Source organism: Embleya scabrispora DSM 41855, from assembly GCF_000372745.1.
Taxonomy (GTDB): Bacteria; Actinomycetota; Actinomycetes; order Streptomycetales; family Streptomycetaceae; genus Embleya; species Embleya scabrispora.
In genome coordinates, this window is record NZ_KB889694.1 from 1 (window position 1) to 57,671 (window position 57,671).

The 57,671-nt window shown below is 72.0% G+C and carries 46 protein-coding genes and 1 pseudogene (1 of these 47 running past the window's edge); 22 read left to right on the plus strand and 25 right to left on the minus strand.

Features of this window, described 5'->3' with window-relative positions:
- The 3 genes from A3IC_RS58525 to A3IC_RS58530 all read left to right on the plus strand — a co-directional run.
- Nucleotides 1-600: FTR1 family iron permease (locus A3IC_RS58525; RefSeq protein ID WP_020554994.1), on the plus strand; the 600-nt coding region annotated here is incomplete at its 5' end.
- 148 nt (nucleotides 601-748) lie between these two features.
- On the plus strand, nucleotides 749-2,635 hold the full coding sequence (gene nhaA / locus A3IC_RS0136315; protein WP_020554995.1) for a Na+/H+ antiporter NhaA: 1,887 nt from the start codon (nucleotides 749-751) through the stop codon (nucleotides 2,633-2,635).
- 258 nt (nucleotides 2,636-2,893) lie between these two features.
- Entirely contained in the window at nucleotides 2,894-4,099 is a 1,206-nt protein-coding gene (locus A3IC_RS58530) for a methyltransferase domain-containing protein (protein ID WP_020554996.1), read from the plus strand.
- Nucleotides 4,100-4,143: 44 nt separating this feature from the next.
- On the opposite strand, the gene A3IC_RS0136325 is transcribed toward A3IC_RS58530, so the two are convergent.
- A complete protein-coding gene (locus tag A3IC_RS0136325; protein ID WP_020554997.1) occupies nucleotides 4,144-4,953 on the minus strand; it encodes an alpha/beta hydrolase in 810 nt (269 codons plus the stop codon).
- Between the two features lie 483 nt (nucleotides 4,954-5,436).
- Here A3IC_RS0136325 and A3IC_RS0136330 point away from each other — a divergent pair, with 483 nt between their 5' ends.
- Entirely contained in the window at nucleotides 5,437-5,655 is a 219-nt protein-coding gene (locus tag A3IC_RS0136330; protein WP_158696223.1) for a hypothetical protein, read from the plus strand.
- 228 nt (nucleotides 5,656-5,883) lie between these two features.
- Here A3IC_RS0136330 and A3IC_RS0136335 read toward each other — a convergent pair whose 3' ends face one another.
- The 3 genes from A3IC_RS0136335 to A3IC_RS0136345 form a co-directional block, all read right to left on the minus strand.
- Nucleotides 5,884-6,378, minus strand: coding sequence for a MarR family winged helix-turn-helix transcriptional regulator (locus A3IC_RS0136335; protein ID WP_020554999.1), 495 nt, complete (start codon nucleotides 6,376-6,378; stop codon nucleotides 5,884-5,886).
- Between the two features lie 148 nt (nucleotides 6,379-6,526).
- Nucleotides 6,527-7,621 (minus strand): chitinase, encoded by a 1,095-nt coding sequence (locus A3IC_RS0136340; protein WP_026219142.1) that lies wholly within the window; start codon nucleotides 7,619-7,621, stop codon nucleotides 6,527-6,529.
- Nucleotides 7,622-7,826: 205 nt separating this feature from the next.
- Complete coding sequence (locus A3IC_RS0136345) at nucleotides 7,827-8,492, minus strand: TetR/AcrR family transcriptional regulator (RefSeq protein ID WP_020555001.1); 666 nt, start codon at nucleotides 8,490-8,492, stop codon at nucleotides 7,827-7,829.
- A 187-nt stretch (nucleotides 8,493-8,679) separates the two neighbouring features.
- Here A3IC_RS0136345 and A3IC_RS0136350 point away from each other — a divergent pair, with 187 nt between their 5' ends.
- Nucleotides 8,680-10,242, plus strand: coding sequence for a flavin-containing monooxygenase (locus A3IC_RS0136350; protein ID WP_020555002.1), 1,563 nt, complete (start codon nucleotides 8,680-8,682; stop codon nucleotides 10,240-10,242).
- On the opposite strand, the gene A3IC_RS0136355 is transcribed toward A3IC_RS0136350, so the two are convergent.
- The 6 genes from A3IC_RS0136355 to cas3g all read right to left on the minus strand — a co-directional run bounded on the left by A3IC_RS0136355 (nucleotide 10,236) and on the right by cas3g (nucleotide 18,616).
- Entirely contained in the window at nucleotides 10,236-12,416 is a 2,181-nt protein-coding gene (locus A3IC_RS0136355; protein ID WP_020555003.1) for an MMPL family transporter, read from the minus strand. The genes A3IC_RS0136350 and A3IC_RS0136355 overlap by 7 nt on opposite strands.
- A gap of 158 nt (nucleotides 12,417-12,574) precedes the next feature.
- Nucleotides 12,575-13,807: a styrene monooxygenase/indole monooxygenase family protein gene (locus A3IC_RS0136360; RefSeq protein WP_020555004.1), complete on the minus strand. Its 1,233-nt coding sequence runs from the start codon at nucleotides 13,805-13,807 to the stop codon at nucleotides 12,575-12,577.
- 594 nt (nucleotides 13,808-14,401) lie between these two features.
- On the minus strand, nucleotides 14,402-14,827 hold the full coding sequence (locus A3IC_RS58535; RefSeq protein ID WP_020555006.1) for a hypothetical protein: 426 nt from the start codon (nucleotides 14,825-14,827) through the stop codon (nucleotides 14,402-14,404).
- Nucleotides 14,824-15,288 (minus strand): hypothetical protein, encoded by a 465-nt coding sequence (locus tag A3IC_RS0136375; RefSeq protein WP_026219144.1) that lies wholly within the window; start codon nucleotides 15,286-15,288, stop codon nucleotides 14,824-14,826. Before A3IC_RS0136375 ends, A3IC_RS58535 begins: the two co-directional genes overlap by 4 nt.
- Before the next feature lie 109 nt (nucleotides 15,289-15,397).
- On the minus strand, nucleotides 15,398-15,736 hold the full coding sequence (locus tag A3IC_RS0136380) for an NIPSNAP family protein (protein ID WP_020555008.1): 339 nt from the start codon (nucleotides 15,734-15,736) through the stop codon (nucleotides 15,398-15,400).
- Between the two features lie 363 nt (nucleotides 15,737-16,099).
- Nucleotides 16,100-18,616: a type I-G CRISPR-associated helicase/endonuclease Cas3g gene (gene cas3g, locus A3IC_RS0136385; RefSeq protein WP_158696224.1), complete on the minus strand. Its 2,517-nt coding sequence runs from the start codon at nucleotides 18,614-18,616 to the stop codon at nucleotides 16,100-16,102.
- A 307-nt stretch (nucleotides 18,617-18,923) separates the two neighbouring features.
- Here cas3g and A3IC_RS0136390 point away from each other — a divergent pair, with 307 nt between their 5' ends.
- Nucleotides 18,924-20,096, plus strand: coding sequence for a MalY/PatB family protein (locus A3IC_RS0136390; RefSeq protein ID WP_020555010.1), 1,173 nt, complete (start codon nucleotides 18,924-18,926; stop codon nucleotides 20,094-20,096).
- A gap of 91 nt (nucleotides 20,097-20,187) precedes the next feature.
- On the opposite strand, the gene A3IC_RS0136395 is transcribed toward A3IC_RS0136390, so the two are convergent.
- Nucleotides 20,188-20,724, minus strand: coding sequence for a hypothetical protein (locus tag A3IC_RS0136395; protein ID WP_020555011.1), 537 nt, complete (start codon nucleotides 20,722-20,724; stop codon nucleotides 20,188-20,190).
- 584 nt (nucleotides 20,725-21,308) lie between these two features.
- Here A3IC_RS0136395 and A3IC_RS0136400 point away from each other — a divergent pair.
- Together A3IC_RS0136400 and A3IC_RS0136405 are read left to right on the plus strand one after the other, a co-directional pair.
- Nucleotides 21,309-22,100: a dienelactone hydrolase family protein gene (locus A3IC_RS0136400; protein WP_020555012.1), complete on the plus strand. Its 792-nt coding sequence runs from the start codon at nucleotides 21,309-21,311 to the stop codon at nucleotides 22,098-22,100.
- Between the two features lie 227 nt (nucleotides 22,101-22,327).
- Nucleotides 22,328-24,634: a glycosyl hydrolase family 18 protein gene (locus A3IC_RS0136405; RefSeq protein ID WP_020555013.1), complete on the plus strand. Its 2,307-nt coding sequence runs from the start codon at nucleotides 22,328-22,330 to the stop codon at nucleotides 24,632-24,634.
- 214 nt (nucleotides 24,635-24,848) lie between these two features.
- On the opposite strand, the gene A3IC_RS0136410 is transcribed toward A3IC_RS0136405, so the two are convergent.
- Nucleotides 24,849-25,670 carry an SAM-dependent methyltransferase gene (locus A3IC_RS0136410; RefSeq protein ID WP_169400956.1) on the minus strand — a complete coding sequence of 274 codons (822 nt, stop codon included), beginning with the start codon at nucleotides 25,668-25,670 and terminating at the stop codon, nucleotides 24,849-24,851.
- Nucleotides 25,671-26,054: 384 nt separating this feature from the next.
- Between A3IC_RS0136410 and A3IC_RS65655 the strand changes: the two are divergent.
- Nucleotides 26,055-26,462, plus strand: a pseudogene (locus tag A3IC_RS65655) (aldo/keto reductase); the annotation flags it as partial.
- Between the two features lie 194 nt (nucleotides 26,463-26,656).
- On the opposite strand, the gene speB reads toward A3IC_RS65655, so the two are convergent.
- From speB to A3IC_RS65660, 3 genes are read right to left on the minus strand one after another with little or no spacing between them, the layout of a single operon-like run.
- Nucleotides 26,657-27,619 carry an agmatinase gene (gene speB / locus A3IC_RS0136420; protein ID WP_020555016.1) on the minus strand — a complete coding sequence of 321 codons (963 nt, stop codon included), beginning with the start codon at nucleotides 27,617-27,619 and terminating at the stop codon, nucleotides 26,657-26,659.
- Nucleotides 27,616-28,506 (minus strand): nitrilase-related carbon-nitrogen hydrolase, encoded by an 891-nt coding sequence (locus tag A3IC_RS0136425; RefSeq protein WP_020555017.1) that lies wholly within the window; start codon nucleotides 28,504-28,506, stop codon nucleotides 27,616-27,618. The genes speB and A3IC_RS0136425 overlap by 4 nt, the downstream gene beginning before the upstream one ends.
- Before the next feature lies 1 nt (nucleotide 28,507).
- Entirely contained in the window at nucleotides 28,508-28,933 is a 426-nt protein-coding gene (locus tag A3IC_RS65660) for a cytosine permease (RefSeq protein ID WP_020555018.1), read from the minus strand.
- A 466-nt stretch (nucleotides 28,934-29,399) separates the two neighbouring features.
- On the opposite strand from A3IC_RS65660, the gene A3IC_RS0136435 reads away from it, so the two are divergent.
- A complete protein-coding gene (locus A3IC_RS0136435) occupies nucleotides 29,400-31,061 on the plus strand; it encodes a PucR family transcriptional regulator (RefSeq protein ID WP_245599768.1) in 1,662 nt (553 codons plus the stop codon).
- Nucleotides 31,062-31,100: 39 nt separating this feature from the next.
- Here the strand turns inward: A3IC_RS0136435 and A3IC_RS58540 are convergent, their stop codons facing one another.
- Nucleotides 31,101-31,601 carry a DoxX family protein gene (locus A3IC_RS58540; RefSeq protein ID WP_020555020.1) on the minus strand — a complete coding sequence of 167 codons (501 nt, stop codon included), beginning with the start codon at nucleotides 31,599-31,601 and terminating at the stop codon, nucleotides 31,101-31,103.
- Between the two features lie 1,209 nt (nucleotides 31,602-32,810).
- On the opposite strand from A3IC_RS58540, the gene A3IC_RS0136445 reads away from it, so the two are divergent.
- The 4 genes from A3IC_RS0136445 (at nucleotide 32,811) to A3IC_RS58545 (ending at nucleotide 37,912) form a co-directional block, all read left to right on the plus strand.
- The gene (locus tag A3IC_RS0136445; protein ID WP_158696225.1) at nucleotides 32,811-35,117 is read left to right on the plus strand and encodes a nitrate- and nitrite sensing domain-containing protein; all 2,307 of its coding nucleotides are present in this window, start codon (nucleotides 32,811-32,813) and stop codon (nucleotides 35,115-35,117) included.
- On the plus strand, nucleotides 35,114-35,626 hold the full coding sequence (locus A3IC_RS0136450; RefSeq protein ID WP_020555022.1) for a roadblock/LC7 domain-containing protein: 513 nt from the start codon (nucleotides 35,114-35,116) through the stop codon (nucleotides 35,624-35,626). The genes A3IC_RS0136445 and A3IC_RS0136450 overlap by 4 nt, the downstream gene beginning before the upstream one ends.
- Before the next feature lie 215 nt (nucleotides 35,627-35,841).
- On the plus strand, nucleotides 35,842-37,074 hold the full coding sequence (locus A3IC_RS0136455; protein WP_026219148.1) for an ABC transporter substrate-binding protein: 1,233 nt from the start codon (nucleotides 35,842-35,844) through the stop codon (nucleotides 37,072-37,074).
- A gap of 46 nt (nucleotides 37,075-37,120) precedes the next feature.
- Entirely contained in the window at nucleotides 37,121-37,912 is a 792-nt protein-coding gene (locus A3IC_RS58545) for a class I SAM-dependent methyltransferase (protein WP_158696226.1), read from the plus strand.
- Nucleotides 37,913-38,089: 177 nt separating this feature from the next.
- Here A3IC_RS58545 and A3IC_RS0136465 read toward each other — a convergent pair whose 3' ends face one another.
- A complete protein-coding gene (locus A3IC_RS0136465) occupies nucleotides 38,090-39,037 on the minus strand; it encodes a D-2-hydroxyacid dehydrogenase family protein (protein ID WP_026219149.1) in 948 nt (315 codons plus the stop codon).
- A gap of 227 nt (nucleotides 39,038-39,264) precedes the next feature.
- On the opposite strand from A3IC_RS0136465, the gene A3IC_RS0136475 reads away from it, so the two are divergent.
- Entirely contained in the window at nucleotides 39,265-39,558 is a 294-nt protein-coding gene (locus A3IC_RS0136475) for a hypothetical protein (protein WP_158696227.1), read from the plus strand.
- 31 nt (nucleotides 39,559-39,589) lie between these two features.
- On the opposite strand, the gene A3IC_RS58550 is transcribed toward A3IC_RS0136475, so the two are convergent.
- Nucleotides 39,590-40,408, minus strand: coding sequence for a siderophore-interacting protein (locus A3IC_RS58550; RefSeq protein ID WP_020555028.1), 819 nt, complete (start codon nucleotides 40,406-40,408; stop codon nucleotides 39,590-39,592).
- Between the two features lie 346 nt (nucleotides 40,409-40,754).
- Here A3IC_RS58550 and A3IC_RS0136485 point away from each other — a divergent pair, with 346 nt between their 5' ends.
- From A3IC_RS0136485 to A3IC_RS0136505, 5 genes are all read left to right on the plus strand, one after another.
- Nucleotides 40,755-41,963, plus strand: coding sequence for an ATP-grasp domain-containing protein (locus A3IC_RS0136485; protein WP_020555029.1), 1,209 nt, complete (start codon nucleotides 40,755-40,757; stop codon nucleotides 41,961-41,963).
- The gene (locus A3IC_RS0136490; protein ID WP_425387379.1) at nucleotides 41,960-43,672 is read left to right on the plus strand and encodes an IucA/IucC family protein; all 1,713 of its coding nucleotides are present in this window, start codon (nucleotides 41,960-41,962) and stop codon (nucleotides 43,670-43,672) included. Before A3IC_RS0136485 ends, A3IC_RS0136490 begins: the two co-directional genes overlap by 4 nt.
- A 77-nt stretch (nucleotides 43,673-43,749) precedes the next feature.
- Nucleotides 43,750-45,477, plus strand: a complete 1,728-nt coding sequence (locus tag A3IC_RS0136495; protein WP_020555031.1) for an IucA/IucC family protein — start codon at nucleotides 43,750-43,752, stop codon at nucleotides 45,475-45,477.
- On the plus strand, nucleotides 45,474-46,670 hold the full coding sequence (locus A3IC_RS0136500; RefSeq protein ID WP_020555032.1) for a type III PLP-dependent enzyme: 1,197 nt from the start codon (nucleotides 45,474-45,476) through the stop codon (nucleotides 46,668-46,670). The genes A3IC_RS0136495 and A3IC_RS0136500 overlap by 4 nt, the downstream gene beginning before the upstream one ends.
- Nucleotides 46,671-46,752: 82 nt before the next feature.
- Entirely contained in the window at nucleotides 46,753-47,385 is a 633-nt protein-coding gene (locus tag A3IC_RS0136505; protein ID WP_020555033.1) for an AAA family ATPase, read from the plus strand.
- Nucleotides 47,386-47,431: 46 nt separating this feature from the next.
- On the opposite strand, the gene A3IC_RS0136510 is transcribed toward A3IC_RS0136505, so the two are convergent.
- The gene (locus tag A3IC_RS0136510) at nucleotides 47,432-48,325 is read right to left on the minus strand and encodes a hypothetical protein (RefSeq protein ID WP_020555034.1); all 894 of its coding nucleotides are present in this window, start codon (nucleotides 48,323-48,325) and stop codon (nucleotides 47,432-47,434) included.
- A 216-nt stretch (nucleotides 48,326-48,541) separates the two neighbouring features.
- Here A3IC_RS0136510 and A3IC_RS0136515 point away from each other — a divergent pair, with 216 nt between their 5' ends.
- Nucleotides 48,542-49,363, plus strand: a complete 822-nt coding sequence (locus A3IC_RS0136515) for a SpoIIE family protein phosphatase (protein WP_158696228.1) — start codon at nucleotides 48,542-48,544, stop codon at nucleotides 49,361-49,363.
- Nucleotides 49,364-49,437: 74 nt separating this feature from the next.
- Complete coding sequence (locus tag A3IC_RS0136520) at nucleotides 49,438-49,677, plus strand: LapA family protein (protein WP_020555036.1); 240 nt, start codon at nucleotides 49,438-49,440, stop codon at nucleotides 49,675-49,677.
- Between the two features lie 140 nt (nucleotides 49,678-49,817).
- On the opposite strand, the gene A3IC_RS0136525 is transcribed toward A3IC_RS0136520, so the two are convergent.
- The 6 genes from A3IC_RS0136525 to A3IC_RS0136550 form a co-directional block, all read right to left on the minus strand.
- Nucleotides 49,818-51,482, minus strand: coding sequence for a PucR family transcriptional regulator (locus A3IC_RS0136525; RefSeq protein ID WP_020555037.1), 1,665 nt, complete (start codon nucleotides 51,480-51,482; stop codon nucleotides 49,818-49,820).
- Nucleotides 51,483-51,725: 243 nt separating this feature from the next.
- The gene (locus A3IC_RS72720) at nucleotides 51,726-52,655 is read right to left on the minus strand and encodes a GNAT family N-acetyltransferase (RefSeq protein ID WP_020555038.1); all 930 of its coding nucleotides are present in this window, start codon (nucleotides 52,653-52,655) and stop codon (nucleotides 51,726-51,728) included.
- Nucleotides 52,652-53,524, minus strand: coding sequence for an ABC transporter ATP-binding protein (locus A3IC_RS58555; RefSeq protein WP_020555039.1), 873 nt, complete (start codon nucleotides 53,522-53,524; stop codon nucleotides 52,652-52,654). The genes A3IC_RS72720 and A3IC_RS58555 overlap by 4 nt, the downstream gene beginning before the upstream one ends.
- A complete protein-coding gene (locus A3IC_RS0136540) occupies nucleotides 53,521-55,374 on the minus strand; it encodes a dipeptide/oligopeptide/nickel ABC transporter permease/ATP-binding protein (RefSeq protein WP_026219151.1) in 1,854 nt (617 codons plus the stop codon). The genes A3IC_RS58555 and A3IC_RS0136540 overlap by 4 nt, the downstream gene beginning before the upstream one ends.
- Nucleotides 55,375-55,376: 2 nt before the next feature.
- On the minus strand, nucleotides 55,377-56,366 hold the full coding sequence (locus A3IC_RS0136545) for an ABC transporter permease (RefSeq protein WP_020555041.1): 990 nt from the start codon (nucleotides 56,364-56,366) through the stop codon (nucleotides 55,377-55,379).
- Nucleotides 56,363-57,671, minus strand: the 3' portion of a protein-coding gene (locus tag A3IC_RS0136550) for an ABC transporter substrate-binding protein (RefSeq protein WP_020555042.1). The gene runs 263 nt beyond the window's last position; 1,309 of the gene's 1,572 nt are visible here — the last part of the coding sequence; its start codon lies beyond the right edge, outside the window; the stop codon is at nucleotides 56,363-56,365. Before A3IC_RS0136550 ends, A3IC_RS0136545 begins: the two co-directional genes overlap by 4 nt.

Sequence of the window (57,671 nt, forward strand, 5' to 3'; positions counted from 1 at the left end):
ACCTGGATGATCTTCTGGATGCGGCGGACCTCGCACGCGTTGAAGGCGCAGCTCCAGGGTCGGTTGGACCAGGCGCTGGCGATGGGCACCGGCGCGCTGGTGCTGACCGCGTTCCTGTCGGTGGGCCGCGAGGGCCTGGAGACCGCGGTGATCGTGTGGGGCACCGCCCGCTCCACCGGCGAGAACACCGACCCGATGATCGGCGTCGCCCTCGGCCTGGCCACCGCCGTCGTCCTGGGCTACCTCTTCTACGCCGGCGCCGTCCGGATCAACCTGGCCAAATTCTTCCTGTGGACCGGCGCCGGCCTGGTCGTCGTCGCCGCCGGCGTACTCGCCTACGGCGTCCACGACCTCCAGGAGGCCGACTTCCTCCCGGGCCTGACCGACCGCGCCTTCGACATCAGCGACACCATCCCCCCGGACAGCTGGTACGGCACCCTGCTCAAGGGCATCCTCAACTTCCAACCCGACCCCACGGTCCTCCAGGTCACCGTCTGGCTGCTCTACCTCGTCCCGGTCATGGCCCTGTTCTTCCTGCTCCCCAAGGGCCGCACCAAGAACCCGGCGCCGGCGCCGCAAGAGACCGCGGCCACCAGCTGACCCACGGGCACAGTCGGTACACCCTTCGCCCGGTTCGGAACGCCACGGGCGAGGGCGCCGGACGCCGAGTGATCATTCGGGCGCACCGGCCGATATCCTCTGATCCGCTTCCGTCGGGGAGCGCGGCACGTACACAGGGGGCAACCGCATGGCGCAGCCGAGCAGCGACGAGGGCCTGTCCGGGCAGTCGCTCGACGAGGGCGGTGCGCGCACCGCGCGCTGGGCGTTCATCCGGACCGAGAGCGGCAGCGCGACCGTGCTGCTCGCCGCCACCCTGCTCGCCCTGGCCTGGGCGAACATCGGCGCCGACTCCTACGAGTCGCTCTGGCACACCCACCTGTCGGTGCGGCTCGGCGACTCCGGCGTGTCCCTGGATCTGCGCGAGTGGATCAACAGCGGTCTGATGACGCTGTTCTTCTTCGTGGTCGGCCTGGAGGCCCGGCGCGAGTTCGACATGGGCGAACTGCGCGAACGGCGCCGGTTGACCCTGCCGTTGCTGGCCGGCCTCAGCGGCATGGCGGTACCGGTGCTGATCTACCTGCTGATCAACGCGGGCGAATCCTCGATGCACGGCTGGGGCGCCGCGATGTCCACCGACACGGCCTTCGCCCTGGGCATGCTCGCGCTGCTCGGCAGCCGCTTCCCCAGACGCCTGCACACTTTCATCCTGACCGTCGCCGTGGTGGACGACTTCGTCGCCCTGGTGGTGATCGCGGTCGCCTACAGCGACCACATCGACGTGCCGGCGCTTCTGGTGGCACTGGCGATGCTGGTGGTGATCGTGCTGGTGCGCACCGCGAAGGTGCGGCGCGGCAGCGCGTACGGCGTACTCGGCGTGATCACCTGGGTGGCGGTGCTCAAGTCGGGCGTGGACCCGGTCGTGGTCGGCCTGGTGATGGGCCTGCTGACCATCGCCTACCCGGCGTCGCGGGCCGAATTGGAGCGGGCCACCGGACTGTTCCGCTCGTTCCGCGAGCAACCCACGCCGGAGCTGGAACGCACCGCCCGGCTGGGCATGGCGGCGGCCCTGTCGCCGAACGAGCGCCTGCAGCGGATGTACCACCCGTGGACCAGCTACGTGATCGTGCCGCTGTTCGCGCTGGCCAACGCCGGCATCACGCTCGACGCCGGGCTGATCTCCCGGGCCTTCACCTCGCCGGTGACGCTGGGCATCCTGCTCGGCTACGTGGTGGGCAAGCCGGTGGGCATCATCGGCACCGCGGCACTGACCACCCGGCTCAGTCGCGGTCGGCTGCGCCCGCCGGTCGGCTGGGGTGCCGTGGTCGGCGGCGGCGCGATCGCCGGGGTGGGCTTCACCGTGTCGCTGCTGATCGCGACGCTGGCCTTCGAGGGTGAGCGGCTGGACGAGGCCAAGGTGGGCGTACTCAGCGCCGTGGTCTGCTCGTTCGTGGTGACCTGGCTGGTCTCGGTGGTGATCGCCGCCATGCCGCGCCCGGCCCGCTCGCGGGCGCTGTTGGGCACCGCCCAGAGTCCGGTCGACCTGGCGGTGCCGGTGGATCCCGAGCGCGACCACATCCGTGGTCCGATCGACGCCCCGGTGACGCTGGTGGAGTACGGCGACTTCGAATGCCCCTACTGCGGTCTGGCCGAGCCGGTGGTCCGCGAACTGCTCGCCGACTTCGGCGACGTGCGCTACGTCTGGCGCCACCTACCGCTGCCGGACGTGCACCCCCGGGCCCGGCTGGCCGCGATCGCCGCCGAGGCAGCCGCCGAGCAGGGCGCGTTCTGGGAGATGCTCGACCATCTCCTGGAGAACCAGGAGGCACTCAAGCCCGGCGATCTGGTCGCCCACGCGCAGACGCTGGAGCTGGACGTGGAGGAGTTCCGGATCGCCCTGCGCGCCCATCGCGGCGCCGACCGGGTGGCGGAGGACGAGGAGTCGGCCGACCTGAGCGGGGTCTCCGGCACCCCGACGTTCTTCGTCAACGGCCGCCGACACCACGGCCCGTACGACATCGGCGGACTCACCGCCGCGGTGCACGCGGCCAAGGAACGCGCATTGATGGACCGCTGAGCGGTCCGACCGCGGATCGCCACCGGCGCGCGCCTCGCACCGAAGGGCGTCTGCCGGTGTGCCGACCGGCCCGGTGTCGTGATCGATCGGCCGGATCCGGGCACTCCCGCGGGTGTAGCTTCGTTGGCTCGGCAAGTTCCTTTGGCGCCTTGACGATTACACTGCGGGGTTCCTAGGGTGCGGTGAGTAGTCATCCCTTCGGAGAGGTTGGTCCGCGATGCTCGGTCAGTCCGTCTTATCCGATCGACGGTTCGTGTCATGACGGTGGGGCCCGACACACTCACGGCCCTGCTGAAGGGCAAGGACGTTCTTCCGGCGGCCTGGGAGTCGGTGTTCGGCATGGTGGCCCGCGAGGACTTCGTTCCCGCCCGGATCTGGCCGGACGACAGCGACGCCCCATTGGACCGCGATCGCGATCCGGAGGCATGGCGCCGAGCGGTCTACTCGGATCGGGCGCTGGTGACCCAGTGGGACGACGGCCGGCACACCGGCACCACCGCCGGGCGGCTGGCCACCTCGTCGGCGTCCACGCCGTCCACCCTCGCGGAGATGCTCTACGACCTGGACGCGGCGCCGGGCATGCGGGTGTTGGAGGTCGGCACCGGCACCGGCTACAGCGCCGGCCTGTTGGCCGCGCGCGGTTGCCGGGTGACCTCGATCGAGGTCGACCCGCAACTGGCCCACCGGGCACGGGAGAACCTGGCCGCCGCCGGATTCGGCGACCTCGTCGAGGTGATCACCGGCGACGGCACGCTCGGCCACCCGGCGGGCGGCCCGTACGAGCGGATCCAAGTCACCGCAGGTGTGCGGCGCGTGCCGCCGGCGTGGGTCGAACAGGCCGCGCCCGGCGCGGTGATCGTGCTCCCGTGGGGCACCGACTACGGCAGCGGCGACTGCGCGTTGCGCCTGGTCGTCGATCCGGATCGACGCACCGCGAGCGGGCCGTTCACGCTGGCCACCGCGTTCATGAAGCTGCGCGCGCACCACCCGCACTGGGGCCGCTACGGCGGCGCCGCGCTCCCCGAGGATTGGGCCGCCTACGCGCATCCGACCACCACCACGCTCGGCTACGACGACGTGGTGGGCGGCCCGTTCGACCCGGTGGCCCTGGTGTTGGGCCTGTGCGTGCCCGACTGCCTGGCCCGGCCGGTGTTGCACGGCGCGCTCGGCGGCACGTTGTGGCTCTACGGCGCCGATACCGGCATCGGCCACTCGATCGCCGCCGCCCACTTCGCCATCGGCGACCCGCCCACGATCCGCCAATCCGGCCCCCGCCGGTTGTGGGACGAGGTCGAGGCGACCTGGCACTGGTGGCATTGCCAGGGCCGGCCCACCATCCACGACTTCGGCCTCACCGTACGTCTCGCCGACGACGACACGGTCGAACAACAACCGTGGTACCGCACCCCCGACCATCCCCTCGTCGCCCCGGCCCACGAATGGTCACCGCCCACAGCCGGTTGACCGACCCGGCGTGCCCGGCGCCGGCGATCGGGACCTGCCGCGAGTCAGGTCCGCGGGAAGCCCGCGTCGGCGAACCAGGTCAGGGAGGCTTCCGCGATGTCGGGCCAACCATGGTCGACGATCAGCGAGTGACCCCGGTCGTCGAAACACCGATACTCGGTGGTGGCACGGGACTTGCCGTATTGCTTGAGGGTGGCGCGGGTCAGCACGTCGGGCATGGTGTGGTCGAGCTTCCCGGACAGGAGCAGGAGCGGTCCGCGAGACTGGTTCCCGGTGGCCACCTTCGCGGCCGAGTTCGGGGTGAAGTTGCCCAGCGCCAACTGAAAGAGCGGCCGGGCCGGACTGGGGATGGTCCACGCCGCGAACAGGTCCTCGGACTCCTTGAGGGAAATGACGTTGGCGAAGGCGTAGCGGAATTGCGCCTGATTCAGCGACACCGCGCGCCGGGTGTTGGCGGGGTTGCGCAGAAACGGGAACGTCGACTTCGCCTGGGCCGGACCGACCGCCTTGACCCCCTTGATCCGGCCGGGGCAGATCGCCACCGCCGCCGCGGCGAGCCCCTCGCCCAACAGTTGCTGGGCGATGAAGCCGCCGACGGAATGGCCGACCAGGACCGGCGGGGAGGGCAACTCCCGGATGACCCGGACGTGCGCTTCGGCGATCTCCGCGAGCCCGACGCCGCCCTGCTGCTCCGGTTGCCTGCGGGCCGCCAAAACCGTGGCGGGAACACCGGGCCACTCCGGCATCAGCGGTTCGTATCCCGCCTCGCGAAACCGCTCGGCCCAGGACCGCCAACTGGTCGAGTGCAGCCACAGGCCATGGATGAACAGGACGGGTGTGCGCTTGGTTGTCATGCGTCCCTCGCCTCGCTCGCGAATGGCTGGTGCCGGGGACAGCGGCGGAGACGACCTTCGTGGCAGGCGGCGGTGCGATCGACGTCGCGCTTTCCGCCGGTCGCGCGTGCGGCCGGGCCGCCCGAAGATCCTTTACCGCCACTGTGTCACCACCACCGCCCGAGCGCGCGCCGAAACCGGTCCCGCCGGGTGGGTGCGCACGGCCGCGCAGTATGGGGCACCCGCCCGGCCTGCGCCGAATCCCCCGTACTTGTCGGCCGGTTGCGGCGCACGCGGTGGCCGCGCGTGCGCCTCGGCCGGATGTGGTGGTGGCGGGCGACGGTCACCGGTGGGCTTCATGTAAGGTTTCTACAGATGTGTAGAAGTCCGGTTTCGGCGGATTCGACTCGCACGAGACCGCTCCCTCGCCTGCGGATCAGGGGTGGAACTGTGCCGAATGATCATCGAAAGCGGTCCACGGCCGACGGCCCGGAGACCCAGTGGGTGCAAGCTCCTCCGGAGGAGGAGATCCGTCGCGTCTACGAGCCGGTGGAAATCCGTAATCGCGACGGCAGCTGGGCCCTCGGGCGGATCAACGCCCGCTGGCACGGCGACCCCGGACAGGACTGGTGCCGACTGCGGATCGTGGGCAGCGACCGCCCGGCTCGCTGGGTCCCGTTCGATCCGGACGTGTTCGTCGAATTGCAGATCGACGGGACCTGAGCCCGCGCCGCCGGAACGGGTCGAGCGGCGTCGACTCGTATCGACTCGTCCGCAGTGCCGTTCGTAATACGAACTATTTATATTCGTAGCACGAACGACATTCATATGTGTCGCCCAATCGGGGGAGCATCATGGGCCGTACGGTCGCGGTCATCGGTGGAGGCCGCGGCGGCGCCGCGATCGCTGCGCGCCTGCGCGGCCGGATCGGGCGGACGACATGTGCTTTCCCTACGATCGGCCGCCTGGTCGAGGCCGGGTGACCCGCGAGCGCGCGGTCGCGGCGGAGGAGCCTTCGTCCAGTTCCATGAAGACCGCCGGCACCTCGTTGTCCAGCACCAGCCGGCCGAGGAGCTCGGCGAGTCGGGTCCGATCCGCGGCGCCGAGGCCGGCCGGCAACACCTCCACCCGGCGGCACGTCTCGGCGTAGAACTCCTCGGCGAGTTCGGTGCCCTCCTCGGTGAGCGCGATCCGGACCGCGCGTCGATCCCGCGGATCCGGCTCGCGCCGCACCAGGCCGCGCTGCACCGTTCGGTCCACCAACCCGGTGAGACTCGACTTCGCCAGGCCCAGCATCCGGCCCAACTCGCCCATGCCGTAGGGCTGTGGCATCAGCACGCAGAGCAATTGTCCCTGCTGCGGGGTGAGCCCGTATTCCCGGCCCGATTCGGCATACACCGCATTCACCAGGAATGCGGAGCGCACCAATGCCGTGACGACCCCCATCCGCTCACCCGTGGTTTTTCCCATTCACGCAGAATACGGCACCGCCCGCGCCCGACCGGCGGGCGCATCGTCTCGCGGAATGGTGAAAGCCGGCCCGGGGTCGACGCGGTGTGCGCGTCGACCCCGGGCCGCGGCGGCGGTCAGATGTTCACCGACCCTGGAGCGCCTTGACGTTGTTGCCGAAGGACCAGCTCTTGGATCCGTCCCAGTTCAGTGACCAGGTCATCAGGCCCTTGAGGCCGCCGTTGTAGCGGTTCCACGCCTGGGCGACCTGAGGCGGCGTCATGTAACCGCCGCCCGCGCCGGGTTGCGCGGGCAGCCCGGGGACCTGCTTGTCGAAGGGCACCTTGATCGTGGTGCCCTGCACGACCAGTCCGCGGTTGAGGCAGTCCGTCTGCGCGGTGAAGCCGGCGACGGTGCCGGCGGAGTACGAGTCGCCGGAGCAGCCGTACATGTTGCCGTTGTAGTACTGCATGTTCAGCCACCACAGCCGACCGTTGTCCACGTACTTCTTCACAATCGGCAGGTACGCGCCCCAGATCGAGCCGTACACCACGCTGCCGCCGGTGACGTAGGCCGTCTCGGGCGCCATGGTCAGGCCGAAGTTGCTCGGCATCCGGGCCAGGATGCCGTCGATGATGTGCACCAGGTTGGCCTGCGAGGTGGACAGCGTGTTGATGTTTCCGCCGCCGACCAGGCCGGTCTCGATGTCGATGTCGATGCCGTCGAAGTTGTAGGTCTTCAGGATCGGCACGATGGTCGCGATGAACCGGTCGGCGACGGTGCGGGAGTTGAGGTCGATGCCGGCCGCCGCCCCGCCGATGGACATCAGGATGGTGGCGCCGGCCTCCTTGGCCTGACACATCTCGGTCGGCGTCGCGACCTTGACGTTCGAGTCCATCCCGTCCTGCCACAGCGCGGTGCCGTCGCCGAGAATGACGGGGAAGGCGGCGTTGAGCACGTTGTAGCCGTGTGCGGCGATCCGCGAGTCGGTGATCGGGGTCCAGCCGAACGGCGGGTGCACACCGTTCACCGCACCGTCCCAGTTCTCCCAGTAGCCCTGGAGCACCTTGCCCGCGGGCTTCGACTTGACCGCGCAGGTGCTGCCCACCGGCGCGCTCGCGCTCTTCGCCGGGTGCGAAGTGCCGTTGGTGTCGGCGTTGTTCGGTGCGGCCGCGACCGACCCGGCAACGGTGAAGGCGACCGCGACCGCGGCCCCCAGAAGGCGTGACGTGCGACCCATCATGCTCGATTCCCTTTCGGCACTTCGAGCACGGCCGGGCACGGAAGGAACGTCCTGCGTGGCACGCCTACCTCCCGGGCGGGGACGGGCCCGGAGACTCACGTGGTGCGATTGCCACGACCGTAAAGTGGTCCAGACCTTACGGTCAATAGGTCTGGACCACTGGCAAAGTCCGGCAAATGCCGCCGCGCGGTCGGCGACGCTCTCAGGGGCAACGCGGCGGACTCGGGGCCTGGTAGATGCTCGCGATCCAGATCCCGAGCAGCGTGTCCACCGCGTCGGCCTCGGCCAGGGCGGGCTGTTCCGCCGCGAACGTCGCGTGCAGCACCCGCTCGTTCATCGCGATGAGCGCGATCGCCAAGTCACGCGCGGGCAGCCCGGTTGGCGCCGCGCCGCGCTCGCGCTCCGACTCGATCGCAGCGGCGGCCTGCCGTACCCACGTCTCCGTCACCCGGGCCCACAACGCGCGCACCTCCCGGTTGCCACCACGCGCCCGGGCCGCGGCCAGGGTCACCGCGCGGTGCATCCGGAAGGTCGCGAAGAAGGCGTCGATCGCCGTGCGCCAGTGGGCGGTTGGGTCCGCGGGCGCGCCTTCGGGGGGAGCCGACGAGGCGGCGTCGGCCTCGGCGACCANCCGGTCGATCAGGGTGAGCAGGACCGCCTCCTTGGAGGCGAAGTAGAAGTAGAACGTGGGCCGGGAGATGCCCGCCCCGCGTGCCAGGTCGTCGACGGAGATCTCGCTCAGGTCCCGCTCGCCGAGCAACCGCTCGGCGGTGGCCAGGATCGCCTGCTCCCGATCGTCGCCCGAGGGGCGCGACTCGCGCCGACCCCGACGCGGGCGGGTGGTCTCCTCGGCGGGGGTGTCGGTCACCCCCGAACACTACCGCCCATCGACGGAATCGACACTGTGTTGACTGTTTCGACTACACGTCGATACGGTGGCCCGGCCACCACCACCCGGTAGGCCCGTATCGAACGCGCCGTCCGATCCGGGGTGTCGTACACATCGCCCGGTCTCGGACGATCTTCACGCGTGCGATCGCGAAATGGGGACTGGTATGGCTGCGGAACACGTCGACGTCCTGATCGTCGGTGCCGGTCTCGCCGGCATCGGCGCCGCCTGCCACCTGCGGCAGCGCTCTCCGGGCAAGTCGGTGCTGATCCTGGAGGGCCGCGATGCGATCGGCGGGACCTGGGACCTGTTCCGCTATCCCGGCATCCGCTCGGACTCCGACATGCACACCCTGGGCTACGCCTTCCGACCGTGGACCGCCGCCGAGTCGATCGCCGAGGGCGCGGCGATCCGGGACTACATCCGAGACACCGCGCGCGAGCACGGCGTGGACCAGATGGTGCGCTTCGGCCATCGGGTCGTCGAGGCCGAGTGGTCCGGCGAGACGGCCCGCTGGACCGTCCGGGTGGTTCGTACGACCGGTGGCGCGGCCACGGCCCCGGGCGCCGAGCCCGGTGGCGGCGAGAGCGACGGCGACGCCGCGAGCGCGACCGAAAGCGCGGAACTGACCTGCTCGTTCCTGTTCGGGTGCACCGGCTACTTCCGCTACGACCAGGGCTATACACCCGAGTTCCCCGGCATCGAGAACTTCGCCGGCCCGGTGGTGCATCCGCAGGCGTGGCCCGAGGACCTGGACCACGCCGACCGTCGGGTGGTGGTGATCGGGAGCGGTGCGACCGCCGTCACCCTGGTCCCCGCGCTGGCCCGCACGGCCGCACACGTGACCATGCTCCAGCGCTCGCCCGGCTACGTGATGGCGTTGCCCGCGCGCGACGCGGTGGGCGCGCGGTTGCGCCGGGTGTTGCCGGACCGGGCCGCGTATTCGCTGATCCGGGCCAAGAACATCGGCATGGCCATGCTCGCCTTCCACGTCTCGCGCCGCGCGCCCACGCTGATGAAGTCGCTGCTGCGCAGGGGGGCGATCCGCCGACTGCCCGAAGGCTACGACGTGGACACCCACTTCGCGCCCCGCTACGACCCGTGGGACCAGCGCATGTGCTTCGTCCCCGACGGCGACCTGTTCGCCGCCCTGCACGGCGAGCGTGCCTCGGTCGTCACCGACACGATCGCCGGATTCACCGAGACCGGTGTGCGCCTGGAGTCCGGTGCCGAACTGCCCGCCGACATCGTGGTGTCCGCGACCGGACTGAACCTGCTCCTCCTCGGCGGCATGACGCTGCGCGTGGACGGGACCCCGATCGAAACCTCCGAGAGGGTGGCCTACAAGGGCATGATGCTCTCCGGCGTGCCCAACTTCGCGCTCGCCATCGGCTACACCAACGCCTCCTGGACGCTCAAGTGCGACCTGGTCGCCGAGTACGTATGCCGACTGCTGAACCACATGGACGCACACGACTACCAGGTCTGCATGCCGCAGGCGCCCTCGGCCGACGCGCCGCTGGAGCCGCTGATCGACCTCCGGTCCGGCTACGTGCGGCGCGGTGCCGCGTTGTTGCCCAAACAGGGGTCGACCACCCCCTGGCGGCTGCACCAGAACTATCCGCGCGACGTGCTGATGCTCCGACACGGATCCCTCCGGGATCGGGGGATGCGCTTCGGGCGCGGGTCGGGCCGGCGGCCCGCTCGGGTGCCGAGCGAAACTCACTGATCGCGGGATCGGTTCCTCTCCAGTTCCAGCCGGGGCAGCACCTTCGCCAGCGGTGCCGGCAGCCACCACGCGCGCGGGCCGAGCAGTTGCATGATCGCGGGCACGATCAGGCAGCGGATGATCACCGCGTCCACGAAGATGGCCACCGCCATACCCAACCCCAGTTGCTGAAGCGCGCGTTGCGGGCTGAGCAGGAAGGCGCTGAAGACCACGATCATGATCGCGCCCGCCGCGGTGATCACCGAGCCGGTGTGCGCGAGACCCTCGCGAACGGCCAGGGCGTGGTCGCGGGTGCGCCGCCACTCCTCGTGGATCCGGGAGACCAGGAAGATCTCGTAGTCCATGGAGAGCCCGAAGATCACCGCGAACACCACGACCGGCACCCACGGTTCGATCGGTCCGGCCTCGGCGCCGAGCATCCCGTGCTGAAAGACCAGTGACATCGCGCCGAGTGCGGCGCCGATGCTGAGCAGGTTCAACACCGCGGCCTTGAGCGGGATCAGCACCGAGCGGAAGACCATCATCAACAACACGATGGCCACCCCGACCACGATCACGATGAACAACGGCATGCGGTCGGCGACCTTGGCGGAGTAGTCCTCGGCCGCGGCGGTGGCACCGCCGACCAGATACCGGGCGTCGGTGGTCGCGGCCACCGACGGCAGCACGTGCTCGCGCAGTTCGGTGACCAGTTCGGAGGTGTCCCGGTCCTGCGGCGAGGAGGTCGGGAACACGATCACGGTGGCGATCGCCGCATCGCCCGTGGCCGTCGGTCCGACGACCGCGCTCACCCCCGGCGTCTCGCGCAAGGCGGCGGTGACCGCGGCGCCGGCCTCGCGGGCACCGCCCTTGCCGCCATCCACCACCACGATCAGCGGCCCGTTGAAGCCCGCGCCGAATCCGCCGGCCAACAGGTCGTACGCCTTGCGACTGGTGGTGTCGGCGGGCTCGTTGCCCGCGTCCGAGAAGCCGAGCCGCAGGCTGAGTGTGGGTACCGACAGGGCGCCCAGCGCGAGCACCGCGATCAACAGCGCGACCAGCGGACGGCGCTGCGCCGCGGTGCCGACCTTGCGCCACACGGTGCCCTCGGGGGCCTTGCCCCGCTCGGCGCGCTTGACCGCCCGGGCCACGAACTGGCGGGCGAAGCGCTTGCCGAACACGGCCAGCAGCGCGGGCAGCAGGGTGAGCGAGGCGACCATGGTGCCCAGCACGGTCAACGCCACCGCCAGCGCCATGCCCTGCAGTGACCCCAGACCGAGGGCGACCAGCCCGAGCAGCGCCGCGATCACCGTACAGCCGGCAAAGAACACCGAACGGCCGGCCGCGTCCAATGCGATGGTGCCGGCCCGCTCCGGCTCGGTGCCACGCACGAGTTCGCTGCGGAACCGGGCGAAGATCAGCAGCGCGTAGTCGATACCCACGCCCAGACCGACCAGGATCATCACGAACGGCACCCAGCTCGCGATGGTGAACACCTGGGAGGCGGCCACCACGACGGCCATCGAGGAGCCGACCGCGAACAGCGCGGTGATGATCGGCAGTCCGGCCGCGATCAGGGTGCCGAACAGGAAGACCAGGATGACCAGCGCGGCCACGATGCCCACGCCCTCGGCGCCACCGCCCTCGCCCTGGGTCATCGTCCGGGCCGCCTCGCCACCCAACTCGACGTGGAGGCCAGCGTGTTGCGCCCGGCGCGCGGTGTCGTAGATGTGCCGGGTCTGCGCGGTGGTCATCTCCTCCGAGGTGCCGGACAACACCACCGTGGCGTAGCCGATGCGTCCGTTCGGTGCGATCGCGGACGGGTCCTCGTACAGGCTTCGTACCTGGGCGACTCCGGGCAGGCCGGACACCTGGGCGAGCATCGCCTCCACCCGCTGTCGGGTCGGCTCGCCGCGCAGCCCGCCGTCGTCGCGCAGCACGATCTGCAACGTGTCGCCGGCCTCGGCCGACGCGTGCTTCGCCAACAGGTCCGTGGCTCGTTGCGACTCGGCACCCGGGATGGAGTAGTCCTCGTGGTAGTCGTCGCCGACCGCCGAGGCCACCCCCCAGGTGCTGATCAGTACGGCCAGCCACAGGCCCAGCACGAGCCATTTGCGCCGATGCGCGAAGCCGGCCAGTCGGGCGAACGCGCCCACCCGGTCGGCGCTGCGCGGAACTTCCTCGATGAACGTCATGGATCTTCTTCCGGCTCGCGGACGTTGCCGAAGGGCACGGGCATCGTGGATATGACGCATCCCGACGCTCCGATGTGACCGATCGACGAACGAGCCCCGTGCCGAGGCCACCGATCCGACGCCGACGGCCGCCGCCGGCCGCGCTCTCCCGCGCCGGGTCAGGCCCGCGCGGCGACCTCACGCAGGTAGGCGTCCGTCCGGTCCGGTTCGTACAGGAAGTTCTCGAAGTCGGCCGGAGTGTCGATGGCTCGGGCCATCCGGTCGGCGACCTCCCGGTACTCGTTGCCCGCCGCGAGCAACCGCACCACGTGCTCGGGCGGCGGCGCGAGCAGCGCGGTGGTGAACTTCACCGAATGCCGGGCGTACGCCCAGAACCGCTCGAAGGTGTCCCGCATCCAGTCCCCATCGAACGGCTTGTCACCGTGCTCGACGATCGCGGCCAGATACACCGCCGCCGCGCGGGCCGCGCTGTTCGCGCCCTGGCCGGTGATCGGGTCGTTCGCCACCACTACGTCCGCGATGCCCAACGCGAGCCCACCCGAGGGCAGTTCCGCCACCGGTCGACGCACCACGGGGGTGAACGCGCCGCTGAGCACGCCCAGCGCGTCGGTCAACTCGGCCGCCCGGGTGCGCTCGTAGTCCCAGGGCGCGTGGGTGCGGACCAACTCCAGTGTCGACGCCCAGTGTTCCTGCGGATCCCGAATGCCGGTGAAGCGGTCGAACGGCCCACCCGGGATCGCCTCGACCAGGATGATCTCGCACGGCCCGGACAGGGTGAGGCCGGGCAGGTAGTACAGCTCGCCCAGGCCGGGAATCACGTTCAAGTGGACCGCCTGCCGGCCGACTTCCGGGCGGGGCGTGACGCCGTGCACGTAGGACACGGCCAGGTGCCGCTGCGGCACGGTGTGCACCGAGCGCTCGTGGTCGCGGTCGAACATGGCGACCAGTTCGCCCTTGCCGGCCGCGACGACGACCAGGTCGTAGTGCCGGCTGTACCAGTCGATGTCGCCGACCGAGACCGGATGCAGCACCAGGTGTCCGCCGCGACGCGCGAACAGCTCCAGCCACGTGGACATCTTCACCCGCTGGTCGACCGACTCGGATCCGCCCATGTCGCCGAGCCAGTCGACGAACGGCACACCGTCCGGCCCGGGAATGGTGAACCCGGTGTAGGCGAGCTTGGGCACCTGGTCGTCCCACAGGTCCAAGCCCTGGGCGGCCTCCAGGGCCAGTTGCGAGGGGAACATCATCTGCGTCGAGCTGACCCGGCCGGCTCGGATCTCCTCCGGGGTGCGCTCGGTCATCACGGTGACGTCGTAGCCGCGGTCCTGAAGCCCCAACGCGAGCTGAAGCCCGGAGTGGCCGGCACCGACGATGAGGATCCTGCGCACGGATGACGCTCCTTCCGGTTCACGGTCGAATGCATGCTATGACCACGCATCCTGCCGATCGCCGGGCACCCTCGATATCTGCGCGGCCGGTGGGGCGCGATCGACCTTTCGGGGTTCGACGTTGGGCCCGATTTCGCCGTGCCGGAGCGGGTACGGGCACTCGGTTCTCGCGACACGGGCTCCGGCTCGGCCACGGGCACGGGCACGGCGATAACACGCGCATTCTTCCTCGAAGACCGCGTCGTGGTGGGGAAGTCGACCGCGCGTACACCGGATCCCGCCACCCGAAGAGCCATACGGGATCAGGCCCGGTCGGTGGTGCCGGTGCGCTTTCTGCGGCCCGGCCGGCCGATCGTCGCCCGGTGGGGCAGGCCGGGCCTGCTCGTTGTGGACCACGCCGGCCGTCCGGATCGGGTCGCACGGCCGAACGGAGTACCGATCCTGCGACTGCGGCCGACTTGACGCTCCCCGCCGGCACCCATCTGGCCGGCCCGGTACTCGCCCGCGTGCGACATCGTCCTCACCGACCGCGGCGGGCGCCTGCGTCTCGCCGCGCTGCCCAGCGCCCCAGTCGTGGCGCTGCATCCCGAGTCGTTACGAGCCGGCACACGCCGTGAACGCGAGGGCATAGCACAGGACATCCTCACCGATCGCCGCCGAGACTGCGGGAATTCCGGTATTCGCGGCGGCTTGGCGCCACGCCGCACCCATGATGGCACCGCCCACCGAGGCACCGGCTCCCACGAGGGCCGCCACCGTTACCGCGCCGCGCGTACGGCGTGCCAACACCGCGGCGGCCGTCGCTCCCAGAAGGACACGCGGAGCCAGGCCCGGCAGGCTCAGCCGCGACGGGACGTCGGAGTGCTTGTCCGCGACAAGCTCGCCGATCGCGGCCGAGCCGACCGCGAGCCGCGACAGCGCGCCCGCGTCGCGCGCGGTCAAGCGAACGGCCGTGATTCCCGCCTGACTTCGGCCGCCGCTTGCCGCGCCCACCAGGAAGGCCCGTACCAGGGCGGTCACTTGGGGTCCATCGTCGCGAGTGCCGTGTACGTCGTGAAGCCGTACGCGATGTGTGGCACGATGTCGGCGACCCAGTCGGTCGTCGACCACGTACGCGGGTCCGACACCCGCAGCCCGGCCATCGGGCCGTTGGCGGCGATCATCGCGGTGGCGCCCACGAGCAGCGAACCCGCCCAGATCGGCGGTCGCAGGCCGATGCCGCGCAGCAGGCCGAAGGCGGCTCCGACGCCTACGCCGGTCACGATGCCCGAAAGCGCGCCGAGCCCGGTCAGCCGGTTCGCGCGTGTGTCGCAGTCGCCCTCGATGGGGTGTCCGACTCGGCGCGCGATGGTGGCGACCGTGCGTTGGGGCGTCTGACTGGCCGGGCGCGCCCGACCGGCCATGTCGGCGTAGGTGACCGCATCGAGGGCGGTGGTGCCGGCCGCACCCGCGGCGGCACCCCGCAGGATCCCTGAAAACATGTCCCCCCAGTTGCCCGTGCGGCGCGATCGCAAACCGTCCTCGGGGACCGTCGGTACGAAACGAAGCCTCGGCGCCGGGCCGGGCCGACCGGCGGCGGCGCCGAGTCCGTCAATCCCGCGGCACCGCTCCGGGAGGGATGTCCCCTGGCAGCAACGGCCGCATGAACGTGCGCTCATAACGCACGACACAACCGCTCTCGTCACGGATACGGTCCGCTGCCACGAAGTCCGGATCCACGCCGAACAGGTCGCGGTACTGCTCGTAGGCGGCCAGGCTTGGGAAGCTGAACAGGGCCAGGGCCCGGTCGCTCGCTCCCTCGGCAGGCAGGAAGTAGCCATGGTGGATCCCACCGTGGCGACCGACCAGTTCCATCCAACAACGCCCGAACCGTTCGAACGCCTCGATCTCGGCGGGATCGATCGTGTAGTCGACGACGCAAGTGATCACCGAACATCTCTCCCCCAGAGGCGTTTCCGGCACGGATCGTCAGCGACACGGTGTGGCGACGACGCGGACGGTTCCGACGCCGTCTCGGTGCGGCCGGCGAGGGAGCGGCCAAGCCGATGCGCGGCGGTGGGCGCGGGCGAGCAGCCGGGGTGGGCAGTTCGAACGTGTAGTCGGCACCCGCGACGGCAGGCAGGCCCGACGGTACTTCGACGCATCGTGCGCGTGCGGCGGTCACCGGCGGCCTCCCTTCGATGACGATCGGCCGGGGGCGATCCCACCCGGGCCGTGCGCTGCCGATTCCACCGCCGGACCCCTCGCGTCGCCGGGCGGGGCGGGGTGCGGCAGGCGGAGGCGGCCGGCCGGTCAATGCGATGTGGCCGGCAGCCGGTAGGAGCGACTGGCCCGGCGGTCGGCGACCCGGACCAGGGCCTCCAGGAAGGCGAGCCGGAAGGGCCCCATGCCCGGAGCGTCGCGCAGCCGCAACACCCGCTCGGTCCAGGCCGCCGACCGGCCTGCGGCCCCGGCCGACGGACCGCTCGCGGCACCCGGTCGGGCACCGTCACCGGCCCGTGGACCGGACTCGGCCCGGAAGCCGTCCCCGGCGTCGGCGAAGAGCACCGTCGGATCCAGCACGATCGCGGGCACCCACCGGTCACCGGGCAACTCGACGGGGCCGAACCGGTCACCGGCCTCGACGCCGAGCACGCGCGGCACGGTGCGCTCGACCTCGTCCGGCATCGGCCGCACCGACACCCGGACCTTCCCGTGGTGGGCGGCGACCAGGTAGGTGATCAGTTCGGCATCGGCCGCGTCGTTCAGCAGATGCACGTCCGGGTGCAGAAGGGCGAGTGCGGAGACCAGTTCGTGGCGGAAATGTGCTCGCGAGTGGCGCCCCCCGTCGTGGCCCGACTTCGCCCATGGGCCCGGGCCCGGTGGTTCGGCGCCGGGTGGGCAGTCGTCGCACAACATCGCCTGGAACGCGTCGTGCGCCTTGCCCAGGTCGTGGTACCGACCGGCGACGGCCGCCGATTCGACCAGGTGCCCGGGGATCACGAAGCCGGTCTCGACCAACTCCTGTGCCACCACCCGCACATCACGCTCGACGTCGGCCAGGTGCCGGGGCAGGTCGATCCAGCGCTGCGCGCACGGCATCGCCGGTTCCTCGGCCGCGCTCGGCGCGTCGTCGAGCGGCACGACCGGCACCGGACCGGGATGGCGCAGTCCCCAGCCCGAAGCCACGTCGTAGCAACCGGCCGTGGCGTCGGCCAGTACCACCGCGCCCGGCCGCAGGTCGTCCGCGGTCAGCGGCCGCCATCCGCCGGCCCGATCGAAGGTCCACCACCGGTCCGGCTGCCGGGCCGCCGCGACGGCCACCTCGATCGCCGGCGCCGGGCACATCTCCACCCGGCAAGGGTACGGTTCGCGTTCCCCGGGACGGCCGTTCGGCCAGTGCCGCCAGGTCACCGCGACGTGCGGATCGCCGTCGTCGCGGACCCATCGGGCCACCTCGTCGGCGCCCTCGACCGGGTCGGACTCGGCGCCCGGCAGCGTGTCGAACAGCCGCAGCAGGTCCGCGCGGCGCAGTACGTGCCGCACCGGGGTGTCCGCGCCCATCGGCGTCCGCGCCAACCGGGTGCCGGTCACCGCGCACCCCTCCAGGCCGATCAAGGCCCGTGCCGTGCGGCGCAGTTCCGGCTCCGAGTAGGGCGCGTGGTGCGTCCCGGTGGACCCGTCCGTCGGTGGCCACATCCACAGCAGGCGCGCGTCCGGCTCCCGGCCGTCCCGGTTGCATCGCCCGGCCCGCTGCACCAGGGCGGGCCACGAGGCCAGCTCGGTGAGCAGCACCCGCGCGCTGATGTCGACGCCGGCCTCCACGACCTGGGTGGCCACCACGATCTGTCCGGCCGCGGCCGGCTCCCGGGTCGATCGCTCGACCAATGCGGCGCGTTCGGCCGGGCGAAGCAGCGCGTGCAGGCCGAGCAGTTCCGGTGCGGCCGCCCGTCCGACCACGATCCGTTCGAGCGATGCCCGCACGGCACAGGCCCGTTCGTCCGTGTTCACGATCGCGAGAGTGCGCGTCCCGGGACGGTGTCGGCGGAGCAATTCGGCCGCCACCGCCGCCGGGTAGGACTCGGCGTCGGTGGGCATGGCGGCGAACTCGACGGTTCGCGCCGCGTCCAGGTGTCGGGCCAACTCGGCGCCGATCGGCAGGTCGAGCGCGTTCACCACGCGAGCGACCGTCGGATGGTCCGGGGTGCCCAGTCGGGTGGGATCGGCGAGCGCCGACATCCACATTGTCGCCGAGCCGCCGACTGTCCCCAACTCGTCGCGCAGACCCTGTAGTTGCGCTGAGGTCTCCAGCCCCGGGCCCATCAGGTGCGGCTCGTCGAAGACGAACTGGGATCCGGCGTGCAGCAGTCCGAAGGAAAGCGGCCAGGACGCCCGCCCCTCACCGTAGCCGCGCATCAGCAACCGGGACAACACCACGTCCTGCGTGCCGACGAAGACGGCCGGGCGGGCGGGCCGCACCTGCCAGTCGTCGGCCTCGCGTTCGGCTCCGGCGGACAACACGTGCACGTCGACGTCGGCGCCGTGACCGAGTCGCTCGATCCACTCGACGACGAGGCGATGGGTGTGCTCGGTCGACGAACGCAGCGGCAGCGCGTAGACCAGCCGGCCGGGGGTGGCCCGGCGCACCGCGCGTTTGGGATGCGCCAACCGCCGCCACAACCAGGGCAGTACGGCCGCGACCGTCTTCCCGCAACCGGTCGGCGCGCACAACACCTGCGGCAACTCGTCCCGGGCCAGCGTCTCCTGGTACGCGTACGGCGGCGATCCCGTCGCCGTACGCACGAACTCGACGAAAGAACGCTCGGCCATCCGGTACCCCCGCACCCCGACGCCCGGCACGCAGCCGGACACCGAGCATCCTGCCGGCCCGTGCCGACATCGGTGGGCACATCCCCTGATCCGACCGCCGGGGATGCGGTCCGTGCCTCCTGTCGGCCGGTGGCCGTCGCCGGCCGGCGACACCCGGTGATCGGGGCGGTTCCGGTCGGCGCGCTCGCGGGCGCTCGGCGGTGCTCACGCGGCCCTCGGCGCGCTCCCCGGGCCGCTCGGCGCGCGCTCGTGCGGCCCGACGCGGCGTCCGCCGGCCTCGTCGGGAGCGTCGCCTATGGTGGGACGCATGGAGAGTCCGCCGGAGCACATATCCGAGAACGTCAACCCGTTGCGCGTGCTTTCGCTCGACGTGCTGCGGCAACGCACCAGCGAGAAGTGGCGGGCCTACCCGGAGGACGTGCTCCCGGTGTGGGTCGCCGAGATGGACGTCCCGTTGGCCGAGCCGGTCGCCCGGGCGATCATCGACGCGGTCCGCCTGGGCGACACCGGCTACGCGTCGGGCACCGGCTACGCCCGGGCCCTGTCCGACTTCGCGGCCAAGCGCTGGGACTGGCGCACCCTCGCTGTGGAGCGCACCGCGATCGTGCCGGACGTGATGCTCGGCGTGGTCGAGATGCTCAAGCTGGTCACCGACCCCGGCGGTCGGGTGATCGTGAACTCGCCGGTCTATCCGCCGTTCTTCATGTTCGTCACGCACATGGACCGGCAGGTCGTCGAGGCCCCGCTCGGCACGGATCACCGGATCGATTTCGAGGTCCTGGAGGCGGCGTTCCGTGCCGCGACCGCGACCGGCGAACGGGTCGCCTACCTGCTCTGCAACCCGCACAACCCGACCGGCACGGTGCACACCGAGGCCGAGCTGACCACCGTGGCCGCGCTGGCCACCGAATACGGGGTGCGCGTGGTGGTGGACGAGATCCACGCGCCGCTCGCCCCACCGGACGTGTTCGTTCCCTACCTGCGCGTGCCCGGCGCCGAGAGCGGCCTGTCGCTGATGTCCGCGTCCAAGGGCTGGAACCTTGCCGGCCTCAAGGCCGCGCTCGCCGTGGCCGGCCCGGCCGCCGCCGACGACCTGGCCCGGCTGCCCGTGGAGGTGGCCGACGGTCCCAGCCACGTCGGGGTGATCGCGCACACCGCCGCCCTGCGCGACGGCGTGGCCTGGCTCGACGCGCTCCTGGCCGGGCTCGCCGACAACCGGCTGCTGCTGGCCCGACTGCTCGCCGAGCAGTTGCCCGGGGTGCGTTACACCCCGGCCGAGAGCACCTATCTGGCCTGGCTGGACTGCCGCGAGCTGGGCCTGGGCGACAGCCCGGCGACACACTTCCTGGAGCGGGGTCGGGTCGCGCTCACCTGCGGTACCGGCTTCGGCACCGGCGGTGCGGGACACGCCCGGTTCAATCTGGCCACGCATCCCGACATCGTCACCGAAGCGGTCCGCCGGATGGCCGCCTCGATCTGATCCGCGCTCGATCGTCGCGCGAGCGGCCGACCGACCGACGGCTCGACCGCCGCTGCCGAGGCGGCGCGCCGTCGGTGCGCGGGCCGCGCCGTCACTGCGGTGGGTGCCGCCGGGCCGCGTACTCCAGGGCGTGCAGGAGGTGGACGGCGGACGCATCGGTGTGGTCGTGGCGCAGCGCCCACAGCGCGACCTCGGTGGGGAACTGCACGTCGGCGAAGGCGATCACGACCACGCTGCCATCCAGGAACAGTCGGCTGCGTGCGCTGCCAAGGTCGATCCAGGTCTCGGCGACCGCGAGTGCGGCGGCCTCGTCCGCGCACGGCAGACACGCGAAGCGGCCGTCGAGCAGGCCGGCGGGCAGGATCGACGCGGCGCGGCGGACCTGGGCGAGGTGCATGTCGAAGGCGCGCCGGTGCTCGTGCGCGGGCCACGGCAGGCGGGAGCGCCACAGCAGGCACGTACACCACGCGAGCACCGGGGCGGTGTCCGGTTCGGCATCGGGGTCGGGCTCGGCGTCGGGGTGCCCGGCCCGGTCGGGGTGCGGCTCGGTGCGCAGCTCGTGTCCGGCCCGGATCCGCGCCTCCACCGCGTCGGAGTCCGCCGGCCGATTGGGTTCTTCCTCGCTCAACGTCCGCTTCCGTTCTCGATGATCCGCCCACCCCGCCGGACAGCACGGTAGTCCAACCACGCGGCTCGCGGGCGGCGCCCCCGAAGGCGCGGCCCGGTTCGGTGAGAGCCGGTTCCTGCCCGGGGAAGGCGAGCGTCATCGCGGTGCGCACCCGTTCGAGAAATAGGACGGGACCTGGGCCACCTCGGCGCCGGCCGCGCAGTGGCCGAAGCCCCGCAGCGCGGCGGGCGCGGGTTGCCGCGCGGTAGGCGTCGGTGACCAGGGTCGCCCACACCGTCCGCACCCACCTGCTCCGCATCCTGAGTCTCCGCACCGAGCCGCAACCGACGCGATCTCCCGAACCGCACGCCCGCCTCGAATTCGCGCCGAACTCCCCCGCCATCGTGCGCCGTTGCCGGTTATGAATTGATCATGATTTTGCGTTGGATATCTTTTGGAATTAATTCGAATCTGATATGATGACACACAAGAATTCTATTTCTCGCTAATATCGTCGATGCCGAGCGCTTTCGATCGCGGACCGTTGCGACCGCACGCGAACCGCCGGCATTCACCTCCCGACGAGATCTGCGAGGAATTTCTTCGTGTGCCATGAATTCGACGCCGTCCCACCCGCCCACGGGCCTGCGGGGGCCGCGCCGGCCGTAGCCGGTCCACTGACGCTGACCTCGGCCGACGGCTCCGACTTCGGTGCCTTCCTGGCCGTCCCGGAACACCCGTCGGGGGTCGGGGTCGTGGTGCTTCCCGACAACCGGGGCCTGTCCGGCTTCTATGCGACATTGTGCGGACGACTCGCCGAACAGGGCCATACCGCACTCGCCCCGGACTATTTCGGCCGTACCGCAGGCGCCGAATATCGCGACCGCGCCGAGGCTTTCTCAGCGCCCGAGCAGCTCATGCCGCATCTGACCCGGCTGACCCCGGCCGGACTCGACGCGGACATCACCGCGGCGGCGGATCGACTTCGCACCGAGGGCGCGCGGGCGATCGTCACGCTCGGGTTCTGCTTCGGCGGACGCCAGGCGTTCCGGACCGCCGCGCCGCGATTCGGCACCGCCGGGGCAATCGGCTTCTACGGTTTTCCCGGCACCCTCGAAGGCGCCCCCGGACCGACCCGGCTCGCCCCCGAACTCACCGCTCCGGTGCTCGCGTTGTGGGGCGGCGCGGACCCGTACATTCCGGCCGAGGCGGTCGCCGAGTTCGACGCGGCGCTGACCGAAGCCGGCTGCCCGCACGAGTTCGTCACCTACCCGGACGCGACGCACGGCTTCTTCGAACTCGGCGCCGGCGAGTCGCGGTTCGCGGCGACCTGCGCCGACGCCTGGCATCGGGTGCTGAACTTCCTGGCGGCACACGCGAAGCGGCCCGCCGACTGAGTCCACGGCACGTCCCGGGCGCGTTCGGCGATTCGGCAAACATCAACTGTTGACGTTTTGGTCCAGACCAATTATCTTCCAATAGGCATTTTGGTCCAGACCAATCTGCCCGGCGACTGCTTCCTGGTCGCGGTCGATGTCCCCATTCGCCGACCGCGATCACCCCGGTGAGGCGCGCGCGTGCACGGTTCCGTACCGCCCTGTTCCACGTACACAGGGAGAGAGCCATGTCCCCTCACAAGCGCATATTCCGCAACAGATTTCGGAGCCGGGCGCTCGCCCTGCTCGCCGTCCTCGTCCTGCCCCTGGCCGTGCTCACCGGCCTGAACGCCGGTGTCGCACAGGCCGCCGGAAAGCTCACCGCGACGTTCTCCATCCAGGACAACGGCTCGTGGTGGAAGGGCACCTACGTCGTCCACAACGGCGGCACCGCCGCCGTGACCGGCTGGCAACTGGAGTTCGACCTGCCGCCCGGCGTCACCGTGACCGGCAACTACTACGGCGACGCCACGGTGACCGGCAGCCACGTCTCGGTCAAGAACGCCTACTACAACGGGACCGTCGCGGCGGGCGGCAGCACCGACCCGTTCAGCTACTGGTTCGTCGGCAACGGCCCGGCCGGTCCGCCCACGCACTGCACCGTCAACGGCGACAAGTGCGACGGCTCGCCCGACATCCCACCCTCCGCGCCCGGCGCACCGCACGCCACCACCGTCACCGCGCACTCGATCGCGATCGGCTGGACCGCCGCGACCGGCGGCGACTACCCGGTGGCGGGCTACGAGGTGCTCTCCGGCGGCGCCACGGTCGCGACCGTGCCGACCGCCTCGGCCACCCTCACCGGCCTCACCCCGGCCACCGCGTACACCTACGCGGTCCGGGCCAAGGACACCCGAGGCAATCTCGGCCCGCTCGGCCCGCCCGCCACGGTGACCACCGTGGACCCGGCGAGCGATCCGACCCCGCCGACCGCGCCCGGCAACCTGCGGTCCACCGGCAAGACTTCCTCCACCGTCGCGCTGGCGTGGAACGCGTCGACCGACAACGTCGGCGTGGCCGCGTACGACGTCTATCGCGACGGCACCCTGGCCAAGACCGTTCCCGCGGGCACCACCACGGCAACGATCGAGGCCCTGTCCCCCGTCACCAAGTACACGTTCACCGTCAAGGCCCGGGACGCGGCGGACAACTCCTCCCCCGCCTCCAACGCGCTCGACGTCACCACCGACGACATCGCGGGCACCGGCAAGAACCTGCGGGTCGGCTACTTCGTGCAGTGGGGCATCTACGGCCGGCAGTACTTCGTCAAGAACCTGGACACCTCCGGGTCGGCGGCCAAGCTCGACGTGATCAACTACGCGTTCGAGAACATCGATCCGGTCAACCTGACCTGCATGGCCGGCGTCACCAAGGGCACCACCGCCAACCCGCAGGACCCCGACCAGGGTACCGGCGCGGGCGACGCGGACGCCGACTACGCCCGCCCGATGTCGGCCGCGCAGTCGGTGAACGGGGTGGCCGACGACGGCTGGGCCAAGCTGCGCGGCAACTTCAATCAGCTCAAGCAACTCAAGGCGAAATACCCGCACTTGAAGGTGGTGGTCTCGCTCGGCGGCTGGACCTACTCCAAGTTCTTCTCGGACGCGGCGGCCACCGAGGCATCGCGGCAGAAGCTGGTCAAGTCCTGCATCGACATCTGGATCAAGGGCGACCTGCCGGCCTACAACGGCGCGGGCGGCCCGGGCACCGGCGCCGGCATCTTCGACGGCATCGACGTGGACTGGGAGTGGCCCGGTTCGCCCGACGGCCACGCCGGCAACCACCACAACGTCAACGACAAGCAGAACCTGACCCTGCTGCTCGCCGAGTTCCGCAAGCAGCTCGACGCGACTCCCGGGCCGCGCAAGCTGCTCACCGCGTTCACCCCGGCCGACCCGGTCAAGGTGAACCAGGGCTGGGACACCTCGAAGATCTTCGACTACCTGGACGTGGCCAACATCCAGGGCTACGACTTCCACGGCGCGGGCAGCGACAACTCGTGGGAGCCCAACCGCACCGGTGATCAGGCCAACCTGTACACCGACGCCCAGGACCCGTATCCGACCCACTTCAGCATCGACGACGCGGTGAAGATCTACACCGATGCCGGCGTCAATCCGCGCAAGCTCACCATCGGATTCCCGTTCTACGGCCGAGGCTGGCAGGCGGTCGCCGACGGCGGCGCACACGGCGAATGGCAGGCGGCGGGCGGGGCCGCACCCGGTCAGTTCGCCGAGGAGGCGGGCACCAGGGGATATTCGAACCTGCTGGCCGGTGTGCCCAATCTGACCGTCCACCACGACGAACAATCCGTCTCGACCTACGGCTACACCGGAGCCGGCGGCCAGTGGTGGACGTTCGACGACGCCTGGTCGATCGCCCGGAAGACGGCCTACCTCAAGTCCAAGAACCTACTCGGCGCGATGATCTGGGAGATGTCCGGCGACACCTCGAACGGGACCCTGATCACCGCACTCGACAACGGGCTCAAATAGCCCGGCGGTCTCCACGCCCCGCACCGGGAGGCCACCCGGCCGCACATCGCACACCTCACATCGCACGCCCCGTACCGCCTCCCGGTCGACACCGGGCGGCGGTACGGCCGTCTTCGGCGGACGCGGTCCCCGGCCCCCACCGGGTCGGGCTCCGGCGTTCATCGCCAGCCGCGGCCGGCACCGACCTCGACCGCGGCGCGTGCGACCCGCCCCCTCACGCGTCCGGCACGCGGCCCAGGCCACCGATCATGGTCAGGCCCGCGTACGCCGAGTCGTCCGTCACCGGCGCGTCCGGGCGCCAGCGCGGCAGGAAGACCACGCCCGGGTCGACGAGTTCGGTGCCCTCGAAGAAGCTCTCGACGGTCTCCCGGCTGCGGAACCGGCCGCTGCCCAGAGTGGACAGGAACAGCCGCTCCAACTCGCGTCCCTCGGGCGTGGCATCGCTGAAGTGCGTGATGAACACGAAGCTCCCGGGAGCCAACGCCGTGCGGTAGGCCCGGACCAGTCCCGCCGGGTCGTCCTCGTCCGCGAGATGGTGCAGCACCGCGACCAGGAGCAGGCCCACCGGCCGCTTCAAGTCCAGGAGTTCGACGACCTCCGGTCGGGAGAGCACGCCGCGGGCGTCGCGCACGTCGGCGGTCACCACGCGGGTACGGTCGTTCTCGGCCAACAGCGCGCGCCCGTGCGCGAGCACGATCGGATCGTTGTCGACGTAGACGACCCGCGCTTCGGGGTTGTGTTCCTGGGCCACCTCGTGGGTGTTGCGCACGGTCGGCAGCCCCGAACCCAGGTCGAGGAACTGGTCGATGCCGCACTCGGCCATGTACCGCACGCCGCGCTCCAGGATCGCCCGGTTCAGCCCCGCGCCGACCCGGGCGTTGGGCATCGCGGCCATCGCCTTGTCGGCGATCGCCCGATCCACCGCGAAGTGGTCCTTGCCGCCCAGGACCGCGTCGTAGACCCGCGCGACACTGGGCACACCCACATCGACGCCGGGGGTCTCCGGCCAGTCGTCGGCCTCGTCGTTCGACGGCACCCGCCACTCGTCCGACACGTTTCCCCCCGACCGGATCCGACGCAACGTCACCCCCACGGGACGGCCCGCGCAGAGGAGATTATCCGCCGCACACGCAGCCGGCCACGCCCCGCCGACTCCGTACCGCGACTGTTACAACACGAGCTGCGCTCCGAACCCCACCCGCGTCCTTGGTGTCGGGCGGGCGCTGCCTTGATGGTCGCCGCCGAACGTTCTTCGGGGACGTGGCGGTTGGCCATGTGGTACGGGGTGCTCGGGCGTGCTCGGGCACGCAGACTGCCGAAGGGCCCGCGATCACCCTCGTTTCAGTGGGACAGCCCCAACTCACCTGCACGCAGCCCCGCCTGGAAGCGGGAGTCGGCCTCGAGGTCGGCCATCAGCTGCGAGTCGATTGCCGAACGGTTCGCGGTCCTGGCCGAGCTCCGCTCGGAGGGACTGATCCGGAACCTGGGTGTCAGCAACGTCGACGCCGCCCAACTGGCTGAGGCCCGGGGGATCGCGCCCGTCACGGCGGTGCAGAACCGGCACACCGGCGACACGGGGTTGCTGCCCGAGTGCGAGGAGGCGGGCATCGCGTATGTGCCGTACTTTCCGCTCGGCGGCGGCGTCGGCAGCGGCCCGTTCGACGCCGAACGGCTCGGCAGGGTCGCGGCACGCCTGGGCGCGACCACCGCGCAGGTCGCGATCGCCTCGCTGTTGGCGAAGTCGCCGTCGGCGCTGGCCATTCCGGGCACCGGCTCGCTGGATCATCTGGAGGAGAACCTCGCGGCGAGCGATCTCCGCCTCCGGGAGTCGGCCTGGCTGCCCTGCCCATTGCCGCCGCCCGCCCGATCCACGACCCCCGCTTCCGCACCAAGGCCGCGGGCCTCCACCGTGCGCTGCCGGCTCGCGCGGGACGCGGGCGCGGCGACCGCCCCCGTGAGCGGTCGCCGCGCACCCGCGCACCCGCGCCTCCCGCGCAAGGCCACCCGGGTGCGCCCCGAGCCTCAGCCGGGCAGGCCGTCGCGGCGGTTGCGGGCGAGCACGGACAGCAGTTCGTATCCGACGTGCGCGGCGGCGATGCCGGTCAGCTCCGCGTGGTCGTAGGCGGGCGCGACCTCGACGATGTCCGCGCCGACGACGTCCAGGCCGACCAAACCGCGCAGCGTGTTGAGCAGTTCCCGGCTGGTCAGACCGCCCGCTTCCGGCGTGCCGGTGCCGGGCGCGTGCGCCGGGTCGAGCACATCGATGTCCACCGAGACGTACACCGGCCCCGTGCCGAGCCGGCGGCGCATGCGCTCCACCACCGAGGCGACCGTGGCGTCCTGGTAGTCGTCGCTGTGCACGACCTGGAAGCCCAGCACGCCGTCCTCGCGCAGGTCGTCGGGGCCGTACAGCGGCCCCCGGATGCCCACGTGCAGACAGCGGGTCGGGTCCAGCAGGCCCTCCTCCGACGCCCGGCGGAAGGGCGTGCCGTGGGTGTACGGCTCGCCGAAGTAGGTGTCCCACGTGTCCAGATGCGCGTCGAAGTGCACCACCGCGACCGGACCGTGCTCGGCGGCCACCGCGCGCAGCAGCGGCAGCGCGATGGTGTGGTCGCCGCCGATGGTCAGCAACCGGGTGCCGCGCGCCGAGAACGCGCGGGCCGCCTGCTCCAGATCGGCGATCGCGGCACCGATGTCGAACGGGTTGACCGCGATGTCGCCCGCATCGGCGACCTGCTGCTCGGCGAACGGCGACACGTCCAGGGCCGGGTTGTAGGGCCGCAGCAGCTTCGAGGAGGCACGCACGTGCGCGGGGCCGAACCGGGCGCCGGGTCGGTAGCTCACGCCGCTGTCGAACGGAACACCGACCACCGCGACGTCCACGTGCTCGACCTCGTCGGCACGCGGCAGGCGCGCGAAGGTGGTGGGTCCCGCGAAGCGCGGTACACGTGTGGCGTCGATGGGGCCCTGGGGAGCGCCGGTCATCGCTCGGTCCTTTCGGTGGTGGGGCGATCATTGGCAACGGTCGGGTCGGTAAGGGAAGCGGCCAGGATCGACCCGTACAACTCCGGTCTGCGGTCGGCGAACACGTCGTTGTGTGCGCCGATTCGCTTGTCTCGGGCCTCGGCGAGCCGGCAGCGGGCCGGCAGCAGGTGTTCGGCGTCCTCGGCGGGTGGTCCGGCGAGCGGGAAGCCGTCCGGGTCGACGATGATCGAGCCGCCGACCCATGTGGTGCCGCGTTCGGGTCCGGCGCGGTCGCACGCGGCGATGAACACCCGGTTCACCGCGGCGTTCGCCTGCACCCGGATGTCCTCCGCGGGCCGCTCGCCGGCGGGCCTGGGCGCGAACGGCCGGTTCACCGGCGCGCACAGCAGCTCCGCGTCGCGCAGCGTCGCGGAGCGCACCCACTCGGGGAACTCCACGTCGTAGCAGACCAACACCGCGATTCGACCCGCGGTAGTGTCCACCACGGGCGGCAACTCCCGTCCGGGGACGAACAATTCCGCCTCGCGACCCCACAGGTGCGCCTTGCGGTAGCAGACCCGCACCCCGCTCGGGTCGACCAGCACCGCCGAGTTGCGAATCGCCCCGTCGGCATCGCGCTCGGCGAAGCCGCCGACCACGATCAGGTCGTATCGACGGGCCGCCTCGACCCAGCCCGTCACGGTCGGCCCGTCCACCGGCTCGGCGAGCGCCGCCGCCTCGGCCGCGTCGCGCATCACGTAGCCGCTGTTGACCAGTTCGGGCAGCACCAGCACGTCGGCACCGGCCTCGGCGGCGCGTTCGATCGCGGCCAGCGCGGCCCGGCGATTGCCCGCCACGTCGCCGACGGACAGCGCGAGCTGCGCGCAGGCCACCACGGTCTCGGTCATGTCACATCCCCAACGGCGCGTCCGCGCCTTCGAGTTCGGCCGCACTCGCGCGTTCCGCCGCCCGCTCGGCGGTCAGGTCCAGGTCGCGGCACAACCACGCGTACAGCGCCCCGCCGACCAGCAGGCCGACCACGAAGGACAGGTCCGCGCCGTCGAGCGCGTCGGCCACCGGGCCGGTGAAGAAGCTGGTCTTGAAGAACGGAATCATCGCCGCGAAGCCGACCACATACGCGGTCAGGCCGCGCCAGGACCAGCGGCCGTAGATACCGCGCGGGTCGAAGATCGCGGTCACCGCGTAGTGGCCCCGGCGAACCAGGTAGAAGTCCACCAGGTTGACCGCGGTCCACGGAATCAGGAAGGACAGCATCATGAGCACGAAGTCGTTGAAGCTGCCCAGGTAGTCGTCCGGGAGCACGATCGCGACCACGAAGCACCACGGCGAGCGCGGACCAGCCCAGGCCCAGGCCCAGGGCGGGGCCGATGAAGCCGGTGACCATCGTGGTGAGCACGAAGTTGCCGGTGAACCGGAAGGGGCCCTGGTGCCACACCTTGCCGTGCCGCTCCCGGGCCGGTACGTAGTCGATCGAGCGGGTCTCGATGGCCACGCCGCCAGCGCGCCCGGCGGCGTCGGGGCGGAGGCCGGCGGTGACCGGACCGGTCGCCGAAGGCGCGACGGCGGAGCGGGCGGCGAGGCCGCCGGTGGCGGGGGCCGCGCGCGGTGGCCTGGTGGCGTCCATGGGCCCTCCTGCGGTCCTGCGCGGTCGACGCGTCGGGGACGACGGTCGGTGGACGACGCGTGGTCGGTGGGATGACGCTTGAAGGTACGCCCGGTTAACCACCGTAAACGATCGATATCGTGTCGAATCTGATCCGGATGGGTGGACACTATGTCCATGCCCTCGTCGTCCGTGCCCTCGTCGACCACTCCACCCACCGTGCCCACCGTGCCCACCGGTCGATCCACGATGCCCGATTTCTCCGGAGTGTTGCGGATCTCCGATCTGGTCGCCCTGCCCGACCTGCACCTGGCGGTCGCCTCCGGGGCCGAGCACCTGGATCGGCGGGTCGAGGCCGCGCACGTGTCCGAGTTGCTCACCCCGGGCCACTGGCTCCAGGGCGGCGAGCTGCTCATGACGATCGGCCTGCTCCTGCCGATGACCGATGCGGACTGCACCGCGTACGTGCGCGACGTCGCGGGCGCGGGCGCCTGTGCCCTCGCGCTGGGCCTGGGCCGGGACCTGCCGCACCAGCGGGCGCCGCGACCGCTGGTGCGGGCCGCCCGGGCGGCCGGTCTGCCGCTGCTCACCGTTCCCGACGAGGTGCCCTTCATCGCGGTCACCAAGGCCGTGTTCGAGGCCCTGGCCGCCCGGCAGCGGTTGGCCCTGGAGCACGCGTTCGAGGCGCAGCGCCGATTGACCAGCGCCGCCGCCTCCGGCAACGGTGTGCTGGCCACGCTGCGCGCGTGGCGGGCGGCGACCGGGGTGGACGCGATCGTCGCCGACCCGGTGGGCCGATTGGTCGCGGACAGTCTGGCCAGGCCGCCCGACGCACCGGGGGCGGACGGCTCGGCGGACGCGGTGGCGCTGCTGGCGGCGAGTACCGACCTGATCCACCGGGTGGCCGCGCGGGGCCTGCACGGCAGCGGGAGCAGCAGCGGCGCCAAGGGAGTGCGGGTGGAGGTGCAGCCGCTGGGTGCCCGGCGGCTGCGTGGGTTGCTGGTGCTGGCCGGTCCGGTCGAGTCGGCGGCCCGGCTGCTGGTGTCCGGCCTGGTGTCGCTGTTGTCCCTGGAGCTGGAGCGTCGGCACCTGGCCGACGAGCCGGTTCGGCGCCGGCGAGCCGCGCTGTTGGGCCGGCTGCTCGCCTCGGGCACCACCGCCGAGCAGGCGCGGGACGTGCTGGCCGCCGCGGGGCTGGCGGCCGAGGAGGTGCGCGGCGTGGTGGTGGGCCCGGACGCCGATCCGGCGCGGGCGGACCCGACGGCCGCGGACACCGCGCGGGCCGACGCCGCCGAGCTCGCCGCCGACCTGGCACTCGCCCTGCCCGGTGGTCTGGTCCGGGTGGTCGGCGGTGCGGTGGAGGCGGTGTTGGGCGCGGAGCTGGACGTACGGGCCGTGCTGGGCCGGTTCGCGCCCGGTCGGCCCGCGGGCATCGGCCCGGCCGGTGTGCCCGAGGCGGCCGGGTCCTCGATCCGCCAGGCGCGCGGCCTGCTCGCGGTGAGCCGGGCCGCCGGACAACCGGTGGAGGCCCGGCACGGCACCGCGAGCCGACTCTTGCTCGGTCTGGCCGACGCCCGCACGCTGGCCGGCTACGCGGACGCGGTGCTGGGGCCGATCGACGCGGCCGACCCGAGCGGCGAATTGGTCGCGACGCTGGCCACGTGGTTGGAGACCGGCGGGTCCTGGGACGAGACGAGTCGCCGCCTGGACGTGCATCGGCACACCGTGCGCAATCGGGTGGACAAGGCGATGCGATTGGCGGGCCGGCGCCCCGAGGACGGCGACGATCGCTTCGACCTGTGGCTGGCGGCCCGCATCCGCCGCGACAGTCCCGGTTGATCGTGCGCCGTCCCCCGGCGCCGGCCCACCGCTATTCGACTACTGTCCGACGACCTTTCGCACCCGGGGCGCAGCCGACGGCGCGGTCGGCGCGGACTCGGCGGACGACGTGGATGCGGTCGAGGCGTCGGCGCCGCCACGCGCCAGGAGTCGTTCCAGCGCGAAGCTGCCCGATCCGAACACCACGATCAGCAGCAACGACCAGCAGAACATTGCGGATGCCTCACCACCGTTTCGGAGCGGCCACAGATCCAGTTTCTGGTGTTCGGTGAAGTAGGCGTAGGCCATCGATCCGGACGAGACGAACGCGGCGAACCGAGTGCCCAGGCCGAGCAACACCAGCCCCCCGCCCACGAGTTGAATGACGGCCGCGTACCAGCCGGGCCAGGTGCCGGCGGACAGGGTGCCCCGCCCGCCGTCCGGGAAGCCGAACAACGAGGCGGTGCCGTGGCAGGTGAAGAGCAGCCCGACGACGATACGGAACAGGCCCAGTACATGGGGCTTGGCAGATTCGATGACGGCGTGCGGAACGGGTGACATCGGACGGCTCCTGGGGGACGGAGTGCGGGAGATTGGTCCAGACCAGTTTCGGTAGGCCGTCCGTGTGCGGACAATGCCGCGCTCGGCAACCGGCACAAAGTGGCAAGGAGTGCGAGTGGACACCATCGGGCGAACCGAGCACCCTTCACCGATCGCGGTGCCGGCCAACAAAGTGAGAGTTGCAACAGGGGCGCAACGACACCCAAGTTTCGTTTGACGTCCGGTGGATTCGCGGGGACAGTGTGTGTGCGCACCGATGCGAACAGTTGCCCTACCCGCGATCGGGCGTTTCCTGGTCGACCCCGCACCCCCTTGCGAGGAGTGATCCGCTCATGGGCGTTTTTGCGTCGAAGGCTCGCGGCCGAACGATCCCGACAGGGTCGGCGCGCTGTCCGAGGACGCCGTTGCGGGGCGCGAACACCGGTGCTTCGGCCGGGAGTTCACCTCGGATGAGCCGACTCCCGCACCCGAGCTAGCCGATGCGCTCCGCTGCCGATCACTCATGACGCGCGTGCGGACGCCCGCCGATCGAGGCTCCGGGCCGGTTCGTATCGGCCGCCGGCGCAGGGCGATCGGGCCGTTTCCGAAACGGAAGCGGAAGTGCCGCTACCGGCCGCTCCGGTCGCCTGCGGAGCACCCGACCCGGGCGCTGCCGGCGCCGACCCCGGGTGCGACCGGCGCGGGAGGCCGCCGGCCACCGGTCCCGCGCCCACCCCGCGCCCGGTCGACCGCGTCCGCCCCCGGCAGGCCGCCCCTCGGGCCCACCGCCGTCGCATGTCCCCTCCCATCGACCATCGTTCAGGGATCCCAGCCCGTGTTGCGATTACTCCGCCGTCCTCCTCACGTCGCCGACGCGGCCCGATCCGGTCACCGCGATCTGCACATCCCCGCTCGCGCCGCCCGGCCCGCGAGTACCGCTGCGCGCAGGCAACCCCCGGCGGGACCACGCCAGTTCGCGTCCGCCCGGCTCCGCCGACCCGGTCCCGGGAGCGAACGCGGATGAAGATACGTCCGTCCCGCTCCCGAGGCGCAGACGCCACCGACACCGACCCCGCGGGCGCAGGCCCTGCGGACACAGGCACAGGCCCTGCGGGCACAGGCCCCACGAGTACAGGACCGACGAGTGCGGGACCCGCGGGTGCGGGCCCGCCGAACACAGGCCCCGCCGGCGCGGGCTCCGCCGGCGTACCCTCCGCGCCGCGTCCCCCGTTGCGGGCCCGGCTCGCCGCCCGGATCCGCCCGCGAGTGCGCGGCCTGATCACCCTCATGGTCGTCGTGCCCTCCGCGGGCATGGTCTTCTTCGCCGGATCCGCGATCCTGACGATGGTCGAACAGGCCCAGGCCGCCGACCACGCGCACGATCTGGTCGGCGTCTCGGCCGACGCCGGCGAGGTGGGGCGCCGGCTCCAGGCGGAGAGCGCCGCCGCGGTGACCCTGCTCTCCCGTGGCCCCGGCCCGATCACCAGCGCCGACTACCGCACCGCCATCGACGCGAGCGAGGCCGCGGTACGCCGCTACCAGGACCGCCGCCGCGACCTGGAGCCCGTCTCCACCGCCGAACGCGACGCGCTGGCCGCCGTGGACACCGCGCTGCGCGGCCTGCCGGGCCTGCGCACCCAGGTCGACCAGCGGGGTGTGGCCACCTCGGCGGCGGCCGTGCGCTACTGGGCCTGGATCGGCACCACCGTCGACCTGCGCGCCCGGGTCGCGCTTGATCCGGGAGTGTCCACCGGCACCGCCGGCCGCCTGCGCGCGATCACCGCGCTGGCCCAGGCGCGCGCCGCGCTGGGCCAGCAACAGGTCACCGTGCTGCGCTCGTTGGGCGCCGGTCCGCTGGGCGGCCCGGTGCTCAAGGCGGCCTCCACCGCCCGCGCCGCGCACGATCAGGCCCTGGAAGCCTTCGCGGTGACCGCGCCCGGTACCTGGCGGGACCGGCTCGCCCGGGCACTGGCCGGCCCCGAGATGATCCGGGTCGCCCAGACCGAGGACGCGCTCGGCCGCGACACGCTCGAAGCCGACGTCTGGCGCGCCGCCTTGGCCGAGCGCGCCGACCGGCTGTGGTCGGTGGAGCAACGGGCCGACGCCGACGTCGCCCGCGAGGTGGCCGACGTGACCGGCGACCGGTGGTGGCTGGCCGGCGTCCAGGGCGCGGTGCTCATCGGTGCGGTGCTGGCCGCCGCCGCGGCCGCGGCCTGGCTCGGTCGACTGCTGCACCGCCGCCTGCAGACCCTGGCCGAGCGGGTCACCGTGATGACCCAGAAGACGCTGCCCGCCGTGGAGGCCGACCTGCGCCGCCGCGACGCGTTGGCCCCGCACGAGAGCGGCCGGGCGTACGCGGTCAAGATGCTCGGCCCGCAGGCGGACCGTGAGCGTGGTGCCGACGAGATCGCCGATTTGGCCCGCGCGCTGACCCAACTCGCCTACAGCACCGTCGAACACAGCGCGTCGCTGGTGCTGGCCCAGCGCGAGTACAACGACGCGCTCGGCGACGTCGCCCGGCGGATCCGGGTGCAGACCAGCCGGGTCAGCAGCGCCCTGGACCGACTCCAGGCCTCCAACCTGACGGTGGATCAATTGGGCACCGTCTTCGAGGTGGACCACGGAAACGAGGGCACCAAGCGACTCGCCGACTCGATCGCGGTGCTCAGCGGGCAGCCGCCGACCCGGTTGTGGCCCGACACCCCGCTGTACGAGGTGGTCCGCGCCGGCGCTCAGCGGGTGACCAACTACGAGCGACTGCCCGACATCGCGTTCAAGGGCATTCCCACCTCGGTCACGCTCGCCGGCGACACGGTCGGCGCGGTGACCCAGATCCTCGGCGAGATCGTCGACAACGCGGCCCGCTTCTCCGGCCGGCACGAGGTGGAGATCACCGCCGAACGCACCGAGGCGGGCGTCCTGGTGCGGGTGCGGGACCAGGGTGTGGGCCATCGCGACCCGGAACTGCTCAACCGCCGGCTGCGCGCCGACGTGGACGCGCTGCCCTCGCTGCGCCAGACCGGCCTGACCGTGGTCGCGCTCCAGGCCCGTCCGCTGGCCATCGAGGTGGAGCTGCAACCGGGCACGGACGGCGGGACGGTCGCCGAGATCGTACTGCCGCACACGATCATCGCCTCCGTGGGCCGGCACCGGCGCCGGGTGGAGCACGTCGCCCGCCCGCTCGCCGCACCGTCCGGCCCCGCACGGCCGATCGCCCTCGGGTCCGGCCTCAACGGCGCCGCCGCGAACGGCGTCACCCCCAACGGCGTCGGCGTCAACGGCAACGGCTCGTACGCCGCCGACGGGGATCCGAGCGCCACCGGCCCGATCATCGGCGGGCCGCTGCCCGCCGACTATGCCCCCGAGTTGACCGCGCAGGGCCTTCCGCGCCGCGAACGCCGGACGGCGCAGGCGACCCCCTTCCGTCGTACCGCCCCACCCACCCGTGACATCGCGCAGGCCAGCGCCGCCGCCGCCTCGTTCGGGCGCGGCGCCCGCGACCTGCCCTTCACCCGGACCCCCAAGGAATCCCCATGACCGAGCCCGCCGTCGACCAGAGCGTGCTCGACGACTTCATGCGCCAGTTCGTGCACGACCACGCCCCCGACGTCCTGCACGCGGTCGCCGCCAGCGGCGACTCGCTGCTGGTCGCCCAGGCCGCGCTGCCCGGTCGCATCCGCGCCGACGAGGCCGGGCAGGCGGCGTGGGTCGCGAACGCCGAGAAGATCGCGTCGAGCGCGCCCGGGGCCCTGCTGATGCAGGACTACAGCGCCGACCTGATGGGCCTGGGGCCGGTCAGCGTGCTGATGTCGCAGGCCGAGCACGGTCTGCTGCTCACCATGGGCAACACCAGCCCGGGCCCGGACGGGCAGGTGCACCCCTCGGCGCTGATCGTGGCGACCACCTGGAACGCCGACGTCGGCAACCTGATCCGGGCGATGCACGCGCTGATGGAACGCGTCGGCCCGTCCCTGACGCCGCTCGCGCGTGGTCGTGGTCTTCAGCCGCAGCCCGCCCGCATGCCGGCCCCCAGCCGGGTCTTCTGACCCCACACACCCGGCTGTCCGGTCCCGGACGACCCGGCCATCCGCCCCGGTCGTCCGGAGTATCCGCGCGCCCGGCCCACCGGCCGTCCCGGCGCATCCGCCACGCCCGGCTCCCGCGCGCCCGAGACCGCGTTCCGCGTCCTCGGGCGACCCAGCCGGCAGTCCCATCCGGAGTCGTACCCCGTATCGCCGAACCTGCCGAGAGAGAGACGGACATGCGCAGCAGCACACGTAGACGGATCCGAAGCACCCGCACCCCCCTGGCCCTCGCCACCGGTTTACTCCTGGTGTTGTCGGCGTGCTCGGGCAGTGCGGCCGGCAACGACAAGGGCAAGGGATCCGACGCCGTCGCCAAAATCGGCCTGCTCACCCCCGCTTCCGGCCCGTACGCCGCGGTGGGCGAGGACACCCGTGCGGGCCTGGAGCTGTACCGCGACACACACGGCGGCAAGCTCGGCGGGCTCAAGGCGGACATCGTGGCGCGCGACGAGGGCGCGGGGCCGCCGACCGCCGTCCCGGCCGCGACCGAACTGGTCAAGCAGCAGAACGTGTTGGCCATCACCGGCATCGTCAGCGGCGGCAGCGTTGCCGGGGTGCTGCCGATCGCGGCCGCCAACAACACGGCGCTGATGGGCGTGGCCGGCCGCCCCGAGTTCCCCGATCCCAAACTCACCGCGCACGTCTGGTCGTTCAACACCCAGTCCTACGAAGCCGGCGCCGCGGCCGGCCCCTGGGTCAAGGAACACGTCAACGGCCCGGTCTATGCGATCGGCCCGGACTACCAGGGCGGTTGGGACCAACTCAAGGGCTTCACCGAGTCGTTCACCAAGGCCGGCGGCACCCTGGCCAACCCGGATGGGAAGACCACCTTCACCCCGTTCCCGGGCACCCAGAACTTCCTGCCCTTCCTGAACAAGATCGCACAGAGCGGCGCCAAGGCCGTCTACGCGTTCTACGCGGGTACCGCTGCGGTCGACTTCGTCAAGCAGTACAAGACCTCCGAGGCCGCCAAGCTCCCGCTGTACGGCAGCGGGCCGCTGACCGAGGGGCGTCAACTCGACGCACAGGCCGACGCGGCGGCGGGCATCACCACGTTCGCCACCTACGGCGCGGATCTGGACAACCCGGCGAACCGGGCCTTCGTGGCCGCCTGGCAACAGCGCCACCCGGACCGCAGCCCGACCATCTACGCGGTCGCCGCGTGGGACATCGCCCGCTCGCTGGACACCGCCATCGCCGCGGTCCGCGCCGAGAAGAAGACGCTCACGCCCGAGGCGGTGAACGCCGCGTTGGGCAACGTCGGGCAAATCGACAGTCCGCGCGGGGTCATGCAGCTGAACCCGGCCACCCACTCACCGGTGCAGCAGTGGTACCGCTTCGAAGTGCGCAACGACGGGCCCAAGCGGGCCAATGTGGCGGTCGAGCAACTCGCCGTCCTCGGCGGCTGATCCGTCCGTCCCCGAACGTATCGTCCATCCACGCGAGGAGTCGCTCTTGTACGCGTTCGCCGAAGCCGACGACATCACCTTCCAGTTGGAAACCCTGCAGGACCTGCTCGATCCCAGTACCCGCATGGTGCTGGACTCGCTCGACGACCCGACCGGCCAGGAGTGGCTGGAGATCGGTCACGGCCTGGGCAGCATCGCCCGCGAGTTGTCCCGCCGGATCGGCCCGACCGGCGTCGTGCACGCCACCGACCTCGACGCGCGTCCGGTCACCGCGCCCACCGACGGCGCGCCGATCCGCACCTTCCCGCTGGACCTGCGCACCGACGAACTGCCGCGCCGGCCCTATCGGGGCATCCACGGGCGCCTGGTCCTGCTGCACATACCCGAGCGGCGGGCCATCCTGCCACGCCTGGTCGACGTGCTGGAGCCCGGCGGCGTGCTGGTGATCGAGGACTGGTACTGCCCCGAGCCGCCGCGCGTGCTGGCCTGCGCCGACCCCGCCGACGAGAAGGTCTTCACCGAGGTCGTGGCGGGCATCCTCGCCGTCCTGCGCAGCCGGGGCGCAGACCTGGAATGGGCGGCGGAGACGAAGGATGCGTTCGTCGAGGCGGGCCTGATCGACGTGCGGGTGACCCGCACCGACGCGGACTGCGCCGGCCCCGGCCTCGCCCACCGCCTGTACGCGTGCAACGCCCGCCAGCTCCGGGCGCAACTGCTCGCGCTGGGCGTGGACCAGGACCTGTTGGACCGCTTCCAAAAGGTCGCCGCCCAACCGGGTCTGGTCACCACCGGCTGGCGACTGATCTCCACGATCGGCACCAAGCCCGACCCGCGCTGACACCACACCCGCCCCCGGCCACCTCGAACCCGGGGCGGCCGGGGACCTCGCCCGTCGGCGACGGCGGCAAACCCCGCGGGCGCGGCGGCGGTGTGCCACCCCGGATCCGTGGCCGTCGCTCGCAGCGGTGTCGCCGCCCGTGCATGACGGCTCCCGGGCGGCCGCCGCACGCGCTGCCTACAGCTCGCGGACCGGCTCGCCGGCCAGGAACGCGTTGATGTCCTCGACCGCGTCGGTGTAGGCGAGGGTGTAGTTGCCCTGGGTCGCGTAGCCGATGTGCGGGGTGAGAATGGTGTTCGGAGCGGTCAGGATCGGGTCGTCGGCGGGGATCGGCTCCACCGGGTACACGTCGAGCGCGGCGCCGGCGATGCGACTCTCGCGCAGTGCGGCGAGCAGTGCGTCCCGATCCACGATCGCCGCCCGCGAGGTGTTGACCAGGTAAGCGCCGGGGCGCATCAGGGCCAGTTCGGGCGCGCCGACCAGGGACTTGGTCCGCTCGCTGTAGCGCACGTGCACGGAGACGAAGTCGGCCTGGCGAAACAGCTCTTCCTTGTCGACCGCCGTCACGCCGACCGCCGCGGCCCGCTCGGTGCTGAGGTTTTGGCTCCAGGCCAGCACGCGCATCCCGAACGCGGCGCCGATCGTGGCCACCCGGGCACCCAGCTTGCCGAGACCGATCAGGCCCAGGGTGGACCCGGCGAGGTCCAGGCCGACGCCGCGCTGCCAGCCGCCGGCGCGCAGGCTCGCCTCCTCCGCGCCGGTACGCCGGGCCAGTGCGAGGATCAGCGCCCAGGTCAACTCGGCCGCCGGATGCGGCAGCAGGCGGGTGCCGCACACGGTGACACCGCGGGCTCGGGCCGCCTCGATGTCGATCGCGGCGTTGTTCATGCCGGTGGTGATCAGCAGCCGCAGCCCGGGCAGTCGGGCGAGCAGGTCGGCGGGGAAGGGGGTGCGTTCGCGCATCGCGATCACCGCGTCGAACGGCGCCAGTCGCTCGACCAGTGCCTCGGTGTCACTCACGTGGTCGGGGAAGAACGCGACCTCGCTGTCCTGCGGCAGCTTCCGCCAGCAGTCGAGCGCGGCGCCCGGCCCCTGGTAGTCGTCGATGACCGCGACCCGAAACACGTGTGATCCCCCGCATCCGGCGATCGCCGGAGTGCGGATCACCCGGTCCAACCGTCCCGCCCGACCCTATCGGGCGGGTCAGCCGAGCGCGGTCAGACCCTTTTGCAGGTCGTCGAGGTTCATCACCGGTTCGACGGTGACCTTGGCGCCCAGTTGGAAGAACGGCTCCGCGATGCTCGGCAACTCGGGATCCGCGTACCGGTCGCGCGGTCGGGTATGCCAGAGGTATGAGTGCGCGACATCGCGCTCCGGCCGAGCGCCCTCCCGGCAGCGAGGCGGCCCATCCGCGTAGCGACCTCCCCGCGCGTCGGGCCATGTCCAGGATCGCGCTGCCGTTCTTCGTGGTGGGCTGCGCGCTGTGCGCGCTGGCGGCCACCGCGGATGTCACGCACGAGGTGCGCGTCCTGTGGATCGTCGCCGCGATCGCGTGTGCTGTGACGGCCGTGGTCGCCTGGATCGACCTCGTGGTCATCGCCCGCCGGATGCGCGCCGAGCGCACCGGGCCCTCACGGACCCGGTGAGCGGCGGCGCGATCCCGGTGAACGGCTGCGGTCAACGGGCCAGTCGCACCGGCTGCGCGGATTCCGCGGGGCGGGTGGGCTCGGTGTGCGCGGTCTCCTCGGTGTGGCCGACCCGCCAGTAGCCCATGAAGGCGATCGAGCGGTGGTCCATGCCGCGCTCGTCCTTGAGGTGCCGGCGCAGCGCACGCACCCGACCGGCCTCGCCGGCCAGCCAGGCGTAGCCGTGGTCGACCGGCAGGTGGGCTGCCCGGATCGCGTCCAGCAGCCGATTCTCCGCGACCGGCGCGCCGTCGCGATGCACCCAGTCGACCCGCACGCCGGGCGGCGCCGCCAGGTGCTGGCGGTCCGCCGCGGAGCCAACCTCGACGAAGACGTGCCCGCGTGCGTCACCGGGCAGCGACTCGACGATGGACCCGATCGCGGGCAGCGCCGCGTGATCGCCGGCGAGCAGCAGCCGGCGGCCGGCGGGCGGCTCGAAGCTGTAGCCGCCGTTGCGCTCGGCGGTCGGCCCGAGCAGTTCGATCGCGTCGCCGGTGCGGGCCGAGCGGGCCCAGCGACAGGCGGGTCCGCCCGGCGCGTGCAGCGCGAAGTCGATGTCGATCTCGACCGGATCCGACCGGTGCGCGCGCACGGTGTAGGTGCGCTGGTACGGCCGGTCGGCCTCGGGGATCCGGGTCCATGCCTCGCGCCAGGTCAGGTCGTCCCGGGTGATCCGGGACGCGGGTCGGCCCTCGCGCGGGACGAAGAGCTTGACCCGTTGATCGGGGCCACCCGGGACGAAGTCCACCAGCCGCGGGCCGGTCAGGGTGATCCGTGTGGCGTTGCGGGTGATCGGCGTGTTGCGGACCACGGTGAGCTGGAAGGGCCGGTAGAGCTGCGCCCGGCGTTCACGTTCGGTGGAGATTGGAACTCGCCCTCTCGGACACGGTCGACCACGGACGACCCGAGACGATGTCGGGGTTGGGTTGGCCCAACCTCGGGTTAGGTTAACCTAACCCCACGCCCGCGGTGCGCGGCGGCGCCACGCCGAGACCGACCCCTGGTCCCCAACGGCCCTGGGGCCGGCCGGATTTGGCCGGCAACTATGCCTACCCTAAGTTGTTCCGAGTCCGGGCCGAGGATCCGGATCGACGCTCCGGGTCGATGGTCCGGTTCGCCGTGCCCGGGTCGACGTGTCCGAGAGGGACCGATCACGCATGCGGCTGTACCTGCTCGCGCTCAACCCCACCGACTCGGTGACCGAGGGATTCCTCCCCGCCGCCGGTCGCCTCGGACTCGAGGTCACCCTGCTCGCCGACCCGGCCCACGCGGGTGCCCACCGCGAACTGTGCGCCGCGCTCCCCCGGGTCGAGGTGCTGGAGTGCGACGTACGCGACTTCCGCGCGGTGCTCGATCGCATCCTTACCGCACACCGACCGGACGCGGTGTTCACCAACAGCGACCACCTCCAGGTCCAGGCCGCCCTCGCGGCCCACTACTTCGGCCTGCCCGCCAAGGACTGGACGGCCGCGCTTCGGGCCAAGAACAAGGCACAGACGCGCCGCCGGCTCGCCGACACCGGCGCGGACACCGTGTGGGCCGCCGAACTGGCGCCCGAGCGGCAGGCGACGGACCTGATCGCTCTCGCGCCGCCGTATCCGTGCGTGCTCAAACCGCGCGAGGGCGTCGCGGGCGAGGACGTGGTGCTGGTCGCGAACGACGCGGAACTCCTCACGCGCTGCGCCGAGATACGCTCTCGCCGGCCGGCGGCGGCGCTGCTGGTCGAGGAATTCCTGTCCGGCGAGTTGTACACCCTGGAGACCCTCGGCGACCGAAACGGCGTCCGGGTCCTGGGCGGATTCCACACCCGGTTGTCGCCGCCGCCGTACTTCATCGAGACGCGGCTGGACCTGGTGACCGACCCGCCGCCCGCGATCACCGCCGGGGTGCTCGCCCAACTCGACGCGCTGGGTGTCGGATTCGGGGCGTGCCACACGGAGTTCGTGGTCCAGGACGGGCGGCCCCGGATCATCGAGGTCAACTACCGCGCGATCGGCGACCAGTGCGATCTGCTGCTGGAGGACGTACTCGGCCTCCCGCTGTTCGAGTACATCCTGCGCGTGCATCTCGGCATCGACCTGCCCGCCGACCTGGGCACCCGCCCGGGGCGACACGCCCGGGTCGACTACCCGTGCGCCGACCGCGCCGGCGTGCTCGGCACAGCCCCCGGCCGCGAGGACAGGCTCCTCGACGGCGGCGTGCGGATCGACTACCGGCCGCTGCGCACGGTCGGCGAACGGCACGAACTGCACCACTCCAACCGGGACTACCTCGGGGTGCTGCGCACCTTCGGGGGCGATCGAGCCGCCGTGCACCGTGCGGCCGAGGAATTCCTGACCGACCGGCAGTGGAGCATCACGCCGTGACCCCGCGCGCCGGTGACCCGCCCATATCCCGGGCCCGCAGCATCCCGACGCCCACGGCGGCGCACCGCTTCGAGGGCGAACTGCTGTGCCGAGTCCTGGACACCGTGCTGCGCGAGGACGTGCTGGGCCTGCGGAACACGGCCGTGCCGCTGTCCCGACCGGACGGCACGTGGCTGCGGCTGACCGTGCGAGGCGGCACCGACACGTGGCTGCTGCCGGTCCGGGCCGACGGGTTCCAATGCGAATACGCGGCCCGGGCGCCGCTCCTGGTGGGCGAGCACGACGGCGCCCGGGTCACCGACACCGACCACCTGCTCGCGATACTGCGCGATGCGGCCGACGCACAGGACCGGTCCGGCTTCGACGACTTCGCCGAGGAATGCCGGCAGGCGGCCCGGGCCGGCAGGCTGCTCGCGCGCACCGGCTCGGCCGTGCACGCCCGACTCGCGGAGCGACACGGCCCGGACCCGAGCACGTGGACCGGCCCGGGTGCGGGGCCGGCCCTGGACACCTTGGCCGCGCACGTCGACCATCCGCTCTACCCGACCGCACGCGCCCGCTCCGGTCTGGCCGCGGCGGCGCTGCGCCGATACGCGCCCGAGCACCATCCGAGCTTCCGGCTGCGCTGGGCGCTGCTGCCGCACGACGCGACGACGCGCACCGGGACGCTGCCCGAGTGGTGGCCGACCGCGGCGGAACTCGGCCGACCGGACCTGACCTCCGACCATCTGGCCCTGCCCGTGCACCCGTTGACGATCGACCGGCTCCCGGCCCCGGCGGTGCGGACCGATCGGGAGTACCTGAACGTGCGCCCGACGTTGTCGATGCGTACCGTCGCGGTGGCGCACGATCCCGCCGTACATCTCAAGCTCCCGCTGCCCATCGCCACCCTCGGCCTGCGCAACCGGCGCACCATCAAGCCCGGCACCCTCGTCGACGGCGCCGCCGGGCAGCGCCTCCTGGCCGAGGTGTTGCACCGCGAACCACGTTTTCGGGACCGGGTGCTGCTTGCCGACGAGCAGAGCCACCTGCACGCGGGGCACGAGCTGCTGGCCGCCCTGGTGCGCCGCCACCCGCCCGGTCTGGAGGATGTCCTGGTGCTGCCGCTCGCCGCGCTGCTCGCGAAGGGGCCGGACGCGGTCCTGGTGCTGGACCGGGTCGCGGGCCGCTTCTACGGCGGCGACCGCTTCGCGCTGCTGGACGCCTATCTCACGCTGCTGCTGGACTGGCAGACCACCCTGTACCGGTATGGCATCGCGCTCGAATCACACCCGCAGAACGTCTCCCTGGTACTGGCCGAGGGCCGCCCGGCCGGCCTGTTGTTCAAGGACAACGACGGCCCTCGGGTGTATCCGGCCCGCTGTCCGCTGCCGCACGACGGGTTCGACGACCCGCGCACGTACACCACGCACGAGGGCCCGCTCGCCGACGTGTTCGTCACGATCACCGTGCATCTGTGCGCCGGCGCCATCGCCTTCGCACTGCCGGCGCCGGAACGCGACCGGCTGCTCCGGCTGGTGTACCAGCGGCTCGACGAGCTCGCGGAGCCGGAGCTGCGCCGCCGAGTACTGATCGAGGACCGATTGCCGGTCAAGGCGATGATCACCGCCGGCACCCTGCTCAGCAAGCAGCGCTCGGGCGCGGCCGACATCAACAAGCACTACACGACCGGGCCGAACTACCTGCGATGGGCGGCGAGTCGGAAATAGCGTGCCGTCTCGCCCGCCTGGACCCCACCGCATCTCCCGCACGCCCCGACACCGCCTTCGAACCGCTGGAGTCGCCCATGCCGCTCTCGTCGGCCCACCCCCGAACCGCCTCCGCCGACCCGCCCACGCTGCCCTCGGCCGACGACGCCGTCGCGCACACCCTGCTCAACTGTCTGCACCGGGAGGTGTGCGGCCCGGAAGGACGCAGCTTCGTGGAGTCCGGCGACGCCGGCCATCTCCGGCTGCACCTGGCCTGTTCGGATACGTGGTTGCGCGTTCGGCTGCGGCGCACCTCGCTGCTGGGCGACCACCGGTTCACCGGTCCGGCGGCCGAACTGCGCGGGGCCGCGTGGCGCGTGCTGACCTGGTCGGAGCTGGCCGAGCGGATCCACACCGAACTGGATCTGCGGACCGGCGTCGGCAACGACGAGTTCCTGGGCCAACTGGCCTCCAGCCATGCCGGCGTGGCGGCGGGGCTGGCCCGGCGCGGCGCCGCCCGACCCACCTCGCGCTACCTGGAATCGGAGCAGGCCCTGCTGTTCGGGCACCGATTCCATCCCACGCCCAAGGCTCGCGGCACCGACCCGGCCACATGGGCGGCCTACGCGCCCGAGGCCCGGGCCGCGTTTCGCCTGCGACATCTGGCGGTCCGGACCGAACTGATCGCGCAGGAGCGGATTTCCGCCTCGGACACCGCGGTCCTGGACCGACTCGGCCCGGTCCCGGCCGGATACACGCTGCTGCCCGCGCACCCGTGGCAATACGAACTCCTCGCCGAACACCCGCGCCTGCGCGCCGCGTTGGCCGGCGGCGATGTGCTCGATCTGGGCCCGGGCGGCGACCCGTTCACTCCCACCGCGTCGGTGCGCACGCTGGCGGGCGCGGGGGTGTTCCTCAAGTTCGGTCTGAACGTGCGGATCACCAACTGCGTGCGCAGGAACGCCGCCTACGAGTTGTCCGGGGCGGTCGCGCTGACCCGCGTGTTGGCCCCGATCCTGGAGCGATCGGCGGCCCGATACCCGGACTTCGCGATGCTCGGCGAGCCCGCGTACCGCAGTGTGTCGGCGGCGGTGGCGCCCGACCTGCTCGAAGGGTTCGGGGTGATCGTCCGGGACGGCCTGGACGCGCGGTTGCGGCCGGGCACCACGGCGCTGTTGGCCGGCGCCGTGGCCGCCGAATATCCCACCGGCTCCGCGCACGTGTCCCGCCTGCCCCCTGCCACCGGCCCACAGGCGGCGCTGCGCTGGTGGGACGACTACCTGCGCCTGCTCGTCCCGCCGGTGCTGGCCGCCTACTTCACGCACGGCGTGGTGCTGGAGCCGCACCTGCAGAACGTGTTGCTCGCGGTCGACGACGACGGTCGACCCCGGCAGGTGCTGATCCGCGACATGGAGGGCACCAAGCTGCTGCCCGGACCACACGCCGCCACCCTGGCCGCACTGCCCGCCTCGGTCGCCGAACCCATGACCTACACCGCCCGGCGCGGCTGGGACCGGGTGGCCTACTGCCTGCTGGTCAACAACATCGCCGAGATGCTCGCCGCGCTGACCGATCTGCATCCGCGGTTGGAGGCGAGACTGTGGGCACGGGTGCGCACGGTCCTGGCGAACTGCTCGGCCGAGCACGGCGAACCGCCGCCGCTGCGGGCGCTGCTCGCGGGCGGACCGCTGCCCGCCAAGGGCAACCTGCTCGCCCGCTGGGAGCGGCGCGCCGACCGCGAGGCGCGGTACCTGCGCATCCCCTCGCCCCTGGCCGCGTCGATACCCGACGGGGTCCGCCGCACACCCGTCCGGAGCGCGCGATGATCACACCCGCCGTGCGGACCCGGGTGGCGAACCTGGACGCCGCCGAACTTCCCGCCTACATCCACGACCTCGACGGGCTGCGGGCGCACGTGGCGACGGTGCGCGCCGCGCTGCCGGCCCGGGTCGAGCTGTACTACGCGGCCAAGGCCAACCCGGCGCCGAAGATCCTGGCCGCGCTCGCCGCCGACGTGAGCGGCTACGAGGTCTCCTCCGGCGGTGAACTCGCCCACGTGCTGGCCCATCTGCCCACCGTGCCGATCGCCTTCGGCGGCCCCGGCAAGACGGTGGACGAACTGATCGCCGCGCTGCGCGCGGGTGTCGGGCGCTTCCATGTGGAAAGCCGCCACGAGTTGCACCAGCTGATCGCGCTGGCCGCCCGGTTCCGGCCCGAGCGCGACGTCGAGGTGCTGCTGCGGGTCAATCTGCCGCTGGGGCCGGACGTACTGCACGGCGCGGCGCTGACGATGGGCGGCGACTCCGGCCCGTTCGGGATGGATCCGTTCGAGGTCGAGTCCTGTCTGCGCTTGCTCACCGGGCCGGACGCGGGTCGAGCGCGCCTTCGCGGCATCCACGCGCACCTGGCCAGCGGCCTGGACGCGGACACGCAGCTCGCGGTCGCCGAACGCGTCATCGGGTGGACGCGGGACGTTGCGGTGCGACATCGGGTCGCGTTGCCCGAAGTGAACATCGGCGGCGGGATGGCGGTCGACTACGCGGATCCGGCCGCCCGCTTCGACTGGACCCGCTTCGGCGCCGGCCTGGGCCGCCTGCTGGCCGACCGACCGGACCTCACCGTGCGAATCGAGCCGGGCCGGGCGCTGACCGCCTACTGCGGCTGGTACGCCACCGAAGTCCTGGATCTGAAGCACAGTCACGGCAGCACCTTCGCCGTGCTGCGCGGCGGAACCCACCACCTGCGCACCCCGGCGGCCAAGGGTCACGACCAGCCGTGCGCGATCGTGCCCACCACGAACCCATGGCCCTACCCGTGGCCGCGACCGCAGATCCACGACACCGAGGTCACCCTGACCGGTCAACTGTGCACCCCCAAGGACGTGTTCGCCCGCCGGCGACCGGTCTCCCGGCTCCGCGTCGGCGACCGCGTCGTCTTCGCGATGGCCGGCGCCTACGCGTGGAACATCTCCCATCACGACTTCCTGATGCACCCGCACCCGAGCTTCCACTACCTGTGATCGCGCCGACCGGACCGACGCCGCCCACCGAGGTGGTCGCGCCTCGACCCGGGAACGGGTGTCGAACTCGTAGGGTCGACGCATGCTTTTGTGGATCAACGGCCCGTTCGGGGTCGGCAAGACGCAGACCGCGCACGAGTTGTCCCGGCGGTTGCCGGGCAGCGTGATCTGCGATCCGGAACACGTCGGTTTCGGCCTGCACCGGATGTTGCCGCCGGCGCTGCGTGGCGACTTCCAGGATCTGCCGGCGTGGCGACAGGGCGTGTTCGAGGTGTTGGACCTGGTGCTGACCGGGCACGACGGCCCGGTGATCGCGCCGATGACGGTGATCGAGTCGGACAATTTCCGGGAGACAGTCGAACGATTGCGCGAACGCGGCCACGGGGTGAGGCACTTCACGCTGCTCGCCGAGCGGGAGACGGTCCTGCGGCGGCTGCGCGAGCGCGGCCTCGGGCACGCGGTCCGGGTGGCGGCCGGCAGGGCTGCTCCGCTGCGTCGGGAAAGCTTCGCGGTGTCCCGGCTCGACCTGTGCCTGGAGCGACTGGCCGCCCCGGAGTTCGCCGAGCACGTGCACACCGATCGCCTCGACGTGGCCCGGGTCGCCGATCGCATCGCGGACTCGGCCGGGCTGACCCTGGCCCCGAACACCGACGGCCCGCTGCGCGGCCGGGTGCGCCGGGCCTGGGTCGGCGTCCGGCACATCCGATTCTTCTGAACCGGGCGGGAGATCGGCAGCGGGGACGAAGGCCGCCGGGCCGGGGTCAGTCCTGCGCCGACAGGAGGCCGGTGAGCGGGAACGCCGCGGCGTCCCGCGGCGGGCGGGACAGGTGCAGCGCGGTGTGGAAGTAGCCGGCGCTCTCCTTGCCCCGGGGATCCTCGGCCGCGGCGGTCACCGCCTCGACGGCGTAACGCTGCTCCCGCTCGCTGGTGAACCGGCGCTGCGGGAAGGTCTGCGGGGCGGCCTTCTCGGTGACCAGGCCGTGTGCGCTCAGCCCGTCGGCGATGGCCTGGTAGGACCCCGTGCGCAGGACGAACGCGGCCACCCACGCAGGCTCCCGGGCCTCGGCCAGGAACGGCCGGAAGCTTCGCGGGGACAAGAAGCTGGCACCGCCGGTGACGGTGATCAGCCGGGTCGGCCGCGCGGCCTCCAGCAGCGCCGACGAGGGCGGCGCCGACTCCAGGTTCTCGGCGAACCCCTCGTCGAGGAGGCCGACCGCTCGGGCGTAGGACACCGCGTTCGCGGCCACGTCCAGACCGACCACGCGCACCGCGTCCGGGCGTCGGCGGGCCGCGTAGTAGGCCCGGTCGGCCTCGATCAGCTCGGCGGTGTCCAGCGCGGCGATGTGCGCCGAGCCGTACCGGTCGTACAGGTCGGCCAGCGTCACGTCGTGGTTGAGCAGCGCCGCGTTGATCCCGTACGAGCAGCAGATGTCGAGCACGGTGACCGGTTCCCGGGTGCCGTCACCGTTGCCGTTGCCGGTCCGGGTGGCGAGCATGCGGCGGAAGATCCGCTGGGCGTGATGTGGCGTCTGGTACTCGAAGGAGCCGAGCGCCCGAAAGAAGGCACGTGGGTCCGGCCGGTCGTAGATGTCGTCGAACCGGGTCATCGCCTGGTCGCCGGCCTCCGCCGACTCCGAATTCTCGGTCTCGGACACCGCGGCCTCCTGTCTGTTCTCCTCCCGAAACGCTGCCCACCGACCACCCGAGCCAACCCCTCGTACGGCCGCCGAGGCACGGTGCCGGCGAGCGCGAGACTGCGCCGGGAGGGCGTCCGGTCCGCCCGGAGAGATCCGGCGCTCGAACATCGGCCTCGTTTCAGGACGGGCGTCGGGGTGAACCTGCTCGGCATGACCACCCGCCGAGGAGTTCCGGTGAATGCCGGCACCGGATCGACCGACCCCTCCGCCGCCTCGCCGGCCCTCGACATCGAACCGGAGCCGCAGGTGACCACCCTCGCCGAGGCTCCCGGCCTGCGCGTCGCCACCCGCCGGATCTTCGGCCCGCCGGCCGCGAGCCCCCGCGCCTGGTTCGGCCAGATCCGGGACACCCCGCTCGGCGCCCGGGCGATCTTCGGCGACGTGGCCGGCGATCCGCGGTGCGCGCCCGATCGGGTGACGGACGTGCTCACCGCGTTCGCCGCGGCGGCGCCGAGCGCGCCGACCCTGTCCGAGATCGCGCTCCAGGTCGCGTTGTCGCTGCGCGAGGACCATCGTCGCGGGCATCGTGCCCTGGTCCGACTGCTCCTGGTCGCACACGTCGGCGATCCCACCGGCATCGGCTCGCTCACCCTGATCAATCGCGGCTACCCGACCCCGCTCCTGGTGGTGGGTCGCCGCGTGCTCGGCCTCGAACCGGCGTTCACCACCCCGCCGATCGGTGCGTTGGCCCCCGGCAGCCTGCGCCCGTCGGAGCTCGCGGTCACCATCGGCCTCGGCGAGCGTGTCCTGCTGTACACCGACGACCCGGCCGAGGCGTCCGACACCGGCGGCGACCGCTACCCGCTGGTCGAGCGCGCGCCCGACCGCCTGCACGGCGACTTCGCCGACGCGCTGGACCGCCTCGCGGTGGACATCGAGGCACACTCCGACGCGTCCTTCACCGGCGACGCGGCGCTGTTCCTGCTCGAATCCGAGCAGCCGCCGCAGCCCGATCAGCCACGGCAACCCGAGCCGCCCGGGCGACCCGAAGCCTGACCGCACCGCGTCCGCGCCCACCCGTTCGGCTCGCCCGCAGCGCGCCCGTACCCACCCGGTCCTACCGTTCGAACATGGCGAAGACCTCACCCAAGGGCGGCGCGGCGGAGCACGGCTCGCGGATCACCCTGCGGCGGATCACAATCCTCGTCGTGATCGTGCTGAGCGTCTGGTTCGTCCTGGCCAACACCGGGACCACCGCGATCCGCTTCTGGATCCCCGAGGTGCAGGCGCCGCTGTGGTTCGTACTGGCCGGCACGTTTGTGGTCGGGTCGCTCATCGGGTGGCTGATCGGGCGCAACCGACCCCGGTGAGCGCGGCCGGCGGCCGGTGACCGCGCCCACCGTCGCAAGACGGTGCGCCCGGACCGGACCGAGGCCCGGTCCTGCGGAGCTCGGCCGGTCCGCGCCGCCCGGCCCCGCGGCCCGATCCACCCGAGGTCCGCCGGAGCGGCCTAGACGCCCGGCCCGCGCAGCGTCGTCGACGCGGGGAGGCGGGCGGCGGCCACGTTGGATCGTGGCGCGCGGCCGGGCTGCACCCCGTGCAGTCGGAGTTGGAACATCGCGTCGAAGCGGGCGTCCCCGTCGGCGAGGTCGATCGCGCCCACCTCGGACAACCGGCGCAGCCGATAGCGGAACGTGTTCGGGTGCACGTGCACGGCCGCCGCGGCCGCGGTGACGTCGCCGAAGGTGTCCAGCCACGCGGCGAGGGTCTCGGTGAGATGCGTGTCGTGCTCGGCGTCGTAGGCGCGCAGCCGGGTGACCGGGCCCGCCGGGGCGTCGTCGGTGGCGGCGACCCGGTCGGCGACGTCGACCAGCAGCGAGGACACGTACACGTCGCACAGTCGGGCCACTCGCGCCGACGAGCGGCCCGAGCGCAGCACCCGCAACGCGCGGTCGGCGTCCGCACGGGAGGTGGGCAGGTCCACCTCGCGCGCGACCACCCGGCCCACGCCCACGACCGCGTCGATCCGACCGCCGATCCGGGCCAGGAACTCCTCGGCGAGCCGGACCGCCCTGGCGTCCGACTCGGTGGGCAGGATCGCGTAGGTGAAGCCGCCCAGTCGTGCGGTGGCGGTGCGCGGGTGGACCGCGGCCAGATGCAGGGCCAGCGCGTCGACGATCCGGTGTTCCTCCGCGCTGCGCTCCGCCGGTGCCGAGTCGCCGACCACCGCGAGTGCGAGCACGCACGCGGGTTGGTGGGCCAGGCCCAGTCGGCCGGCCGCGTCCACCGCCGCCGGGCCGCCTTCGAGCACGGTGGCGAGCAGGTCGGTGCGCAGTCTGCGCTCCACGTCCGCGCCGGCTCGGCGGCGCAGCAGGTGCAGCGCGACGACCTTGGCCGCCTCGGTCAGCGAGCGGGACAACTCGTCGGACAGCGGCTCGCGCACCACGACCCAGATCGAGCCGAGGATCTCGTCCCCGGCCCGGACCGCGATGGCGACCCGGGGCATGTCGGAGACGCCGGCCAGATAGAGCGGTCCCTCGCTGCGGTAGAGGGCGTGGAAGGCGCCGCGCTCCTCCAGAATGCGCAACATCCTCGCGGGCACCTGACGGTCCAGGATGGTGGCGATCCGGGGTTCGTCCGCCTCGTCCTGACGACTGGAGAAGGCCAGCACGCGCCCGCTGCGGTCCTCCACCGTGACCGGTCCGTCCAACAGCGCGGCGATCGCGTTGACCAGCGCGAACAGATCGCCGGCGGGAGCGCCGTCGAGGGTTTCGCCGCTCTGCACGGTGCCCACCTCGTCCACCGCGAGCAGGGACCGCAGCAGGGTGGTGACCTGCGACCAGGACGCGCCCGGGGTGAGTGCCAGGATCACCACGCCGGTGCTCGCGACGGCCGCCTCGATCTCGGCGTCCACCACGATCGGGCCGCGGACCACGACGGCCGGTGCGCCCAGTCCGGCCGCGCGGTGCACCAGGGTGGCGATTGCGGGGGATCCGTAGACGGCGACGCCCAGGATCACCGCGCCCGGCGGGTGCGAGGGTTCGTCGTGTGGGTCGTGGATGAGCACGCCGGTGATCTCGTGGTCGGGATCCGGCCTGCCGGCCGCCACCGCGAACAGGGTCGAGCCGAGGTCGTCGATGATGCGCCCGAGGACGGCGCGCGGACGGGCGGTCATGGGCTGCCCACCGGGGCGTGGGCGGGGGTGCCGCGACGGGATATTCGCCGGCTGCTCGGCACGTTAATGCTGCTCGGTAGGTTCATGTCAGGGGAATCCAATCCGTCGACACAGGTCCCCCGTCGAGCCGGTCGAGCCCGGGGCCGGCCGTGTCGCCGTTGGCCGGCCCGTGGGCTGGAGTCTAAACGATCTTGGGGTGGATGTGGGTAGGTGAAATCGGCACGCTTCGCGCGATGTCGTTCCTCACGGTCGGTGCCCCTGCGGTCCGATGTCGAGCACGTACCGCCCGTCCCGGCCGAAGCCGCGCACGCGCCGGCCCTGGGCCATCAGGCCGCCCAGCACCTCGCGCACCGCCAGCCGCCACCCTCGCGCCGCCGACGGGTCGGCCCGGCGCAGTGCCTCGATGTCCCGCGGCACCGCCACCAGCACCACGTCCCCGTCGATACGGCCCGAAATCGGCCGGCCGTCGGGGCCCGCGTCCAAGCCGATGACGACCTCTCCCGCCAGGTCGTCGGTGTCGACGGGTTGCGGCACCCCGGAGCAGGCGAGCGCCACCCGGTCGGCGGTCAGATCCCACCGGGCCAGCAGCCGATCGGAGAAGTCGTCGCCGTTGATGGCGTCGGACATCGGCCCGTAGAAGTCGGCCAGATACTCGGCGGGCACCGCGCCGAGCTTGGCCAGGTTGAAGTAGGCGTTGCGGCCGACCAGGGGGTCGAACGTCCAGGTGACCCGGGTGATCCCGCGATCCAGGCACCACGCGCGCTGGTGCACCTTGAGCGCGTAGCCCACTTCGCGCCCGCGTGAGCGTTCGTCGACGCCGGCGATGTGCGAGTGCAGGCCCTCGGTGGAGAGCAGCCCCACACCCGCGCCGATCAGCCGGTCGCCCTCGTAGGTGCCCACGACATAGCCGCCCGCGTGGGCCACCACGGTCATCAACTCGGGGCTGATCATCGGGTTGGTCGGGGCGGGCTGCCAGACGCGTTGGAACAGGTCGCACGCGTCGGCCAGCTCGCCCAGGGTGTGCAGTTCGCGAATCTCGATGTGGGCCACGCGAGCCGCGCGGTCGGCCGCCTCGGCCGCGCGGTCGCGAAGTGCACCGGGATCGGGCTCGGATTCGCGGTCGGCGCGGTACAGGTCGCCGCCGGTACGCGCTCCCGCCGGTGTCGGTGTCATCGAGTCGTTGCCTCCGTCTCCGCGTCGGTCGCGGCCGCGCCCGCGGCCCGCTCGGGCAGCGGCTCGCCGATGGTGGGTACGCCGGACAACAGGGCCCGGGTGTACTCGTGTTCCGGGTTCTCCAGGACCTGTGCGGCCGGGCCGCACTCGACCAGGACGCCTCGGTCCATCACCGCGATCCGGTCCGCCAGGTAGCGCACGACGGCCAGGTTGTGCGTGATGAACAACATCGCGAAGCCGAGTTCGCGTTGCAGGTCGCGGATCAGATTGAGCACCGCGCCCTGGACCGAGACGTCCAGTGCGGAGGTGACCTCGTCGGCGACCAGCACGGCCGGCCGGGCGGCGAGCGCGCGGGCCAGCGCGACGCGTTGGCGCTGGCCGCCGGAGAGCGCGTGCGGCAGGCGTGTGCTGACGCCGGGGTCGATGCCGACCAGGTCGAGGTAGCGGGCCACCTCGCTCGCCCGCGTCGCACGGTCGCTGCGCGGCAGCGCCTCGGCGACCGAGCCGCCGATGGTCAGGCGCGGGTTGAGCGACGCGAACGGGTCCTGGAAGACCAACTGGATCGGCCTGCGCCCGGGTTTGCGGCCCTGGTCGACGCCGTCCACCAGGACCTGTCCCGCGTAGACGGGCACCAGTCCGACGGCGGCCCGGCCCAGGGTGGACTTACCCGATCCGGAGCCGCCGACCAGGCCGACCACGCTTCCCGCGGGCACCTCCAGGGACACGTCGTCGACAGCGGTCGACGCGGTGCGGCCGCGGCCGTAGCGCACGGTGATGTTGCGCAGTTCGAGCGAACCGGACGTGGCGCTCGCGGCGGGGCCCGAGGCGGCTTCGGCGGCGGAGGAATCCACCGTGCTCACGGCTTTCATCGTGCCTCCTCCAGTTCGTGGGTGGCGGTGGTGATCGGATCCCAGCACGCGACGCGACGTCCGGGGCGGATCTGCTCCAGCACCGGCTCCTCGGTGCGGCAGCGGTCGGTGGCCCTGGCGCAGCGCGGCGCGAACGGGCAGCCGACGATCTCCTCGCCGGGCTGGGGCGGGCGGCCGGGGATGGTCGCCAGCGGGGTGTCCCGGTCGGTGGTCATGCTGGGCACCGCGCCGATCAGCGCGGCCGAGTACGGGTGGGCCACGCCGTCGGCGAGGTCCCCGACCGGGAGTTCCTCCACGATCCGGCCCGCGTACATCACCACGACGCGGTCGCACACCTGGGAGACGACGGCGATGTCGTGCGAGATGAGCAACAACGCGGCGCCCGATTCGGTGCGCACGTCCCGGAGCAGGGCCAGCACCTGGGCCTGCACGGTCACGTCCAGGGCCGTGGTGGGTTCGTCGGCGATGATCAGGCGGGGCTCGCCCATCAGGCCCATCGCGATCATCACGCGTTGGCGCATACCGCCGGAGAACTCGTGCGGGCGCTTGCGGACCCGCAGTTCGGGGTTGATGATGCCCACCGCGCCCAGTCGGGAGACGGCCCGGGTGAGGGCCGCCGCGCGCCCGGCGTTGTGGTGCACCTCGGCCACCTCGGCGAGTTGCCGGCCGACCGTGAGCGCGGGGTTGAGCGAGGCCATCGGGTCCTGGAACACCATGGCCATCGAAGTGCCCTTGGGGGCTTGCTTGTTCAGGTCCCGGTCGCCGAAGCGCAGGCTCCGGGCGCTGACCCGGCCGGGGTGCGGGACCAGTCCGGCAGCGGCGAGCGCGGTCAGGCTCTTGCCCGAGCCGGACTCGCCGACGATGCCTACCGCTTCGCCCTCGTCGACGGTGAGGCAGACGTCGTGCACCGCGGTGTGTCCGGCGAAGCGGACCTGCAGGTGGTCGATGTTCAGCAGGCCGGACGCGGTCTTCTCGGCGGGCGCCGCGGAGGTCGCCTCGGGCGTGACCTCGGCCTGCGGCGCGGTACGGCCGGCGTTCGCCTTGGCGACCACCTCGCCGATCAGGCCGAAGGTGATGCCGGTGAGCACGATCGCGGAGCCCGGACCGACCGCCGACATCGGGTCCACCATGACCCGGTCGAGTTGCTCGTTGAGCAGGCGTCCCCAGTCGTAGTCGGGCGGTTGCACACCCAGGCCGAGGAAGGACAGGCCGGAGAAGGCGACCAGGATGCCGGCGGCGGTCGTCGAGACGAACAGCGCGACGGGTTCGGCGATGTTGGGCAGGATGTGCCGGACGATGATCCGGAAGCGGCCGACGCCGAGGATCCGCGCCGCGGCCACGTAGTCGGTGCCGGCGATCGAGGCGGTCAGGTTCTGCACGAGTCGGGCGGTGCTGGGCGCCGCGCCCAGGCCGATGGCGAAGGCCGCGGAAAAGGTGCCCACACCGAAGATGACCGCGAGGAAGAGCACGAACAGCAGGCCCGGGAAGGCGACGAGCAGGTTGACCGTCGCGGTGATCAGGCGACCCGCGCGGCGACCGAGAACAGCCGGCAGGACACCCAGGACCAGGCCGCCGACGACCGCGATGAGCGTGGCGAACAGGGTGAGTTCCAGGGTGAGCCGGGTCGCCACCACCACGCGGGCGGCGATGTCGCGACCCAGCGCGTCGGTACCGAACAGGTGCTCGGTGCCGCTGTGTTGGCCGATCGCGTCGGTGTCGATCCGGTCGGCCGTGTCGCCGAGCAGCATGGGCCCGAAGATTGCCGTCAGGAAGATGATCGTGCTCGCGACGGCGGCGGTGATCCCCAACGGGGTGCGCAGGGCGAGGCGCAGTCTTGGTGCGTTTGACATCGTCAGCTCCCGCGAATCGTGGACTGGGGATCGGCGGCGGCGACGGCGAGGTCGACCACGAAGTTGATCGTGAGGGCGGCGGCTCCGTAGACGAGCACGATGCCCTGGACGAGCGGGTAGTCCTTCTGCAGGATCGCCTGGACGATGGTCATGCCCAGGCCGGGCCAGGCGAAGACGTTCTCGATCAGGACCGTGCCTGCCAGCAGGCCACTGAGCAGCAGGCCACCGAGGGTGAGCGAGGAGGTCAGCAGGTTGGGCAACGCGTGCCGCAGGTAGACCAGTCGGCCCGGCAGTCGCTTGGCCCGGGCGGTGCGCATGTAGTCCGTCTCGAACACGCGCAGCGCCTCGACCCGAACGATCCGCGACAGCGCGGCGATCGGAGTGATGGCCAGCGCGAGCACCGGCAGGACGTAGGAGTCCGGCCCCTCGCGCAGCGCCACCGGGAACCAGCCGAGCGAGACCCCGAACACCGAGGCGAGGCCGACGGCGAGGAGGAACTCCGGGATGGCCACGATCGCCCCGGTCGAGGAGGCGAAGGCCAGCTCGCCGCGCCGGCGCCGGCCGTTGCGGGTCCACACGGCCATGGCCATGCCCAGCGGAATGGCCACCAGCATCACCAGGAGGAACGCGTAGATCGCGATCTCCAAGGTCGCCGGCAGTCGGTCGCCGATCATCCGGGACACCGGGACCCGGGCGGTGATCGATTCACCCAGATCGCCGTGGAAGAGACCGCTCACGAAGTGCTTGTACTGGGAGATCAGCGAGTCGTCCAGGCCCAGTTGTTCCTTGCGGGCGGCGACCGCCTCGGGCGTGGCGTTGAGTCCCAGAGCGCCGCGGACCGGGTCGCCGGGGACGAAGTGGATCATCGCGAAGGCGGCGGTGACCAGTGCGGCGAGCGAAACCAATAGGCGCCCGGTACGGCGTACGAAGAAGGAGGTCCAGGGGCCGAGCCGGAAGTCGAGCACCCGACCGGCCGGAGTTGCGGTGCTCATCGGCCACCGACCTTGCGAAGGGTGGACGGAATGGGTCCGCCACCGTCGAGCTCGAAGCTGTAGCCCCGAGCGAAATAGGGGGTCATCGAGTCCATGAAAGTCACCACATCGAGACGTTTGATCAACTCGGATTCGGCCGCGGTCCACTCGGGGCAACCGGAGGTGTCCGGCTTGGCCATTGCGAGAGCCACGAGACGTTTGTATTCGGGGTTGTCCAGCGAACCGAAGTTGAGCCCCTCCGGCGGGGTGGGTCCCATGAAGAACGGCAGGGTCTGGTCGGGTGTGGTCACCGAGAGCGGCGCCCACGCGATTTCCCACTGCCCGCCCATCAGGATCGTGCCATTCGTCGCGGCGGTGGTCGGCTGAGTGCTGACCTTGACGCCGAACGAGTTCCATTGCTTCACCGCCAGCTCGACGGCGGCGATGAGTTGGTTGCCGAAGACGCCGGGATAGGGCATGGAGATCGACAATTGCTTGCCGTCCTTGGTCCAACGCCCGCCGGACTTCTTCCACCCCGCCGTCCGCAGCGCCTCCGCGGCCTGAGCCACGTCGTGCCGCGGGAGGTGGTCGGTGACCGCGTCTTCGGTGCAGGGCGGCGCCATCGTGACGCCGACGCGGGTCGAGGGTTGGCCCTTGCCGCCGGTGGCCACCGCACCGATCTGCTTGAGGTCGAGCGCCTCCATCAGCGCCCGGCGCACCAGGGGATCGGCGGTGACCCGATTGGCGGCCTCGTTGAAGACCAGCATCGCCATGGGATCACGCTGGATGCTGGACTTGATGCCGGCCGCGGTCAGTCGGGTGCGGTCGGCGCCCATCACGGCCGCGATGTCGAGTTGCCCGCCGAGCAACAGGTTCGCCCTGGTGGACTCGTTGGTGATGACCTTGAAGACCACCCGGTCGGGCAGGTCGGCGCCGCCGATGCCGTCCGGCCCCCACGCGTAGCCGGCGCGCTTGGTGAAGGTGAGGTGGTCGCCCGGGACCACCTGGCTCAGCCGGTAGGGACCGGTGCCGTCGGACGCGTGGTTCAGGCTTTCGGGCGACCGGAGGCCGGAGGGGCACACCACTCGCAACATCGAGGTGCCGCGGACCAGGAACGGGGCCGGGTCCGGCGTCTTGAGCGTCAGGGTGCCGGCCGTGTCGTCGGCGGTGGCAACGGTCCCGGGAGGCACCAGCAGGCCGTACAGCGGCGACTTGTTGGCCGGGTCGGCGATGAAGGCGTACTCGGCCGCGATGTCGGAGGCGGTCAGTGCTCGGCCGCTGTCGCACATCACATCGCGTCGGATCGTGAAGGTCGCCGAGGTCGCG

Coding starts and splice junctions, on each gene's coding strand:
- A3IC_RS0136390 (WP_020555010.1), top strand. CDS start 18,924: ATGGAGAGTCCGCCGGAGCACATATCCGAGAACGTCAACCCGTTGCGC.
- A3IC_RS0136520 (WP_020555036.1), top strand. CDS start 49,438: ATGGCGAAGACCTCACCCAAGGGCGGCGCGGCGGAGCACGGCTCGCGG.
- A3IC_RS0136525 (WP_020555037.1), bottom strand. CDS start 51,482: ATGACCGCCCGTCCGCGCGCCGTCCTCGGGCGCATCATCGACGACCTC.
- A3IC_RS0136375 (WP_026219144.1), bottom strand. CDS start 15,288: ATGTTTTCAGGGATCCTGCGGGGTGCCGCCGCGGGTGCGGCCGGCACC.
- A3IC_RS0136485 (WP_020555029.1), top strand. CDS start 40,755: ATGCGGCTGTACCTGCTCGCGCTCAACCCCACCGACTCGGTGACCGAG.
- A3IC_RS0136435 (WP_245599768.1), top strand. CDS start 29,400: ATGCCCTCGTCGTCCGTGCCCTCGTCGACCACTCCACCCACCGTGCCC.
- speB (WP_020555016.1), bottom strand. CDS start 27,619: ATGACCGGCGCTCCCCAGGGCCCCATCGACGCCACACGTGTACCGCGC.
- A3IC_RS0136545 (WP_020555041.1), bottom strand. CDS start 56,366: ATGAGCACCGCAACTCCGGCCGGTCGGGTGCTCGACTTCCGGCTCGGC.
- A3IC_RS0136355 (WP_020555003.1), bottom strand. CDS start 12,416: ATGACGTTCATCGAGGAAGTTCCGCGCAGCGCCGACCGGGTGGGCGCG.
- A3IC_RS0136540 (WP_026219151.1), bottom strand. CDS start 55,374: ATGTCAAACGCACCAAGACTGCGCCTCGCCCTGCGCACCCCGTTGGGG.
- cas3g (WP_158696224.1), bottom strand. CDS start 18,616: ATGGCCGAGCGTTCTTTCGTCGAGTTCGTGCGTACGGCGACGGGATCG.
- A3IC_RS0136450 (WP_020555022.1), top strand. CDS start 35,114: ATGACCGAGCCCGCCGTCGACCAGAGCGTGCTCGACGACTTCATGCGC.
- A3IC_RS0136495 (WP_020555031.1), top strand. CDS start 43,750: ATGCCGCTCTCGTCGGCCCACCCCCGAACCGCCTCCGCCGACCCGCCC.
- A3IC_RS0136500 (WP_020555032.1), top strand. CDS start 45,474: ATGATCACACCCGCCGTGCGGACCCGGGTGGCGAACCTGGACGCCGCC.
- A3IC_RS0136405 (WP_020555013.1), top strand. CDS start 22,328: ATGTCCCCTCACAAGCGCATATTCCGCAACAGATTTCGGAGCCGGGCG.
- A3IC_RS0136425 (WP_020555017.1), bottom strand. CDS start 28,506: ATGACCGAGACCGTGGTGGCCTGCGCGCAGCTCGCGCTGTCCGTCGGC.
- A3IC_RS0136350 (WP_020555002.1), top strand. CDS start 8,680: ATGGCTGCGGAACACGTCGACGTCCTGATCGTCGGTGCCGGTCTCGCC.
- A3IC_RS0136325 (WP_020554997.1), bottom strand. CDS start 4,953: ATGACAACCAAGCGCACACCCGTCCTGTTCATCCATGGCCTGTGGCTG.
- A3IC_RS0136505 (WP_020555033.1), top strand. CDS start 46,753: ATGCTTTTGTGGATCAACGGCCCGTTCGGGGTCGGCAAGACGCAGACC.
- A3IC_RS0136340 (WP_026219142.1), bottom strand. CDS start 7,621: ATGGGTCGCACGTCACGCCTTCTGGGGGCCGCGGTCGCGGTCGCCTTC.
- A3IC_RS58530 (WP_020554996.1), top strand. CDS start 2,894: ATGACGGTGGGGCCCGACACACTCACGGCCCTGCTGAAGGGCAAGGAC.
- A3IC_RS72720 (WP_020555038.1), bottom strand. CDS start 52,655: ATGACACCGACACCGGCGGGAGCGCGTACCGGCGGCGACCTGTACCGC.
- A3IC_RS0136455 (WP_026219148.1), top strand. CDS start 35,842: ATGCGCAGCAGCACACGTAGACGGATCCGAAGCACCCGCACCCCCCTG.
- A3IC_RS0136475 (WP_158696227.1), top strand. CDS start 39,265: ATGAGTGCGCGACATCGCGCTCCGGCCGAGCGCCCTCCCGGCAGCGAG.
- A3IC_RS58555 (WP_020555039.1), bottom strand. CDS start 53,524: ATGAAAGCCGTGAGCACGGTGGATTCCTCCGCCGCCGAAGCCGCCTCG.
- nhaA (WP_020554995.1), top strand. CDS start 749: ATGGCGCAGCCGAGCAGCGACGAGGGCCTGTCCGGGCAGTCGCTCGAC.
- A3IC_RS0136335 (WP_020554999.1), bottom strand. CDS start 6,378: ATGGGGGTCGTCACGGCATTGGTGCGCTCCGCATTCCTGGTGAATGCG.
- A3IC_RS58540 (WP_020555020.1), bottom strand. CDS start 31,601: ATGTCACCCGTTCCGCACGCCGTCATCGAATCTGCCAAGCCCCATGTA.